44 protein-coding genes (2 of these 44 only partly in view) are annotated in these 57,671 nt (G+C 55.1%); 24 read left to right on the top strand and 20 right to left on the bottom strand.

Annotated features, from left to right (window positions below):
* Both H7849_RS10765 and H7849_RS10760 read left to right on the top strand, forming a co-directional pair.
* Positions 1 to 1,029 carry the 3' end of an alpha-L-rhamnosidase-related protein gene (locus tag H7849_RS10765; protein ID WP_186746407.1) on the top strand. It extends 1,380 nt beyond the left edge of the window, so only the last 1,029 of its 2,409 coding nucleotides appear in the window; its start codon lies off the left edge, out of view; its stop codon occupies positions 1,027 to 1,029.
* 327 nt (positions 1,030 to 1,356) lie between these two features.
* On the top strand, positions 1,357 to 2,328 hold the full coding sequence (locus H7849_RS10760; RefSeq protein ID WP_186746405.1) for an IS1595 family transposase: 972 nt from the start codon (positions 1,357 to 1,359) through the stop codon (positions 2,326 to 2,328).
* Between the two features lie 184 nt (positions 2,329 to 2,512).
* Here the strand turns inward: H7849_RS10760 and H7849_RS10755 are convergent, their stop codons facing one another.
* From H7849_RS10755 to H7849_RS10735, 5 genes are all read right to left on the bottom strand, one after another.
* A complete protein-coding gene (locus tag H7849_RS10755) occupies positions 2,513 to 3,649 on the bottom strand; it encodes a RelA/SpoT domain-containing protein (protein ID WP_186746403.1) in 1,137 nt (378 codons plus the stop codon).
* A 135-nt stretch (positions 3,650 to 3,784) separates the two neighbouring features.
* Positions 3,785 to 5,758 (bottom strand): M1 family aminopeptidase, encoded by a 1,974-nt coding sequence (locus H7849_RS10750; protein WP_251106738.1) that lies wholly within the window; start codon positions 5,756 to 5,758, stop codon positions 3,785 to 3,787.
* 8 nt (positions 5,759 to 5,766) lie between these two features.
* Positions 5,767 to 6,939, bottom strand: a complete 1,173-nt coding sequence (gene lpxB / locus H7849_RS10745; RefSeq protein WP_186746402.1) for a lipid-A-disaccharide synthase — start codon at positions 6,937 to 6,939, stop codon at positions 5,767 to 5,769.
* A 6-nt stretch (positions 6,940 to 6,945) separates the two neighbouring features.
* Positions 6,946 to 8,946, bottom strand: coding sequence for an ABC transporter ATP-binding protein (locus tag H7849_RS10740; protein WP_186746400.1), 2,001 nt, complete (start codon positions 8,944 to 8,946; stop codon positions 6,946 to 6,948).
* A 12-nt stretch (positions 8,947 to 8,958) separates the two neighbouring features.
* A complete protein-coding gene (locus H7849_RS10735; RefSeq protein ID WP_222439796.1) occupies positions 8,959 to 9,561 on the bottom strand; it encodes a GNAT family N-acetyltransferase in 603 nt (200 codons plus the stop codon).
* Here H7849_RS10735 and hemW point away from each other — a divergent pair.
* Together hemW and H7849_RS10725 are read left to right on the top strand one after the other, a co-directional pair.
* Positions 9,560 to 10,747 carry a radical SAM family heme chaperone HemW gene (gene hemW / locus H7849_RS10730; protein ID WP_186746398.1) on the top strand — a complete coding sequence of 396 codons (1,188 nt, stop codon included), beginning with the start codon at positions 9,560 to 9,562 and terminating at the stop codon, positions 10,745 to 10,747. The genes H7849_RS10735 and hemW overlap by 2 nt on opposite strands.
* Before the next feature lie 9 nt (positions 10,748 to 10,756).
* Positions 10,757 to 11,839, top strand: coding sequence for a threonine aldolase family protein (locus H7849_RS10725; protein ID WP_186746396.1), 1,083 nt, complete (start codon positions 10,757 to 10,759; stop codon positions 11,837 to 11,839).
* 88 nt (positions 11,840 to 11,927) lie between these two features.
* Here the strand turns inward: H7849_RS10725 and H7849_RS10720 are convergent, their stop codons facing one another.
* Positions 11,928 to 12,380 (bottom strand): nuclear transport factor 2 family protein, encoded by a 453-nt coding sequence (locus H7849_RS10720; protein WP_186746395.1) that lies wholly within the window; start codon positions 12,378 to 12,380, stop codon positions 11,928 to 11,930.
* Positions 12,381 to 12,726: 346 nt separating this feature from the next.
* On the opposite strand from H7849_RS10720, the gene H7849_RS10715 reads away from it, so the two are divergent.
* Complete coding sequence (locus H7849_RS10715; protein ID WP_186746394.1) at positions 12,727 to 16,089, top strand: TonB-dependent receptor; 3,363 nt, start codon at positions 12,727 to 12,729, stop codon at positions 16,087 to 16,089.
* Positions 16,090 to 16,159: 70 nt separating this feature from the next.
* On the opposite strand, the gene H7849_RS10710 is transcribed toward H7849_RS10715, so the two are convergent.
* Entirely contained in the window at positions 16,160 to 16,858 is a 699-nt protein-coding gene (locus H7849_RS10710; protein ID WP_186746393.1) for a helix-turn-helix transcriptional regulator, read from the bottom strand.
* A gap of 38 nt (positions 16,859 to 16,896) precedes the next feature.
* Positions 16,897 to 17,280 (bottom strand): VOC family protein, encoded by a 384-nt coding sequence (locus tag H7849_RS10705; protein ID WP_186746392.1) that lies wholly within the window; start codon positions 17,278 to 17,280, stop codon positions 16,897 to 16,899.
* 154 nt (positions 17,281 to 17,434) lie between these two features.
* On the opposite strand from H7849_RS10705, the gene H7849_RS10700 reads away from it, so the two are divergent.
* From H7849_RS10700 to H7849_RS10680, 5 genes are all read left to right on the top strand, one after another.
* Positions 17,435 to 18,421 carry a glycosyltransferase family 2 protein gene (locus H7849_RS10700; RefSeq protein ID WP_186746391.1) on the top strand — a complete coding sequence of 329 codons (987 nt, stop codon included), beginning with the start codon at positions 17,435 to 17,437 and terminating at the stop codon, positions 18,419 to 18,421.
* 246 nt (positions 18,422 to 18,667) lie between these two features.
* Positions 18,668 to 20,659, top strand: coding sequence for a maltotransferase domain-containing protein (locus H7849_RS10695; protein ID WP_186746390.1), 1,992 nt, complete (start codon positions 18,668 to 18,670; stop codon positions 20,657 to 20,659).
* 14 nt (positions 20,660 to 20,673) lie between these two features.
* A complete protein-coding gene (gene treS, locus H7849_RS10690; RefSeq protein WP_186746389.1) occupies positions 20,674 to 23,991 on the top strand; it encodes a maltose alpha-D-glucosyltransferase in 3,318 nt (1,105 codons plus the stop codon).
* Between the two features lie 18 nt (positions 23,992 to 24,009).
* Complete coding sequence (locus H7849_RS10685; protein ID WP_186746387.1) at positions 24,010 to 25,257, top strand: hypothetical protein; 1,248 nt, start codon at positions 24,010 to 24,012, stop codon at positions 25,255 to 25,257.
* 15 nt (positions 25,258 to 25,272) lie between these two features.
* Positions 25,273 to 25,977: a mechanosensitive ion channel family protein gene (locus H7849_RS10680; protein WP_186746385.1), complete on the top strand. Its 705-nt coding sequence runs from the start codon at positions 25,273 to 25,275 to the stop codon at positions 25,975 to 25,977.
* On the opposite strand, the gene H7849_RS10675 is transcribed toward H7849_RS10680, so the two are convergent.
* The 3 genes from H7849_RS10675 to glpK form a co-directional block, all read right to left on the bottom strand.
* Complete coding sequence (locus H7849_RS10675; RefSeq protein ID WP_186746383.1) at positions 25,974 to 26,702, bottom strand: MIP/aquaporin family protein; 729 nt, start codon at positions 26,700 to 26,702, stop codon at positions 25,974 to 25,976. The two genes, H7849_RS10680 and H7849_RS10675, sit on opposite strands and share 4 nt — an antisense overlap.
* 64 nt (positions 26,703 to 26,766) lie before the next feature.
* Positions 26,767 to 28,332: a glycerol-3-phosphate dehydrogenase/oxidase gene (locus H7849_RS10670; RefSeq protein ID WP_186746381.1), complete on the bottom strand. Its 1,566-nt coding sequence runs from the start codon at positions 28,330 to 28,332 to the stop codon at positions 26,767 to 26,769.
* On the bottom strand, positions 28,329 to 29,831 hold the full coding sequence (glpK, locus tag H7849_RS10665) for a glycerol kinase GlpK (protein ID WP_186746379.1): 1,503 nt from the start codon (positions 29,829 to 29,831) through the stop codon (positions 28,329 to 28,331). Before glpK ends, H7849_RS10670 begins: the two co-directional genes overlap by 4 nt.
* 97 nt (positions 29,832 to 29,928) lie before the next feature.
* Here glpK and ligD point away from each other — a divergent pair, with 97 nt between their 5' ends.
* Both ligD and H7849_RS10655 read left to right on the top strand, forming a co-directional pair.
* The gene (gene ligD, locus H7849_RS10660; RefSeq protein ID WP_186746377.1) at positions 29,929 to 32,631 is read left to right on the top strand and encodes a DNA ligase D; all 2,703 of its coding nucleotides are present in this window, start codon (positions 29,929 to 29,931) and stop codon (positions 32,629 to 32,631) included.
* Between the two features lie 79 nt (positions 32,632 to 32,710).
* Entirely contained in the window at positions 32,711 to 33,493 is a 783-nt protein-coding gene (locus tag H7849_RS10655) for a hypothetical protein (RefSeq protein WP_186746375.1), read from the top strand.
* A gap of 62 nt (positions 33,494 to 33,555) precedes the next feature.
* Here the strand turns inward: H7849_RS10655 and H7849_RS10650 are convergent, their stop codons facing one another.
* Positions 33,556 to 33,981 carry a BrxA/BrxB family bacilliredoxin gene (locus H7849_RS10650; protein WP_186746373.1) on the bottom strand — a complete coding sequence of 142 codons (426 nt, stop codon included), beginning with the start codon at positions 33,979 to 33,981 and terminating at the stop codon, positions 33,556 to 33,558.
* Positions 33,982 to 34,078: 97 nt separating this feature from the next.
* Between H7849_RS10650 and H7849_RS10645 the strand changes: the two genes are divergently transcribed.
* Positions 34,079 to 35,113 (top strand): UDP-N-acetylmuramate dehydrogenase, encoded by a 1,035-nt coding sequence (locus H7849_RS10645; RefSeq protein WP_186746371.1) that lies wholly within the window; start codon positions 34,079 to 34,081, stop codon positions 35,111 to 35,113.
* Here the strand turns inward: H7849_RS10645 and H7849_RS10640 are convergent.
* The 8 genes from H7849_RS10640 to H7849_RS10605 form a co-directional block, all read right to left on the bottom strand.
* Positions 35,055 to 35,828 (bottom strand): ATP-binding cassette domain-containing protein, encoded by a 774-nt coding sequence (locus H7849_RS10640; protein WP_186746369.1) that lies wholly within the window; start codon positions 35,826 to 35,828, stop codon positions 35,055 to 35,057. The genes H7849_RS10645 and H7849_RS10640 overlap by 59 nt on opposite strands.
* On the bottom strand, positions 35,821 to 36,483 hold the full coding sequence (gene modB, locus H7849_RS10635; RefSeq protein WP_186746367.1) for a molybdate ABC transporter permease subunit: 663 nt from the start codon (positions 36,481 to 36,483) through the stop codon (positions 35,821 to 35,823). Before modB ends, H7849_RS10640 begins: the two co-directional genes overlap by 8 nt.
* The gene (gene modA / locus H7849_RS10630; RefSeq protein ID WP_251106737.1) at positions 36,483 to 37,232 is read right to left on the bottom strand and encodes a molybdate ABC transporter substrate-binding protein; all 750 of its coding nucleotides are present in this window, start codon (positions 37,230 to 37,232) and stop codon (positions 36,483 to 36,485) included. Before modA ends, modB begins: the two co-directional genes overlap by 1 nt.
* Positions 37,233 to 37,236: 4 nt before the next feature.
* Complete coding sequence (locus tag H7849_RS10625; RefSeq protein ID WP_186746365.1) at positions 37,237 to 37,638, bottom strand: helix-turn-helix transcriptional regulator; 402 nt, start codon at positions 37,636 to 37,638, stop codon at positions 37,237 to 37,239.
* Positions 37,639 to 37,668: 30 nt separating this feature from the next.
* A complete protein-coding gene (locus tag H7849_RS10620) occupies positions 37,669 to 38,718 on the bottom strand; it encodes an agmatine deiminase family protein (RefSeq protein ID WP_186746363.1) in 1,050 nt (349 codons plus the stop codon).
* 167 nt (positions 38,719 to 38,885) lie between these two features.
* A complete protein-coding gene (locus H7849_RS10615) occupies positions 38,886 to 39,809 on the bottom strand; it encodes a carbon-nitrogen hydrolase (RefSeq protein WP_186746361.1) in 924 nt (307 codons plus the stop codon).
* Positions 39,810 to 40,058: 249 nt separating this feature from the next.
* On the bottom strand, positions 40,059 to 40,604 hold the full coding sequence (locus tag H7849_RS10610) for a pyruvoyl-dependent arginine decarboxylase (protein WP_186746359.1): 546 nt from the start codon (positions 40,602 to 40,604) through the stop codon (positions 40,059 to 40,061).
* A gap of 388 nt (positions 40,605 to 40,992) precedes the next feature.
* Positions 40,993 to 42,585 carry a DHA2 family efflux MFS transporter permease subunit gene (locus H7849_RS10605; protein ID WP_186746357.1) on the bottom strand — a complete coding sequence of 531 codons (1,593 nt, stop codon included), beginning with the start codon at positions 42,583 to 42,585 and terminating at the stop codon, positions 40,993 to 40,995.
* A 91-nt stretch (positions 42,586 to 42,676) separates the two neighbouring features.
* On the opposite strand from H7849_RS10605, the gene H7849_RS10600 reads away from it, so the two are divergent.
* From H7849_RS10600 to H7849_RS10550, 11 genes are all read left to right on the top strand, one after another.
* Positions 42,677 to 42,964 carry a Dabb family protein gene (locus tag H7849_RS10600; protein ID WP_186746356.1) on the top strand — a complete coding sequence of 96 codons (288 nt, stop codon included), beginning with the start codon at positions 42,677 to 42,679 and terminating at the stop codon, positions 42,962 to 42,964.
* A gap of 153 nt (positions 42,965 to 43,117) precedes the next feature.
* Positions 43,118 to 45,628 (top strand): ABC transporter permease, encoded by a 2,511-nt coding sequence (locus H7849_RS10595; protein WP_186746354.1) that lies wholly within the window; start codon positions 43,118 to 43,120, stop codon positions 45,626 to 45,628.
* Between the two features lie 9 nt (positions 45,629 to 45,637).
* Positions 45,638 to 48,166, top strand: a complete 2,529-nt coding sequence (locus H7849_RS10590; RefSeq protein WP_186746352.1) for an ABC transporter permease — start codon at positions 45,638 to 45,640, stop codon at positions 48,164 to 48,166.
* A 36-nt stretch (positions 48,167 to 48,202) separates the two neighbouring features.
* Positions 48,203 to 48,817, top strand: coding sequence for a hypothetical protein (locus tag H7849_RS10585; protein WP_186746350.1), 615 nt, complete (start codon positions 48,203 to 48,205; stop codon positions 48,815 to 48,817).
* A 197-nt stretch (positions 48,818 to 49,014) separates the two neighbouring features.
* Positions 49,015 to 51,390 carry an LptA/OstA family protein gene (locus H7849_RS10580; protein ID WP_186746349.1) on the top strand — a complete coding sequence of 792 codons (2,376 nt, stop codon included), beginning with the start codon at positions 49,015 to 49,017 and terminating at the stop codon, positions 51,388 to 51,390.
* Between the two features lie 12 nt (positions 51,391 to 51,402).
* Positions 51,403 to 52,131, top strand: coding sequence for an LPS export ABC transporter ATP-binding protein (lptB, locus tag H7849_RS10575; protein WP_186746347.1), 729 nt, complete (start codon positions 51,403 to 51,405; stop codon positions 52,129 to 52,131).
* Between the two features lie 141 nt (positions 52,132 to 52,272).
* On the top strand, positions 52,273 to 53,982 hold the full coding sequence (locus H7849_RS10570; protein ID WP_186746346.1) for an RNA polymerase factor sigma-54: 1,710 nt from the start codon (positions 52,273 to 52,275) through the stop codon (positions 53,980 to 53,982).
* A 44-nt stretch (positions 53,983 to 54,026) separates the two neighbouring features.
* Entirely contained in the window at positions 54,027 to 54,707 is a 681-nt protein-coding gene (gene hpf / locus H7849_RS10565; RefSeq protein WP_186746344.1) for a ribosome hibernation-promoting factor, HPF/YfiA family, read from the top strand.
* Positions 54,708 to 54,755: 48 nt separating this feature from the next.
* Positions 54,756 to 55,685, top strand: coding sequence for an RNase adapter RapZ (gene rapZ, locus H7849_RS10560; protein WP_186746342.1), 930 nt, complete (start codon positions 54,756 to 54,758; stop codon positions 55,683 to 55,685).
* Between the two features lie 52 nt (positions 55,686 to 55,737).
* The gene (locus tag H7849_RS10555; RefSeq protein WP_186746340.1) at positions 55,738 to 57,594 is read left to right on the top strand and encodes an ABC transporter ATP-binding protein; all 1,857 of its coding nucleotides are present in this window, start codon (positions 55,738 to 55,740) and stop codon (positions 57,592 to 57,594) included.
* A protein-coding gene (locus H7849_RS10550; protein WP_186746338.1) for a YicC/YloC family endoribonuclease crosses the window boundary here: on the top strand, positions 57,591 to 57,671 show its 5' end (the start). The gene runs 867 nt beyond the window's last position; 81 of the gene's 948 nt are visible here — the first part of the coding sequence; the start codon lies at positions 57,591 to 57,593; its stop codon lies off the right edge, out of view. Before H7849_RS10555 ends, H7849_RS10550 begins: the two co-directional genes overlap by 4 nt.

The raw sequence follows: 57,671 nt of genomic DNA, 5'->3' as shown, positions 1-57,671 counted from the left end.
CCATCGCGCCTGCCGCAGTTCATCCCGCCGTTCTCACTGCTCTGGGTGGACATGCTGCACGACTACTGGATGTACGTGAACGACGAGGCCCTGGTGCGTGAAACGCTGCCGCGCACGCGTGGCGTGATCGATTGGTATGCGTTGCACCTACGCGACGATGGTCTGATGGGCCGCGTGAAGTGGTGGGAGTTCGGCGACTGGACGAGCGGCTATCAGGGTGGAGACCCGCCGCAGGAAGCCGATGGCGGCTCGACATTTCTCACCGCGCAGTTCATTGAGGCTCTGCGCGATGCGGCCGAGCTTGAGCAGGAGTACGGGAGCAAGGAACGGGCGGCGGTCTATCGGAAAACGATTGAGAAATCATCCGCAGCTTTGAACCGTCTGAACTGGGATGCCGAGCAGGGGGTGTATGCAGACACTCCGGCGAAGAAGAGCTACAGCCAGCAGGCAAACGTGTTGGCTGTGTGGCAGGATGTTGCTCCGCGCGCAGAGCAGAAGGCGATTCTGCAGCGCGTTCTTGCTTCGCAGGAAGGCAGAGAGACGCAGGCCCATGGCAAGGCAGTTCCGCCCATGTCGGCGATGAGCTACTACTTCCGCTTTTACCTGGCCCGGGCGCTGGAACATGCCGGGATGGCTGACTTGTATGTCAGCCAGTTGAAGCCGTGGTACGACATGCTGAAGCTCGGACTGTCAACCTGGGCCGAGCAGCCGGAACCGACGCGCTCTGACTGCCATGCGTGGAGCGCCCATCCAAATTACGACCTGCTAACCGTCGTGGCAGGGATTCATCCGGGCGCCCCTGGCTTTTCTCAAGTAAGAATCGAGCCGCATCTCGGCGCGTTGCATGAAATTGAGGCCTCAATGCCCCACGGCGACGGCAATATCGCAACCGCTTATCGCCGGAACGCGAAAGAGTGGGTGGCCACAATCACGCTGCCAGGAGAACTTAGCGGCAAGTTGGTGTGGAATGGCCAGGAATATCAGCTGCATCCGGGTAAACAGGAGATCAGTCTGCCGATTGGAAATTGAGCCCTGTCAAGAGGTCAGCTGAAGAAATGCTGTGTATCTTATTCAAACCACTGTATATCTGTTACAACAAATACTGGCGTACAATTTTGCCGCAAAAACTATAATGGAAATAAGGGCAGATTTCTGAGAGTTTGCGCAATCGAATGCAAACCGTCATTCAGACGAGCACGGCGCCGAACAATCTCAGCGACGAGGACCCCCGCTAAGTTATTGAAAACACTAGGATCGACTTAAGTCAATTAGAATCAACGGCCTAGCGGGGGATGATCCCCCGCTAAGGGCATAAATATACTTGACACACCATGAGTCATTGAGTACTATTACTTCATGCAGATTGACGACAAATTCCCTAAAAGCATGCTTGAAGCAATCCGCTATTTCGCCGATCCCGATGTGTGCGTGGACTTTGTTGCTTCGATGCGCTGGCCCGATGGAGTGACCTGTCCTCACTGCGATGGTCAGCGCGTCTCTTACCTAAGTTCCCGCCGCATCTGGAAATGCATGGCGAAGGATTGTCACAAGCAGTTTAGCGTGAAAACTGGCAGCGTCTTTGAAGATTCTCCAATCACTCTTGATAAATGGCTCACTGCTGTATGGCTGGTTGTGAACTGCAAGAACGGCATCAGTAGCTATGAACTGATGCGGGATTTGAAGGTCACTCAGAAGTCTGCATGGTTCATGCTTCATCGCATCCGTTTGGCGCTCAAGAACACTTCATGGGAGAAGATCGGCGGTAATGGCGCTATCGAAGTAGATGAGACTCATTTTGGTCCGAACACTCGCAAGATGCATGCTGGCAAGCGTACTAGGCTCGCCAAAGAGGGATACCAGAAGCCTGTAGTCTTCGGCATGCTTGATCGCGAGAGCCGTCAGGTTCGCGCCAAGGTTGTACCCAATGTGAAGCGCGAGACTTTGCAGAACGAGATTCTGAATCAGATTGAAAAAGGCTCCAAGGTCTATACCGACCGCTACACCGGATATGACAATTTAGCCGCTCAAGAATACGTTCACGAGACTGTGAACCACGTAGAAGAATATGTTCGCGGACAGGTTCACACTCAGGGCATCGAGAACTTCTGGAGCCTATTGAAGCGCGGTCTGCGTGGCACTTACGTTGCCGTAGAACCATTTCATCTTGATCGCTACGTGGACGAGCAGGTTTTCAGGTTCAACAACCGCGCTACCAAAGACAATCCGCTGGATGATACCGACCGCTTCATGCTGGCAGTATCGCAGATAGCAGGCAAGCGCCTTACCTATGCAGAACTGACTGGCAAGGTGGGAGAAACGAGCTTCTAATCTTCCTGTTTGGTTGAAGCGCCAGAAGCGCGGGAAGCGGAGGCTTTAGGCTTCCGCTTTTCTGTCTCTATACGCCTTTGAAGATCCGCCTTCGACACCTTCATGATGCCCCGCATAGCTTCAGTGAATCGCTCAAACTCAACGTTCTTCGGTGGCGGCTTCATGGCGTTATCATAACTCACTGTCAGGAGCCAAAGACCTGCTCGTTGATAAGGTCAATAAAACCAACGCTATTCAAGAAAAAGCTAGGATATGCGCTCTTCAAATCGCTAAGAGATTCCGCAGTAACCAGGACGATGTGAATGTCCTCGTTGTTGCGGTTCGCCTGCTCTTTTTCCGCATATTCTTCCGATGCTTTCTTAAAGTCTTCTTTTCCATAACCCATATATCCGATTTCTCTATTTTGTGCATGCAATTCAAGCAGGTATAGGTCATTGCCCCCTTTACCCTCAAAAGTAGAGTAGCTCTCTAGAACGTGCTGCATGCCACTCAGGAGATTTACGACACGCAATTGCGTAGCAAGTCCAGAAGCTTCGCGACGTGCATTGAAATGCTCCTCTTTGTTTGCAAAGACGTTCTGGGTCCCCTCATTGAAGGCCATGATCTCGGCAACAAGGAAGAAGAACCTTTTCCAAAGTGCTTCACCGTCTCCGGATTTCAATGCTTGGTTAGTTACCGCAGAAGCGGTCTCGACCGCCATAGCCCACGCATGCTGCATTCGCGACCGAATCTGAATCTCTACCCTGAGATCGTTGCAATGAGAAACCGATGGATCTAGGCTGTAAAATTTAGCGACCTCATGAATGGACCTATAACCATCGGGCTTAGGTTCCGCGATATAGTCCCTGCACCACTTCGGGACAATCTGCGGTCCATCAGATCGAGAGCCAAAACGCTGCACAATGCGGTCTCTCAATTCATATGCGTGACGCACATCCTGAACGACAGCGCGGCATCCCGCAATATCCTGTATCGTTGTCAGGTTCGTAACGGGAAATCTCTGCAACTTTGAGCGAATTGATAGATAACGCTTCAGCCGCTCAACCACAATAGGTGCTCCGTCAATGTTAGTAGCCTCAGAAGACAGCAACGCGGATACAGCTTTTAAAGGCATGGCATGAAGATTGCGCCACTCTGCCATGATGCCGAACTCTTTGCTAAAACGTGCGTTCCATGACTGGAAATCAGTCTTGATTAGTTGTAGCCATTCATCGCCTCTGCTCGCGATGAAGTCCCCTGCCCGGTTGAAAGCGGCATTAGTGTATCTGCGCTCCATGATGTACGGTCCAAGAACCTCGGCGGAAGATATTATGGGAGTCATTTCATTCTCCCTCTTTCCGCATGGTGTGGCAAGTATGTTGTTGCCCCGCTAAGTGATTGAAAACACATGACGCGCGAAGCCACCCCAGGGGGGAGGGGGGTGGTGCCCATCGGGCTCGCCGAATTTCACCGCGAATTACTCGTTTTCCTCGCGCTTGTACGGCGTCTGCAGGTACTTGCGGGCTTCGTTGAGCGCGCCCTGTGTGTTGTCGTTGGTCTGCAGCGCCTGGCGGTATTCGGGCACGGCGCGTTCGCGCTGACCGGTCACGTCGAAGATCTTGCCGATCTGAATGTGGCTCCATACTTCGGTCCACTTGGGATCATCATCGCCGCGTAGCGCGTCGCGATAGGAGTTGATCGCTGCCTGGTAGTTGCGCATGGTAAAGAGCACTTCGCCGATACGGTAGCTTGCCAGCGAGCTGTTCGGATTGGCCTTGAGCGCATTCTGATACTCTGCGAGACCCCCAGTCGTGTCTCCCTGGGCCACGAGCTGCTGTCCGCGCAGGATGTGGATGCGCACCTGCATGTCAGGCGAGTTTTTCAGGATCCAGTTGTCGGGGTCGATGGTGATGTGGCGTGGACGCCCGAAGGTATCGACGACGAATTGCGAGTCGGAGCCGACGACGTCGACGCGGCGGATCTCGGTTTTGCCGTCCGTCTCGATGCGCAGCTCGACCGGCATGTTGAAGAGGTCGAGATCCTGCTGAATTTCCCCGATCGTTCGGAATCCCTTGTTGTTGCCGAGGCGGTAGACGGCGTATTTGTTGTTGAATTGCGGTGCGCCAGTGCCGTCGAGCCATTGCGCGAAGAACGGTGTGAGCTGCTGTTGCGACTGCGCCTCGGCGAGCTTTTCGAAGTCGCTCGTCCTGATCGATTTGTCGGTGAATTGCGAAAGCGTTGCGCGGAGAATCTTCGAGAAGCTGTCATTGCCTACTTCCCAGCGCAACATGTGATAGACCAGCCCGCCTTTCTCAAGGGTCATGGATTGGAATTGTGGCGAAAAGGCGTCGAGCCGGCCTGCGCTGGTGAGCGGAATTGTGTCATATGCAAGAGCGCCAGAGGAGACGTCCAGAATGGCTGCATTCATGGCGCTGCGGCCAGCTGTGTCTTCCAGGTACATGAGCTCGCCGTAGCGCGACATGCCGTTGGTGATCCAGGCGTCATTCAGGGTTGCGGGGCTGATCTCGCTGCCCCACCATTGATGGGCAATCGTATTGGAAAGGAGCCGGAAGTCGTTCTTGTTGCCGATGCGCGAGCCTGCGATTGCGGCGATTTCCGGCGCCCAGGCCGCGGGAACCGTGTCGTTGGGCAACTCCACGACATTCAACTGCGTGGATTCAGGCACGCCGAAAGTGCTGGTGAAGAAGGCAAACTCGCGCAACGCAGTCTGGCCATAATCCTGCGCGGATTGTTTCTTATCTTCCATGGCGTAGACATGGATATTCGACGCGGGAGACACAGGCGCGTCAAACTTGCCGGCGATGATCGTTCCGGGGAATCCGGGCTTGCTCCAATGGAAGTTATGCTGTTCGCCGCCAGCGCCGGGCGCAGATGTCGTGGGGCCACTCCCGATCACGCGATAGCCCGCGGGAAGCGTGACGTGAATGTCGGCGGTAAAGCGATCGGTCATGTAGCCAACCATCGGGAACCAGCGGCCAGCGTAGAGCAGGTAGCTCGTTGGGTCGCCGACCTGTGCCAGCTTCAGCCCTTCAACCGGGCTGCCGGCATCGCCGTCGAGCATGCCGTCATAGGTAAAAATGTAGGTGTACTGCTGCCCTTTGACCAGCGGAGTCGTTGGCGTGACGATGACTGTGGCATTGGGACCGCGCTCGCCGCTGAGCGGCAGGTTGGACGTCGTCGTAACCTTCTCGACCTTGAGCGCGCCGTGCAGTTCGAAGATCGCAGTATCAGTGTTGTCGAGCGCAGTGAAAGTGACCTGTGCCGTAGCGGAGAGCTTGTGATCGGAGGGGCTCAACTGGGCATTGATGGTGTAGCCGGTGATGTTGATCGTCTGCTTTTGCTGGGCAGATGCTGAAGCAGCGGCCGTCAACAACAGAACTGCTCCCCAGAAAGAAGCTCCAGGGCGAAAAGTACTGCAGTGCTTCATCATTCTTATCTTCATCGTGCTGGACCCATTAACTCTACTGTGATGCTGGCCACTTGCTCAATGGGACTCTTATCCGCATGCAGAGTTGCGCTCACCTGTGCCAGATCCGCATGCATTTTGGCGCGGGCCCGTTCATTGTGCAGCAAGTTCTGCAAGTGTGAGGCGACGTTTCCCGCCGTAAAGTCACTCTGGATCAGTTCTGGAACCACTTCGCGTCCGGCAATGAGATTGACCATAGCCACATGCGGGACCTTCACAACCCGCTTGGCAACAGAATACGTCAACTGAGAAACACGGTAGACGACGATGAAGGGATTGCCGATGAGAGCGGCCTCGACTGTGGCCGTGCCGCTGGCCACGACACTGGCGCGCGCATGATGCAGCGTGGCGCGGGCATCTTCGACCAGCGTGATGCGTGGGCCGCCGGCGGGCAGCCCGTCGGCGGGAAGCATAGTGCGGACGTGGGCGACATGTTCCGGCGTCAGCGTGGGGGCGAGCGGTACGAGGAATTCGAGTGGTTCCTGCAGTTGACTGGCGGCTTCGATCATTTCCGGAAGGTTGAGGCGAACCTCCTTGAAGCGGCTGCCAGGCAGCAGACCCACCCATGATTTGGACGGGTCGAGACTGTATTGGTCAGCAAAGTCTTTTCGTGAGATGGAAGGCAGGGGCACTTCGGCAAGCGGGTGGCCGACAAACCTAGCGTTGACCCCATGCTCGCGGTAAAACGACTGTTCGAAGGGGAAGATGACGAGCATCCGGTCCACGAAGCGTCTTACCTTGTGGATGCGGTACTTCTTCCACGCCCAGAGCTGCGGGCTGACGAAATAGATGACCGGGACGCCGAGCTTGTGCAGGGTGCGGGCAAGCGAGAGATTCACGTCGGGGAAGTCGATCAGAATCGCGGCGTCGGGCCGCTCCTTCGCAATGCTGACCTTGAGCTTGCGATATTCGCCGTAGATTCGCGGAATGTGCTGGATGATTTCGGTGATCCCCATGACCGCGACATCTTCGGCGCGGACGATGCGGCGGAAGCCCAGCGCTTCCATGCGCTGGCCTCCAAGACCGAAGAATTCGGCGTTCGGGGCCAGCTTGCGGATTGCCGGGATGAGCTGTGCGGCGTAATGTTCTCCGCTGGCTTCGCCTGTAGAGATGAAGATTTTGGGCTGATCGGAGGCTGGAGCCATGCGCGGTTAGTCGGTCCCGACGGCAAGGCTTGGATTGAGTGTGGGGAAAGATTCCGGCAGTTCCTGATCCTTGTATTGGAGCTGATAGAGCTTCCAGTAGATTCCGCGTTGCGTGAGCAACTCCTGGTGTGTGCCCGCCTCGCGCAATTGTCCTTTATGCATGACGAGGATGACGTCCGCGCGCTGAACAGTCGAGAGCCTGTGAGCGATGACGACAGAGGTTCGGCCTTCGATCATGTGCTCAAGGGCAAGGCGAACGCGCATTTCGGTTTCTGTGTCTACGCTCGATGTGGCTTCGTCGAGGATGAGGATTCTTGGGTCGTGCGCCAAAGCGCGGGCGAAGTTAATGAGCTGCTTCTGGCCCGTCGACAGTCCATTCCCGCGTTCGCGCACAGGTTCGGCAAAACCCTCAGGCAGCGAATGGATGAAGTCGCGGACGTTGACTTCGTCGGCCGCTTCTTCGAGGCGTTCGTCTGAAATCCACTGCGAGCCCAGGCGGATGTTGTCGGCAATGGTCCCGGAAAAGAGAAATGGGTCCTGCAGAACGACACCGAAGCGCTGGCGGAGCTTGGTGAGGTCGTGCTCGCGCACATCGACGCCATCGACCAGGATGCTGCCGTGCTGGATATCGTAGAACCGCATCATCAGGCTGATGATGGTTGTCTTTCCTGCTCCCGTGTGGCCGACGATGGCCGCGGTCTGGTCGGGTTCAACGGCAAAGGAGACACCGCGCAGGATCCATTCGATGTCATCCATCGCGGCCAACTCGGTAGCATTGGCGTGGTGGATGCGGTCTTTCTGGGCTTCATCAAGTCGCTGATAGGTGAACCAGACGTTGCGGAATTCGATTCGGCCTGAGTTGTCGCCTTCTTTCGGGTGAGCGGGACGGACAATCTCCGGGGTCGTATCAAGCAGCTTGAAAATGCGCTCGCTTGCGGCCATCGCGGCTTGGAGGATGTTGTATTTCTCGCTCAGGTCCTGAATGGGGCGGAAGAAGCGTTGCGCGTACTGCATGAAGGCGACGAGAACGCCGAGTGTAACGGTTGTATGGAGGACACCATATCCTCCGCGCCAGATGACCAGGGCGATGGCAATGGAGCTTAGGACTTCGACTGCCGGATAGTAGAGTGCATAGGCCATGATCGCGTCTTTGAAGGCGTCCATGTGCTGCTGGTTGACCGCCTTAAATTCTTTGAAAGAGCGTTCCTGGCGATTGAAGAGTTGCACGACTGTCATGCCGCTGACGTGTTCCTGCGTGTAGGAGTTAATCCGGGCAATCGCAGATCGAATGCGGCGGTAGGAATCGCGCACATGTTTGCGGAAGAGTCGCGTGACCAGCAGGATGAATGGCAGGACGGCAAACGAGAGCAAAGCCAGCCACCAGCTCATGCGCAGCATGACGATGACGATTCCGGCCAGCACGAAGACGTCTTCAAAGATAGCGAAGACGCCGGAGGTGAACATCTCGTTCAATGCGTCGACGTCGCTGGTGAGTCGCGTAACCAGGCGTCCGACAGGATTGCGGTCGAAATAGCCGATGTGCATGTGCTGCAGATGGCGGAAGATCTGACTGCGCATGTCGAACATAACTTTCTGGCCGGTCCATTGCATCAGGTACGTCTGGACGAATTCGAGGAAATAGCTCAGCACGAGCGAGGCGAGATACAGGCCGGCGAGCTGGCTGATGCCGGTGAATGCGTTTGGACTAAGATGGCGCGCGAGCCATGAGGGTTTGGCCGCTACCTGGGCGGTCATGTAGCGATCGACGGCGACTTTGGTGAGATATGGACCGAGAACGTCAGAGCCGGCCTTGATGAGGATTGCGGCAAGAGAGATAAATGCAGGCAGCTTGTAGGGATACAAGTATCGGATGAGGCGGCGCATCAGACGACCGTCGTATGCTTTGCCGACGACTTCGTCTTCCTGCTGCTGAGCTTGTTTTTGCCCCACCACGCGAGAACCGCGCGTGTCGGGGACCCCGGTTTTCGGCTTTTCCTGTTCGGCCATGCGCTCCTGACTCTATTTTACGGGTTGGCGGACTCCTGGGGCGCGAAGCCGATAGAGCACATGCCGTCTTAATAGATGACCTTCGGGCAGGATTGGATGATCAAAGCTGTCGGCGGTATCAAAGGTCATTCCGATTCTTTCCATCACACGACGGGATCGCATGTTCTGTTCGGCCGTGAAAGAGACCAGCGAGGCGAGCTTTAGTGTCTCGAAAGCATAGGCGACGATCGCTTTGGCACCTTCGGTGGCAAATCCCTGTCCCCAGGCGTGTGCGGCGAGGCGCCAGCCGATTTCTACACAGGGCGTGAAGGCGGCCTCGAAATTTGGTACGGAAAGGCCGATGAAGCCGAGAAATTCATGGCTGGAGAGTTGCTCTACAGCGCACAAACCGAAGCCGTGCTTTGTAAAACTGGCTTCGATCCTGTCAATGGCACGATCGCTCTGCTCGCGCGTCAAGAGGTTTGGGAAGAACTCCATCACGCGTGGGTCGGCGTTTATTTCTGCGAAGGGCCGGCGGTCGGAGTCTCGCCAACGGCGCAGGATGAGGCGTGATGTTTGAAGGATCGTCATTGGCGAAGCGTCCACAATGAGAAAATAGAGGATAGAACCTTCCATGGATAGCCTCGGCATCTACATTTCCGTGCCGTTCTGCCGCTCGAAGTGCACCTACTGCAACTTCGCGTCAGGGGTTTTTCCATCGAGCTATATGGCGCGGTATGTCGACAGGGTGTGCGAAGACCTGAGAGCCGCGGTCAGACGATTTTCGGGTTTGCCTCGCGTCGCGGACTCGGTTTATTTGGGTGGAGGTACGCCCAGCCTGCTGCCGCCTGACCTGCTGAAGACGCTTTTCGGCGCTATTCGCGAGCATTTTCTGGTCAAGGGCGATGCGGAGATTACGATCGAGTGCGCTCCGGGTCAACTGGCAGAGGATTCGTTGGATGCCATGGTGGATTGTGGCGTGAACCGCATTAGCTTCGGCGTGCAGTCATTCGTCGACCAGGAGGCCAAGGCTACGGGCCGGCTGCACACACGAGCGATTGCGCTCGAAGACATAGACCGGGTGTACCGAGCGGGGGTTGAAAGGGTTAATGCCGACCTAATTGCAGGTTTGCCTCATCAGACGGCAGCATCATGGACTGAGTCGCTGGATGTTCTCATGGATTCTGGTGTCGATCACGCGAGCATTTACATGCTGGAAGTGGATGACGAGTCGCGTCTGGGGCGCGAGGTGCTGGGCGGCGGCGCGCGATACTTTGCAGCGGCGATCCCGTCAGACGACGCGATTGCCGATATGTATACCGAAGCGGTCGATGTGCTCGCCAAGCGTGGGTTGGCACAGTACGAGATTTCGAATTTTGCACGAATGGGTGCTGCATCCGTTCACAATTTGAAGTACTGGCGGCGGCTGCCTTATCTGGGACTCGGCCTGGACGCTCATTCGATGTTGCGAACGGAAAACGGCACTGCGATTCGCTTTGCCACTACCGATGACCTGCAGAGCTATCTGTCTTCACCAGGATGGGAAGATGCGAGATCGCTCACGCGACTGGAGGAACTCGAAGAAGCTTGGTTCCTAGGTCTTCGGTTGAATGAAGGCGTGGACCTGCAGCAGATGGAGACGGAATTTGACAGGGAACTCGTAGAACCATACAAACCTCTTATCGAGGATTTGTCCTCAGACGGGCTTCTCACCCCCGGTGCTCGTCAGATTGCCCTGAGTCTGCGGGGCCGGATGCTGTCGAACGAGGTCTTCGCGCGGTTTTTGGATGTCATCGATATTGGCGAACCCGCCTCGGTGTAAAACAGAAATATGTCGACTGAAACAGAGCGCAGGGATGAGGTGTTGTCACAGAGCCCGGTTGGATTCATCGATTTACGCAGCGATACTGTAACCCGGCCAACAAAAGCCATGCGTTCCGCGATGGCTGCGGCTGAAGTGGGTGACGACGTTTACGGCGAAGATCCAACGGTTAACTTGTTGGAGGCTAGCGCAGCGCAGATATTTGGACGCGAGGCGGCACTTTTTGTTCCTACCGGCACGATGGGAAACCAGATTGCGATTCGACTGCACACGCAACCAGGGCAGGAGATTATCTGCGAGTCGCGAGCGCACATCGTCGATTGGGAAATGGCTATGGCCGCGGCTTTCTCCGGCTGCCAATTCCGCGCGGTGGCTGCGGAGCGCGGGATTGTGACCTGGAAGCACATTGAGCCTGCCATCAAGCGCCCGACTTTCAACAATGCGCCGACAGGTTTGATCTCACTGGAAAATTCGCACAATATGGCTGGCGGAACCGTGACCCCTCTTGCGGTCTTTGGTGAGATATGGAATGGCGCGCACGAGATGGGGATTCCTCTGCATCTGGATGGTGCTCGGATCTTCAACGCCTCAGTTGCTTTGAATGTTCCCGTGGCCGTGCTTACCAGCGGCTTCAACACGGTGATGTTCTGCTTGTCGAAGGGATTGTGCGCGCCTGTTGGATCGATGCTCGTTGGTAGCCGCAAGGTGATCGAACGTGGCCGCATGGTACGCAAAGCACTTGGTGGTGGCATGCGTCAGGCGGGAGTACTGGCGGCTGCCGGGCTGATTGCTCTGGAAGAAATGCCAAAGCGGCTGGCTGATGATCATGCGAACGCCCGGTATTTAGCTGAGCGGTTGTCCGGGTTGCCTCAGATTGAGCTTGACCTCCTGACAGTGCAGACGAACATCGTCATCTTTGGCCTAAAGGAAAGGGGCAAGGCTGAGGAATTGGTATTGCGTCTTAAGCAGCGTGGTGTTTTGTGCGGGACAGTGGGAAGAAATTCGGTTCGGTTCGTTACGCATCATGACGTGGACCGCGCTGCGTGCGAGGAAGCTGCCCGTATCGCTGTCGAGGAGATTGGAAAGCTCTAGCTAACGTGCAATTGGCTCGATCTGCTGTGATGAGAAGATTCGCCGACCAGCCCTTCAATCGACCAGCCATTCAATATTGACGAGCGCGTTAATCTTCACGATCGGTATGCCAGCCGGGATTTGTCCATTGATCGTTTGTGAGGACGAAGACTTCCATGGCGCGTCCTGAGCTAACGGATCGCCTGCCATTGGACTCAATCTCGTACACGAACTTGCTGTAGAGAATTGCGACGTTCCCGAAGCGTTGTATATCGGTATGAGGGAATTCCAGCCGGATCAGTTTTCCCCCAGAGGCGTGAAACTGCGTGGACTCCTGGAATATCTCGGCCTGATTCTGCCATTTTTCTTCACCAGAATTGATGGCGATGGTGTCTTTGGGAACGAGCTTTTCGAGTGTCTGGATGTCGCCGGCGAACCAACTGCGCCAGACAGCTTCGCGCACGGTAAAGAGGTCCTTGTCTTGTTTTGAATCGGCTGCCAGACCGGTTGCTGCGGTGAAGATCGCAAAGATTGCTGTGGCAATCAACGTGATTCGACGCATGTTCTTTCCTCGAATGAAAACATTCTAGCCGCATTCATTTGCGCGGCGTGATGCGAGCAAGAGTGCCGCGGGGACGCAGAAGACAAGGTGTCATCCATTGGCGAATTGAAGCCGAAGGAAATCGCCATGGCTCTTCCGTTGACAGCTCGCAGTGTACCGCTCTGAGAACCGATATTCCCTAAAACGCACCGTCGTACCACCTAGCGAGATAACTGCCAGTGCCATTCATTGACAGTCATTTTTGCATACTTGTACTTACTGCTAGATAGTCCAGCGTCCCTTCAGTCCGGCAGCGATGAAGGGCGTATGGATGATGGGCCGTTCTGAAGTTGAAAGGGAGATTCCAGTGAAAACAATTGAGAGGCAGTCTATTTTCTTTGGAGGCAGGAAAGGAGTCGTCCGCAGCGCTCTTGTGGCCGTTTTTGCCGTCGGACTATTCCTCGTAAGCTTTGCGATCGATTCCGGCGCTCAGCAGATTACCGGGGCGATCAGAGGAACCGTTAAGGACGAACAGGGTGCGGCGATCCCTGCAGCAGCCGTGAGAGCAACGAATGTCGAAACCGGTCTCTCGCGGTCGGCCACAACAGACAGTGAAGGAAGCTATTTCATCCAATATCTTCCGGTTGGCACATACAACGTTGAAGTGGAGCAGGCCGGATTTAAGAAATTTGTGCAGCAGAATCTTGCTGTAGCGCTCGATCAGACGCAAGCTCTGAGTATTACTCTGGCAGTCGGCGCAGAAACTCAGACCGTCACAGTTACAGAAACGCCAGCCCTTATTGATACCAACTCGGCGACACTGGCGAGAACCGTGCAGCCGGCCGAGATTATTGGTCTACCTCTGGTGAATCGCAATGCGTATGCGGAGCTTTCGCTCACGCCGGGCGTGCAATCCAACAGCGCCAGTCCTGCCACCAATCCCAGTGGTACTCCCAACTACGTGATTGGCGTGCCGTCGACGCAGGTTGTGGTTAATGGAGGTATAGACGGCGGCGTTCCCATGGTCAGCTTTTATCTGGACGGCGGCAGCAACATGACCGGCATCCGCAACTATGGAAACCCGCTGCCCAACCCGGATGCGCTTGAGGAGTTTCGCGTAGAAACCAGCAACTTCTCTGCCCAGTATGGCCGTATGTCGAGCGCTGTAGTCAATACGGTAACGCGCTCGGGGACGAATCAGTTTCACGGTTCTCTATTTGAATTCGTGCGCAATACTGATTTGAACGCGACTCCGTGGAATGCAACCCTGAACCCGCCATATCACCGCAACCAGTTTGGCGGCACGGTCGGCGGTCCGATCAAGCGCGATAAGGCCTTCTTTTTCTTCAGCTATGCCGGATTGCGGCAAACTGTGGGGCAGTTCCTCAGCGGCGGCGTGGTTCCCACAGCGCTGGAGCGGCAGGGTGACTTCACGCAATCGAAGGTGATTCCGAATTTGCCCGGCACCAAGACCAAGGTGGATGGCACCAACGGTTCTCCTAACTGCCAGGTGCCGACTGTGGGATGCGTTCCGTCTGCGTTGTTAGACCCTACAGCCGCAAACATCATTGGCAAGTACATTCCTCTGCCTAATAGCGCGAACAATGCCTGGACGGGGTTTTTCACCGGTCCGACAAATCAGAACGAATATCTGGGGAAATACGATCAAGTTCTTGGCACCAAGGATCATCTTTCAGCGACCTACTTCTATCTCAAATCCACCCAAAATGCCAACGGGTCGACGACCACCAATCTGCTCTGGGATATCAACCAGTCATTCTCTACCCAGCAAAACGTGAATATCAGCGATGTTCATACTTTCAGCCCAACGACCGCCAATCAGACCTGGATCGGCTTTACGAGAGTAGCGGGAGGACGGGTCAATCTCCCGGCGACTTCTCTTGGGGATCTCGGATCAAATTTCACGATTCAAGGGCCGAAAGCGTTGCCTCAGCTTACCGTCTCCGGATATTTCGGTGTTGGGGGAGCGCTCGCGGGCCCGGTGACTACCACGGACTTCTATTCATTACGCGACCTGGTCACCATGACCAAGGGCAAACACTCGCTCAATTTCGGCGGCGAGCTGGCGCTGGACAAGAACATGATCGTGGGAAACCTGTATAACTTCGGAGTTTTCACCTTTCAAACATCCGCCCCCACGACCACCGGGAACGCGCTCGCCGATTTTGTCACCGGTCAGGTCAATACGATGGAACAGGACACTCCTTACCATGGGCTCCTGAGCGACTGGCATACCGCGCTATTTATCGAGGACGATTACCGCTTGACCCCGAGGCTGATGGCGAACCTGGGATTGCGGTGGGATATTGACGTCCCGCCTGTCGAGTCTTCGAACCTTACCGCTAGTTTTGTGCCTAATGTTCAATCAACGGTCGTTCCCAGCGCACCTCTGGGCATGCTTTTTCCAGGTGACAAAGGCATACCGCGAGGCATCGCCGACCTGCGCTGGCACCACATCTCGCCTCGTGTCGGCCTGGCATGGGATCCCTTCGGTGACGGAAAAACGGCAGTTCGCGCCGCTGGAGGTATTTTCTATGGCAGCGTAAGCGGCAATGAGTGGAACCAGCCAGCCAACGCGCAGCCCTTCGCCATTCGCCAGACTTTCAACTCGATTGTCTCGTTTACGAACGTCTACGGAAATCCGGCATCTTTTCCTAATGGAGATCCATTTCCATATACGTACACTCCGTCGAATCCACGCTTCCTGCCCGCCGCAAGCATCGAGAGCATTTCAAAAGACGCCCAATGGCCGCTTGTCTATCAAATCAACAGCTCGGTTCAGCAACAGTTGCCGGGCCAGTTCACCGCGACGCTCGCCTACGTTGGTACGTTGTCGCACGATCTTCCGATCATGATCGACGACAATTACGCACCCTATGCGCCGGGAGCTAGCACCTCGCAGACCAGCATCAATGCGCGGCGTCCCTACGATCCGGGTGTTTTGGGGCAGAACATATTTCTTACAACAAACCAGACCGCTTCGTATAACTCTATGCAGTTTTCAGTGCAGCGGCGATTGACGCACAACCTCATGCTCAACGGCTTTTATGTCTGGAGCCATTCGTTCCAAAGCTCCAATGAGTCAGCTGTCGGAATTGCCTATGCGCAGGATTTCGCCAATTTATGGGAGGAACGAGGCCCGACGGACAATGATCGACGCAGCATGGCCAGCATCTCGGGCATCTGGAATATCGACTACTACAGGGGTGGGAACTTCTTCATGAAGCAGCTTGCGAATGGCTGGACGATATCGTCGATCGCAACTCTCAACAGCGGCGCACCGGTGAACATCGTAACCGGTTCAAACAAGAACTTTGACAGCGCCAATAACAGCCGCCCAAACCTTGTTGCCGGTCAGAACGCATTTCTGAATTCCCATCGAAAGCGCGCTACCGCTGCCGCCGAGTGGTTCAACATCAATGCATTTACGGCTAACGGTCCGGGTCTGGGTATTGGTCCGGGTGGCGCGGATGGCAACACGCCGCGCGACTATCTTCGTGCACCGGGTTACCGGGATATCGACTTGGGGGTATTCCGCAATATTAGTTTTGAGCGCTTCACGTTGCAGTTACGCGGTGAGGCCACGAACGCCTTCAATATGGTGAGCCTCAATGCGCCGACGGCGAACCTTGCGTCCACACTGAACGGCAAGATCACGGCGGCGGCCAGTCCCCGTCTGATTCAGATAGGCGCACGTTTCACTTTCTGATTAGGCAGCTAATGGCTCCGGGCGGGACCTCGGTTCCGCCCTTTCATTCTTGGCGTGACTTTTCATCGATTCATGAATCTCTACGGTCGAGTTCGGCGCGAATATGCCGCAGGAAATCAGAGAGCATTTGGCCTGCTTTGGGAACGAATATCTCGCCCAAGCTCTCCAGATGTTCCATTCTGTCTACACGAAAACTACGGAAATCGTTTCGCAGCTCACACCAGGCAGCCAGCGTCCATGCGCCACCCCAGAAATAAAGAGCCAGCGGATGCACGCGTCGTACGCTTTGTTGACCGTCTTCGCGCGCGTAAGCGATGAGGACAACTCGGCGGTCCTGTGCCGCTGTATGCAATGTATCGAGTCTGGTGCGAACTTCTGCGGGGGCGCGAAAACCTGGCGCGTAGAGCAAGACATCGTCAACGCGCTCACGCAGGTCGGTCGGAAGTACGGCTTCAATCTTGCGAATGGCGCGATTGGCAGCCTCAGCAAGCTGCATGCCACCCCAGGCTTGCACCATGCGTGCTCCGAGGACGAGCGCGGCAATTTCTTCGCGATCAAACATCAGCGGCGGAATGTCGAAGTCGCGACGCAGCGTATAGCCGACGCCCGCTTCGCCGGTGATGGGAACCCCGGAAAGCTGCAGGTCTTGCACATCGCGGTAAATGGTGCGGTGTGAGACCTGTAGCTTTTCGGCGAGATGGCGCGCTGTTTGCAGCCGCCCAGAGCGCAACAGTTGGACGATTCGAAAGAGCCGGTCGGCGCGACGCATACCGGACCATCTTAGAGCTTTTGTTTGGGATCCACTCCCTAGGCTGCGGCATGCAAGCCAATACGGTTACCTTCGCTGTCACGGATTTGAGCAATCCAACCTACTCCGGGCAAATGGTTCTTTGGCTCAACGATGGCTCCGCCGGCCGTTTCCACGCGGTTAAGAACCGCGTCGAATTTGCCATCGCAATTGAGGTAGATAATGACGCCGTCTCCTGCCGGTTTGAACCCTTCACCATAGCCGATGGCACCTGAGACGCCTGGTTTTTGATAGGGGAAGATGGCCAGATTCGGCCAGGCAGCCTGGTGAATCAAAGGCGAGCCAAGAATTGTTTCGTAGAACTGAATGGCGCGGGGAAAGTCGGTGGCGGGAATCTCAAACCACACGATTGTGGATGTAGCTGTTTCCTGTGCGGTTGGCATAATGTCCTCTCTGATGGGGCGGAATTGACTGCAAAATCAGCGTACGAGAGGGCTGCTGACAGCATGGTGTCAGTAGTGAGAGGTGCGGGTTCGGATTCTGCTCGGTGAATGTTTGAGCCGGTTCGGCGGGTCGAAAGTCTATAATTATATGGATATGCCGAAGTATTCCATCGTCGTCCCTTTTCACAACGAAGAAGATAATGTAACCACTCTTTATGACCGTCTGAAGGCCGTGATGGAGCAGGTAGGCGACAGCTTCGAACTGGTGTTTGTGGATGACGGATCGAGCGACCGCACTTACAAGATGCTGGAAGAGATTGCCGCGGTCGACAGCCGCGTGCTGGTTGTCAAGCTGCGGCGCAATTTTGGTCAGACGTCGGCCCTGGCGGCCGGTTTCGATCATGCCCAAGGCGAATTCATTCTGGCCATGGATGGCGACCTGCAGCATGATCCTTATGAGATTCCGAACTTCCTCGAAAAGCTGGAAGAGGGCTACGACGTCGTAAGCGGATGGCGCAAGGAGCGCATCGACAACTTCGTGATGCGGCGGATTCCGTCACGTTGTGCTAATTGGCTGATGGCCAAACTCTCGGGTGTGGATATCCACGATTTTGGCACGACATTCAAGGCGTATCGCCGGGAAGTCATCCACAATATTCCGCTCTACGGCGAGATGCATCGGTTTATTCCCGCATTGGCCTCCTGGTATGGAGCCAGCATCTGCGAAGTTCCGATCAAGAATGTGAATCGCGAGAGAGGAAAATCGCACTACGGTATTGGCCGGACCTTCCGCGTCTTCTTCGATCTGCTGACGATTCGTTTTCTGTTGAAGTACATGACGCGTCCGTTGCACTTCTTCGGCAGTTTCGGCGCGCTGAGCATGCTTGGTGGAGGAGCAATTTCGTTCTTTCTGTTGCTGCTGAAACTGTTCACGCATCAGCATGTGATGGACCAGCACGGGCCGCTCTTTGTGATCGCCGGCGTGTTGATTCTCGCGGGCATTCAAATGCTTGCGATTGGGCTTCTTGGTGAACTTCAAGTGCGGCATTACCACACTGCAACGCAGCGCGCTCCTTACACGATTGACCGGCTTGTGCGTCTGCGGTCGCCCGAGGAGCCGAGTCTGCTGCAGGAGAATTAGCGGCCAGCGCCGTCAGGAGCCTGGCGGCGCAAGTATCCCAACATGTTCTAGTCTACTTCTGGGCCATTATGCGTTTCGCGACAACGCCATGGCGTATATTGTTTTCGCGCACGTGCTTCACCCCAAAATACTTTCGGATCGCAAGGAACGAATTCTCTCCAGGAGGCATCTTCTTACTGGAGAGGTCCGGCCATCCAGCAGGCGCGAGGGGTATCGTGCGTCTATTTCAGTTAGAACGGTTAGATCATGACGAAGCCTGTAGATGGAAGAAAACGCGTAGTGATTGAAGGCGTTGATCCTGAGATCGACGCAGGCCGTTTTCCAATCAAGCGTATTGTTGGCGACTCGGTTCGAATAGAAGCAAACGTCTTTGGGGACGGACATGATCGAGTGGTCTGCTATCTCTTGTTCCGCCGCAAGGATGAAGCTCCGCTTCGCGTCAAGATGGAGTCGCTGGGGAATGATCGCTGGCAGGCTTCATTCCGCGTCAATCGGCAGGGAGAATACTTCTACGCGATCGTAGGGAGCGTCGATCACTTCGGCACTTGGCGAAGCGACTTGATGAAGCGGCTTGAGGCTGGTCAAGATGTCGCTCTGGAACTACAAACGGGCGGCATTCTCGTGGAGCAGGTAGCGAAGCGCGCGAAAGGCGAGGATGCAATCCAACTGAGCGAATGGGCTCGCATCCTGAGAACTAAGAGTGGAGATGAAGACACCAAGGTAGTAGCTCTTGACGCAAAACTTGCCGCAACGATGGAGCGCTACCCGGACACTGACCTCGAAACAAAATATGAGCGGGAACTGCGCGTTGTTGTCGATCGTAATAAGGCGCGCTTCTCCAGTTGGTATGAGATGTTTCCGCGTTCATGTTCAGCTATTCCTGGAAAGCATGGAACGTTCCAGGATGCAGAAGCACGCTTGGAATACGTCGCGGGCATGGGCTTTGATGTTCTCTATCTACCTCCAATACATCCGATAGGGCAGAGTTTTCGAAAAGGCAAAAACAATTCCGTAACTGCAGAAACAGGCGATGTCGGAAGCCCATGGGCGATTGGTTCTCATCTGGGTGGTCATACATCGATCCATCCCGAGCTGGGGACGCTTGACGATTTCAAACGTCTGGAGGCAAGGGCGAAAGACTTTGGGCTGGAAATGGCCATGGACATCGCCTTTCAATGCTCGCCGGATCACCCATGGGTGAAAGAGCATCCTTCATGGTTTAAGCATCGAGCCGATGGGTCTATCCAATACGCGGAAAACCCGCCGAAGAAATACCAGGATATTTATCCTCTAGATTTTGAGAGCGAAGATTGGTCGGAACTCTGGGATGCGCTGAAAGGCGTGTTCGTCTTCTGGATTGAACAGGGTGTCCGTATTTTCCGCGTCGATAATCCACACACGAAGGCGTTTCTGTTCTGGGAGTGGGCCATCGCTGAAATCAAGCGCGACCACGAGGATGTGCTTTTCCTGGCGGAGGCATTCACGCGTCCTCGCGTGATGGAACGTCTTGCAAAACTCGGATTCTCGCAGTCCTACACGTATTTCACATGGAGAAACACGAAGCCGGAAATCACGGAATATCTTGAACAGTTGATGCGTACTGAGATCAAAGAATACTTCCGTCCTAATTTCTGGCCAAATACGCCCGACATTTTGCCGGAATCGTTACAGATAGACGGCAAGGCAGCGTTTGTGTCGCGTCTCGTTCTAGCGGGAACCTTAGGAACAAACTATGGGATATACGGCCCGGCATTTGAGCTACTAGAAAACGTCCCGGCGAAGCCAGGCGGCGAAGAATACTTGAACTCAGAGAAATATGAGCTAAAACAGTGGGACATCGTTGCTCAGAGAAGTCTGACCGCCGTGATCCGGTTGGTAAATCAAGCACGGCGAGAGAATGCTGCTCTGCAAATGAACCATGAGTTGTTCTTTCATACGACGGATAATCCTTACCTCATTTGCTATAGCAAGAGAAGTGCGGAAGGCGACAATACGGTCCTGGTAGTTGTGAATCTCGATCCTTTCCATGTTCAAGCGGGATGGGTTGAGTTAGATCTCAATAGACTGGGGCTGAATCCACGTGAGCCGTTTCAGTTACATGACCAGCTTGCGGACAAACGTTATCTGTGGCAAGGATCGAGAAACTATGTCGAACTCTCTCCATTTGAGATTCCGGCACACGTCATGCGCGTGATGCGGCGAGTTCGAACTGAAAAAGATTTTGATTATTACTTGTAATAGTGGGCGCGACGATGGGCACGCACATAACTCCAGTGAGAAGAGCAAAAAAAGCGGGCAGTGCAAGTGATCCTCTTTGGTATAAGGACGCGATCATCTATGAGTTGCATGTGCGTGCCTTCGCAGACAGCAATAGTGATGGCATCGGCGACTTCCCGGGGCTGATGCAGAAGCTCGATTATCTGCAGGACCTGGGTGTTACCTGCTTATGGCTTTTGCCATTCTTTCCGTCGCCCCTACGTGATGACGGCTATGACATCGCCGATTATCTGACAGTCCACCCCAGCTATGGAACGCTCGACGATTTCAAGGCCTTCCTGGATGCGGCACACCAGCGTGGCCTGCAGGTGATGATTGAGCTGGTTATCAATCACTCGTCCGATCAGCATCCATGGTTCCAGCGCGCGCGCCATGCACCCTCAGGGTCACCCGAGCGCGATTTCTACGTCTGGAGCGATACAGACCAGAAGTACAAAGACGCCCGCATCATTTTCACTGACACAGAGAAATCAAACTGGACATGGGATCCGGTGGCGCAGGCATATTTCTGGCATCGCTTCTTTTCGCATCAGCCGGATTTGAACTACGACAACCCGCTGGTTATGGAAGAGGTGCTAAAGATCCTCCGTTATTGGCTTGACATGGGGGTGGATGCGCTGCGTTTGGATGCGATTCCATACATCGTCGAGCGCGACGGCACCAACTGCGAAAATCTCCCGGAAACCCACGCGACGATCAAGAAAATTCGTGCCGCGATGGATGAGGGCTACAGCAATCGGGTAATTCTGGCGGAAGCGAACCAGTGGCCGACGGATGTGCGTCCGTATTTTGGCGACGGCGACGAATGCCACATGGCATTTCACTTTCCGCTGATGCCGCGCATTTACATGGCGCTGCGCCAGGAAGACCGTCTGCCAATTACGGAAATCATGGCGCAGACGCCCGAGATTCCCGAGAGCTGTCAATGGGGTTTGTTTTTACGTAACCATGATGAGTTGACACTCGAAATGGTGACGGATGATGAGCGCGACTACATGTATTTGGCATATAGTGCGGACCCACGAATGCGCATCAATATCGGAATACGGCGCAGGCTGGCTGCGCTCGTTGACAACAACCGTCGACGCATCGAGCTACTGAATAGTATTTTGTTTTCTTTTCCAGGAACGCCCATTCTCTATTACGGCGACGAGATCGGGATGGGCGATAACATTTATCTCGGTGATCGCAATGGCGTACGTACCCCAATGCAGTGGACGGCTGATCGCAATGCAGGATTTTCGCGGGCCAACCCAGCGCAACTCTACAGCCCAGTAATTATGGATCCAGTCTGGGGGTATCAGGCGATCAACGTAGAAGCGCAGCAGAGCGATGCGTCATCGCTTCTGAACTGGATGCGCAACATGATCGCTTTGCGCAAGCTGTTTCAGGTTTTCGGACGAGGGACGCTCAAGTTTTTGCCGTCAGCGAACAGAAAAGTGCTTGCGTACGTTCGTCAGTACGGTAATGAGCAGGTACTATGCCTGGCGAATCTCTCGCGTTTCGCGCAGCCCGTGCAACTCGACTTAGCTGAGTTCGAGGGGATGACGCCGATTGAAATGCTTGGCTACGTGGAATTTCCGACGATTACCAAGCAGGCGTATCCTTTGACGATCGGTCCCTATGGCTTTCTCTGGCTGGAGATCCAGCCCGCGTCGGCGAATTGGGGTGAGCCCGCGGTCAATGAGAGCCCGAAGGTGGCGATTGAGACTGCTCGTGAAGCTGATTGGGAAGCCATTTTTACCGGTCCCAACGGCGATCAGCTGAAAGCGACTGTACTGCCGGAGTTCCTGCAACGGCAACGTTGGTTTGGATCCAAGTCAAAGCAAATCATGTCTGCGACGGTCACAGACTGGTGTCCGTTCGATGATGGCCGCTCTGCGCTTGTGATGGTAAACGTTGAGTTCGTCGAGGGCGGGATGGAGAGCTACTTCGTGCCATTGAGCGTTCTTTACGGCGAAGCTGCACAGGTGGTGAGAGACACAAATTCGAATGCGATTGTCGCAAATGTCCGCACATCTGATAGCGAGGGACTTTTGTGCGACGCTCCAGTCCGTGAGAGCGCTTGCCGCAAGCTTCTTTCGGTTATCTCGCAAGATGAGACGATCCAGAGCAGGTATGGAACCATTCGCGGGTCGTCGAGCAGGGTGCTCGCCGAACTAATGCGTGGTGTGGATGATGATGTTTCTGTGCGACGTAGTTCGGCAGAACAGAGCAACACATCGATCCTGTTTGGTGATCAACTTATAATGAAGTGTTTCCGTAAACAGGAATTCGGGCCGAATCCTGATACGGAAATTGCGCGGTTTTTTACCGAGCGCACCAATTTCACGCAGATTGCACCGTTTGGCGGATCGATTGAATACTCGAGAGACGGCCAGTCGCCTGCAACACTTGTAATGCTCCAGGGACTTGTTGCCAACCAAGGTGATGGATGGCAATGGACGCTGGAAGAATTGGAGCGCTATTTCGAAAGCTGCGCTTCGGCTTCACTTCCGCTGGACAGCCATGCGGCGACCGAGATTGAGTCGGTGCGTTCGCATGCGGGCTTTTACCTTGAAGCGGCGAGTATGCTCGGCCGCAGAACTGCCGAGATGCATTTGGCGCTCGCATCGTCTGATGAGATCGAAGAGTTTCGGCCGGAAATTGTTTCGGCAAAGGAGATAGAGCAGATCAGCGCCGAACTTGCGAACCATGCGGCACAAATGATGGAACTGTTGAAGGCCAATCTATCTCATCTCGCGGACGATTCTGTTGAAATGGGGGCTCTGGTCTTAAGCAAGAGGCGAGACACAATCGCCGGCTTACGCCAGTTGGCCAAAGTGAAAGAAAATCTTGTGCGGACCCGAATCCATGGTGACTATCACCTCGGACAAGTACTCAGAGCGAAGGCCGACTTTGTAATTCTTGACTTTGAAGGTGAGCCAGCTCGCACTCTTGTAGAGCGAAGACGAAAGCAGGTGCCCTTGAAAGACGTGGCAGGGATGCTGCGATCCTTTCATTACGCTGCATTCTCAGCGATGGCGAAACATACAACGCGGCGTCCGGAAGATCCTCACCAGATGGAGCCATGGGCGAGGTTATGGGTTTCAGCGGTCGCTGAAGAATTTCTGCGCGCCTATCGACAAACGGCCGCAGAGTCTACGATCGTTCCACGCAATGATGAGGCGTTTCAGCTTGTCCTGAATGCATATGTGCTGGATAAGGCCCTCTATGAGCTTGGTTATGAGCTTAACAATCGGCCGGATTGGGTCCGCATTCCGCTTGTAGGAATATTGTCACTGTTGTCGTAACAAATAGAGGAAGTTCAGATGCCGAAGAGCGATCTGGCAGACGAGACAAAAGCTGAGATGCCATTAACAGACCCTGTGGATCTGTTGGTTGGAATTGCCGGCGCGGTGACAGCGGATGATCTGCGACAGCACACAGTGGGTCTCGATGTCGGGTTTCAAGTAGATGCTGTATTTCCGGGAAGCGTGATCGCATATCCGGGAAACACCGAGGATCAAGCGGTCGGCGGCGATTCCCCGACAGGCGCTTCGCGAATGATCACGTACTCTCTGGCTGTATCCGATCCAACCAGTCTTCCGTGGGTGATCGCTGCGTCTGCCCAAAGGGCAATTTGCTCTCTGGCGAAAGAAATCGATGCCAAGTCATGCGTCGTTCTTCATTCAGACCTCGCAATGTTGACGCCTGAACGATTGCGCTTGCTCACGCAACCACTTCTGGAAAAGCAATGCGATCTAGTATTTCCGGTTTATCCATCTAGAAAATTTGACGGGTTGTTGAATCACAGCATTCTGGCGCCGCTCACACGTGCTCTGTATGGACAGCGCGTAAGGTATCCGCTCGCGCAGGATTTCGCCTGCTCGACCCGAATGCTTCAGAAGCTTAGCGAATTGTCCGCTGTCCGGGAGCGCAATGAAGGAGTCTTGCTCTGGCCGGCTACGCTTGCTGCGCTGAACGGTTATCAGGTGTGCCAGGCGAATGTAGATGTGCTGCACGCCACCCAGACGGAAGGCCATGAGTTGAGCGCAGTGCTCGCAAGTGTGGTGGGGCCGGTTTTCGCAGAAATGGAGGCTTATGCCTCGCACTGGCAGCGTGTGCGTAATTCCCAGACAACAGCGAGTTCTGGGAATATTGCGCAACAAATCACCGAGGGTGAACCAGTGGACACAAGGCCGCTGGTTGATTCCTTTGCGCTCGGATCTCGTAACTTGCAGGAAGTGTGGGGGCTGGTTCTTCCTCCAGTTACACTGCTCGATTTAAAGAAGCTTGCACGTTGTGCGCCAGAGTCTTTTCGTATGCCAGATGAGTTGTGGGTGCGTATTGTTTATGACTTTGCTCTGGCTTACCGGTTACGCACTATTAATCGCGGACATCTCATGGGAGCTTTCACTCCACTCTATTTGGGGTGGGTGGCTTCCTACGTTCAGGAAGTTGCGGCGAAGTCACCGGTCGCGGCAGAGCAGCGATTTGAGCAACTGGCGAAGGCTTATGAAGACGGGAAGCCTTATCTCGTATCGCGTTGGAGATGGCCGGACCGGTTCAATCCGTAGAGAAGGAGAAGAATCATGTGGCAACAAGTTGAAGAATCATTGCGTGAGTCCATGGGGCGAGTCTTCACGAAGATCGCGACTCTGTTGCCGGGAATTCTTGCTTTCGTGCTTGTGTTCCTTATCTTTCTCGCGATTGCGTGGCTGCTGGCAATGCTGGTGCGAAGCGTGCTCACCGCGGCGAAGTTTGATGAGCGAATGAGTTCTGGTGCGAGTACGCTGACGGAGTGGTCGCCGATCCATACGCCGACAATTCTCATGACACGGATTGTTTTCTGGTCGTTCGTTACCATCGGGGTGCTTGTCGGAGTTTCAGCATTTGAGGCGGCTTCGGCAGAGTCTGGGATTTCTGCCTACGTCTTCGCCTATGTGCCGCGTGTGATTGGTGCCGCGGTATTGCTGTTCCTCGGAACCGTCATTGGGCGGTTTCTTTCGCGAAGTGTGCTCATCAGCGCGGTCAATCTCAATCTGCAATATGCGCGATTGCTGGCCACGGGCGTGCGTTGGCTCGTCTTCGTACTTACGGCTGCCATGGTGCTCGATCACCTTGCGATTGGCGGTGCAATTGTCGATCTCGCTTTCGGCATTCTCTTCGGCGGAATTGTGCTTGCGCTGGCGCTAGCAGTCGGGCTTGGCTCGCGCGATCTGGTGAGCCGGTCACTGGAACGAGAAGCGCATCGACCGCTGGAGGCACCAATCGAAGAAAAGCTACACCACTTCTAAGCGCCAAGGGCGCGCAACAGCAGGGCTGCAAGAACCGCTCCTGTGCATGGACCGAAGACCGGAATAAGCGCATAGCCCCAATCGCTGTTTCCTTTGCCGGCGATTGGAAGCGTTGCATGGGCTATGCGTGGGCCGAGGTCGCGAGCGGGATTGATCGCATAACCTGTGGTTCCCCCGAGTGAAAGGCCGATGGACCAGACAAGGCAACCGATAAGGTAGGGTGAGAGCCCGCCTGCGATCCCAGTGGAAAGAACCAGCTTTGAGCTCATCGCTCCCACTACAAATACGAGGACGGCTGTGCCAACTACTTCAGAGAAGAAGTTGGCTGGCAGACTCCGGATAGCAGGGGCAGTGCAAAAGATTGCGCGCTTGGCCTGCGGATCTTCCGTGGCTTTCCAATGTGGCAAGTAGTGCAGCCACACAAGGATAGCTCCGACGAAGGCGCCAAGCATCTGAGCAGGTATAAATACAGCAACCTTGCTGAAGTCGCCCGACTGTACAGCCATGGCAAGCGTGATTGCAGGATTGAGGTGCGCATCCTGGCTGCCGCAAAGAACCGCGGTAAAGATTCCGCAGAGTACGGCAAAGGCCCAGCCGGTAGCAATCACCATCCAGCCGCTGTTTTCTGCTTTCGAGCGTTTCAAAAGCACACCAGCAACTACACCGTTGCCGAGCAGGATGAGCACCAGCGTGCCCATAAACTCACCGAAGAATGGTGACCTCATTCGTTTCTTTTCACCTTGCAGTTTGTGTATTTCGAACGCAATGTAGCCTGGCGTCGGCTGTCAGTCATCGTAAACTGTATTGACTCGCGAGGGCTTGAAATTCGGAGACCTGTTGTTTGATCCAGTCTTCTCCCTGGTGCAGTTCTTCCGCCATAATGCGCGCCGCTGATAATGCCATTTCGTGTGCGGCCTGTGCATTGAGGAACAACGCGCGGGTTCGGCGCGCCAGAGCATCCTCTACTTTGCGAGCCATCTCCTGCCGCGTTGCCCATGCCACTTCTGCGCCAATGTAAGGAAGTTCGGGATGCAGCGGCTTGCTTAGCTTTGAATCACGTGCTGCAATGTCCAGGATCGAAGTTGCGTCTGAGCCATAGACCCATAGGCTACCCAGATCCTCAGTATGTTTGCTATAGCCGTGAATCTTGAGTGTTTTGGTTATACAAGGTTCTTCGCGGAGTTTTCCCAGCGTGATTGCATGATCGACGCAATCTTCAGCCATGTGGCGATAGGTTGTCCACTTGCCCCCCGTGATCGTGAGTAATCCGGAATTGTCGACATGGATCGTGTGGTCGCGTGCGATCGCAGAAGTTTTTGCCGCAGGACCGCCGGCCTTAACCAGAGGGCGGATTCCCACGTAGACGCTTAGCACGTCGCTTCGTTTTGGCGGACGGCTTAAGTAAAGTGCTGCCGTGTCGAGGATGAATTGGATTTCCTGCTCAAACGGTCGTGGCTCATAAGATGGCTGCTCGATCGGCGTGTCAGTTGTGCCGACGAGTGTGTGCCCGTGCCAGGGAATAGCAAACATCACACGGCCGTCACTCGTATGAGGCACCATGATGGCGGCGTCGCCTTCGAGAAACGATCGTTCGAAGACGAGATGAATGCCCTGGCTGGGTTCTACTATGGCAGCGGATTCCGGATCGGCCATCCGTCGAATGTGATCGGTGAACATGCCAGTGGCATTCACCACTACCTGAGCGTGAATCTGGTATTCAAGGCCGGTTTCATCATCGCGCGCGGTGACGCCATTGAGATAGCCCTCTTCATCTTTGAGAAGGCTCGTTACCGGCATGTAGTTTGCGAGGGCAGCGCCATGATCAGCGGCAGTTGCCGCGAGATGAATGAGCAGACGCGAATCGTCGAACTGTCCGTCGTAATAGATAACACCGCCGCGGAGGCCATCAGTTTGAAGCGTGGGCAGGCGCTCCAGCGTTTCATCCGCGGAAAGAACGCGAGATTTGCCGAAACCGTATTTGCCCGCAAGCATGTCATACAGTTTTAGGCCGATGCCGTAAAAGGGCGCTTCCCACCAGGAGTAATTAGGAACGATGAAGGCAAGATCGCTGACTAAGTGCGGCGCGTTCTGACGCAGAAGGCCGCGTTCCTTCAGCGCCTCCATTACCAGCGAAACATTGCCTTGTTCAAGATAGCGTACGCCTCCGTGGACCAGTTTCGTGCTGCGGCTCGATGTGCCCTTGCCGAAGTCCTTAGCTTCGAGCAACAATACATCGAAGCCACGGGTTGCGGCATCCACAGCGACACCCATCCCTGTTGCTCCGCCGCCGATCACGACGATGTCCCACGGAGTCGAACGATGCGCGATCTGCGCGATCATTTGTTCACGATTCATGCCTGTTTTTCATCCTGTGTCCAGTGCTTCGAGCGTTCGACCGCATTGTGCCAACGCTCGCGCAAGCGAGCTGTTTCTTTGGGATCGGCTTTCGGTTCAAACCGCGTGTCATTTTTTCTCAGCGACCAGATTTGTTCGGGGTTCTCCCAGAAGCCGACTGCGAGACCTGCGAGATAAGCGGCGCCCAGCGCTGTGGTTTCCGTTACGGCCGGACGCAGGACAGGAATTCCGAGAAGATCGGCCTGAAATTGCATAAGCATGTCATTGACTGCGGCGCCTCCATCCACGCGCAGCTCGAAAAACCAGTTGGCCGATTCCGAATTCATCGCGTCGATGACATCAGAGACTTGGAAGGCAATGCTTTCAAGTGCGGCACGGGCGATGTGTCCCGGTTGCGTGCTGCGGCGTAATCCAATCAGCAGGCCGCTGGCGTGCGCGTCCCAGTGCGGGGCGCCAAGGCCGACAAAGGCCGGTACAAGGACAACACCGTCGGAGTCTTTTACCGATTGAGCGAGTGCCTCCACTTCGGAAGAGGCGCGAATGAGTTTCAGGTTATCGCGCAACCATTGCACGACTGCCCCGCCGATAAAGATGCTGCCTTCAAACGCGTATTCGAGGCGCCGGTTCAGACTACAGATCAGCGTTGTAATCAGGCGGTGTTTGGATGAAACGAATGTTTGGCCGATGTTCTGGAGCAGAAAGCAGCCCGTGCCGTAGGTGTTTTTGGCATCGCCAGCTTTCAAGCATAGTTGGCCGAAGAGAGCGCCCTGTTGATCTCCTGCAATTCCCGCGATGGGGATAGAGCCAAGTCCGAGTGTCGTGGTCACCTCACCAATCTCGCCGCTCGACCACGTTACTTCGGGCATCATCTGCGATGGGATTTTGAAAAGAGTTAGGAGGTCTTTGTCCCAGGTGCCTTCGACAATATTGAAGAGCATGGTGCGAGAAGCGTTCGTATAATCAGTGACGTGTTTCTTGCCGCTGGTCAGGTTCCAGATAAGCCAGCTATCAACGGTGCCGAATGCCAGCTTGCCAGCTTCGGCTTTTTCTCTTGCTCCCTCAATGTTGTCCAATATCCATGCGATCTTGCTGGCTGAGAAATACGGATCGATAAGAAGCCCTGTCTTGCAGCGCACTGTGTCTTCCATCCCATTCTGGACGAGTTGTTGACAGGTACCTGCTGTGCGGCGATCCTGCCAGACAATTGCGTTGTAGATGGGTTTGCTGGTTTCACGGTCCCACACAATCACGGTTTCGCGTTGGTTCGTAATGCCTAGCGCGGATATGTCCCGCGGACGGGCGCCAGCACGTGTTAACGCATCGATCGCTGAGCTGAGCTGTGAGGTCAGGATGTCGTATGGGTCATGCTCGACCCATCCAGAATTCGGATAGATTTGTCGAAATTCTTTCTGGGAAGACGCGACGATCGAGCCATCTTGAGCAAAGAGGATCGCGCGCGAACTGGTAGTTCCCTGATCAAGCGAAAGGATATAGGGCATGCGTTTTCTCGAAAGGGATAGCCAGATGAGTAGACAATGATGGGGTGCCATGTGGCAAGCTGGCAGCCTTCAACGAAAAACAGGAATCTTTTGAAATATGGCTCGCAAGAAAGCAAAGCAGGTTTCTCCTTCTGACGCAGTTGATGAGCAACTGGCACGTTACCGTGCCATGCGTGACTTCTCGATGACTGCCGAACCAAGTGGCAGTAGGCAAAAGGGAAGCGAAAGTGAGTTGCCTTTTGTGATTCAGAAGCATGCTGCAACAAGGCTCCACTATGACTTTCGCCTTGGCTGGCAAGGCGTGTTGAAGAGTTGGGCTGTGGCCAAGGGTCCAAGCTATTATCCCGGCGACAAGAGGCTTGCAGTGCAGGTGGAAGACCATCCCATGGAATATGGAGGGTTTGAGGGCACAATTCCCAAAGGGCAGTACGGCGGCGGCACGGTGATGGTGTGGGATCAAGGAACCTGGGAACCCCAGGGCGATGCGGATGAAGGCTTCCGTACTGGTCGATTGAAGTTTGTCTTGCATGGCCAGAAACTGAAGGGTAAGTGGACGCTGGTTCGCATGGGCGGCCGAGCCGCACGCGAAGCTAAACCAAATTGGCTTCTGATTAAAGAACACGACGAATATGAGCGCGGCCCCGAGGAGCAGGCGATTACCGAGAGCAAGCCGGACAGCGTGGTCACCGGTCGGGATATAGAGGCGATCGGTACGCAAGAAGATCATGTCTGGCAATCGAAGGAGAGCAAGAAGCGGAATCTATCGCGTTTGGCTCAAAAGCGCTTGCGATTCAGGGAGAGAACAACGCAAGTCGACGCCCCCGATCGTTCCAACGTGCTGAACGGAATTCCAGAAGAAAAAATGCCGGAGTTCATTCCGCCACATCTGGCGGCGCAGGTCTCCGTTCCTCCGGATGGCGAGGACTGGATTCATGAGTTGAAGCTCGATGGATATCGCATTCAGCTTCATGTCGTTGAGGAAGAGCCTGGTAAGCGCAATGTCTTCATCTATACCCGGGGTGGTCTTGACTGGACGCATCGCATGCCGGATATCGCGAAAGCGGCAGCAGAATTGCCGGTAAAGAGCGCCTTGATTGATGGTGAAGTGGTGGTGCTGGACCCCTCCGGCAAGACTAGCTTTGCCGACCTGCAGGCTGCATTTCAGGAAGAAAAGGACGCCCATCTAACCTACGTCGCGTTTGATCTGCTGCACTTGGATGGTCACAATGTGCGCGATCTGGCTCTTGATCAGCGGAAAGCGATTCTAGAGGGCTTGCTCGGGGAGCTTGGTGATGACAGCATCCTGCGGTTCAGCGCGCATATTCGTGCTCGAGGAGAGGAAACATTCAGAAATGCATGCAAGCTGGGAGCCGAGGGCATCATTTCAAAGCTAGCCTCTTCGAAATACAGCTCCGGACGTAGTAAAACCTGGCTGAAGGCAAAGTGCGTACATCAGCAGGAGTTTGTAATCGGGGGCTTCACGCCACCCGGAGATGGCGCCGATGGAGTCGGCTCGCTCTTACTCGGCTACTACCAGGACGGAAAGCTGATGTATGCGGGACGAACGGGAACGGGCTTTACGCACGCGTCGCAAAAGGCCTTGAGAAAGCAGCTTGATGAACTGCAACAATCCAAGGCGTCATTTGCAGAGTTGACCGCCGATGCGCGGAAAGACGCCGTCTGGGTAAAGCCCGACCTCGTGGCCGAGGTGCAATTCGCCACGTGGACTGGCGATCATCGCGTGCGGCAGGCTTCTTTCCAAGGGCTGCGAGAAGATAAGCCCGCTATGGAGATTCGACGTGAGGAGCCTATTGCTATGCCAAAGCCTTCCCGCACTCGCAAAGAAAGTTCCCACAATGCGCCGGTAGAGAAGACGAGCAGCAAAGCAACGAGCGTAATCGGAGACATGCGGCTGACGCATCCCGAGAAGATACTGGACGATGAGAGCAACGTGACGAAGAAGCAGCTTGCAGAATACTACTTCGAAATTGCCGATCATTTGTTGCCGTTCATCGCTGGGCGCCCGTTAAGTATCGTGCGTTGTCCTGAGGGTTGTGGTAAGCCGTGTTTCTTTCAAAAGCACGTAGGACAGGGAGTCGCAAGAGGGATCGACAGCGTTTTGGTTCCAAACAAGAAAGGCGAAGGGTCAGAGGAGTACATCACAGTTTCGACTCAGGAAGGCTTGGTTGGGCTTGCACAGATGGGTGTACTTGAGATCCATCCCTGGGGTTCGCGCAACGATTCGCTAGAGACACCGGACCAACTCATCTTCGACCTCGATCCCGATCCGGCCGTCGAGTGGAAGACACTGGTTGAGGGCGCACATGAAGTGCGAGACGTATTGAAAGAACTGAAGCTCGTATCCTTCGTGAAGTCGACTGGGGGAAAGGGATTGCATGTTGTTGTACCGATCGAACCAAAACACGAATGGGCTGACGTAAAGGAATTCACTCGCAATGTCGCGCGAATCCTCGAAGCCAACCATCCTGATCGATACCTGATCAAAATGACGAAATCAGCGCGCAAAGGCCGAATTTTTCTGGACTACCTGCGGAACGACCGAGGCTCTACGGCCATTGCTTCGTATTCGCCTCGCGCAAGGAAAGGCGTGCGCGTTGCTATCCCTTTGCAATGGGAGGAACTGCACAAGGGCAATCCCATCGAGTACGGTGTAGCAAATTTCAATACATGGAAGAAGCGCTTGAAAAATGACCCGTGGGAGGACTTTTGGCTTACGAAACAGGCGCTTAGTGAAAGGGCCGTGACAGCAGCGGCCAACCTTGCAGAATCTGCCGGATAGCTGATTTGACCACACCGAGCATTGTCGAATTTCTTGAACTACTCGCTACCAAAAGGAGTCTAATAACTCAGAGGTGTTTATGCGCCGGCTACTGACTGCATCTTTGATGGCTGGACTAATCATTGCTCCCGCTGTCGCTCAGCACGCCGGTTCTACGGGACATGCAGGCGGCGGCTTCTCTGCTCCGCATGGATTCTCAGCACCTCACATGAATGGCGGGTTCAGTACAGGCTCGCATTTTTCCTCTGCTCCGATGATGCCCCAGCGAAACTTCAGCGCGCCACCCCAATATCACTGGAGTATGCCTGCCCGCTATGGCAGCAATCAGCCTTCGTCGTCGCGGAACCGGTACAATTCGCCGGCTCCTGACTGGCATCACAGTCACCCATCCTATCCCGCATCTCACTATAGGCAACCTTACGTACCGTATTTCTACGCGAGGTCCACGTACCTCGTACCGGGATTGCTGAATTCTTACTGGGATTACCCGGACAACTCGTATTCAGGAGATCAATCGGCGTATTCGGATCAGGGACAGGGGCAGGCTGAAAGTAATGCTGGTTACCAAGCTGAGCCTACGCCGTATGACTATGAACCTCAGCAGACGCAGGACGTCCCTCCCCCGCCACCGGCCGGTCCGGGTGAACCGCTCCCGCAGGCCGCTGTCACGCTGGTCTTTAAGGACGGACATTACCGGCAGATCCGCAATTACGCGATGACAAAGACGACCCTCTACATTCTGGATGATGCTGCTTCCGGCCGTAGACCGGAGATTTCTCTCGATCAGATCGATATCTCGGCGACGGAACGAATGAATCAGGCGGCGGGTGTAGATTTTGTCGTGCCTGCTGGAACGAACTGAATTCCGCAATCCAAAACAAAAGCCCGGTACGAGCCGGGCTTTTGTTTTGCAGATCACAGAGGCTATGCAGTGGCCTTCGCGCAGAGTTCGTTGAACGCGCGGGCGAGTTCCTGAGCTATGCCCTGAGCGGTATTGTTTTCGATAATGAAACGCTGCATCAGATAGACGAGCTTGCCATCGCGCAGAATCGCGATCGCTGGTGATGTGGGTGGATTGCCCTCGAAGTAAGAGCGCGCACGCTCGGTGGCTTCGCGATCCTGTCCTGCAAACACCGTAATCGCCTGATCGGGAACCGTTGTGTTTTGCAGCGCGAGACGTACTCCGGGGCGCATTTTGCCTGCAGCACATCCGCAAATCGAATTGACTACAAGCATAGTGGTTCCAGGCTTTGCCAGCGCAGCATCAACGTCGTCAGCCGTTCGCGCTTCTTTGATTCCGGCGCGAGTCAACTCTTCGCGCATAGGAATGACCATAATCTCTGGGTACATGTTCTTGTTTCCTCCAGCCTGGACGAAGCCCGGCTCCTCTATTGTACGAAGTCAGCATCCACGCGCCAAGCCCTGCCGCTGATATATCTTGAAGCTGATGCAGGTTTTAGAACACGTTCCTCTTGCTTCCTACACAACGTTTGGAATCGGCGGCCCGGCACGTTGGTTTATTGAGGCGTCCTCGGAGAATGAGATCATCGAGGCCGTTAGATTTGTTCGCGAGCAAAATCTCTCTCTCTTTGTTCTTGGCGGCGGAAGCAATCTTCTGGTCAGTGATTCCGGATTTCCTGGCGTGGTTTTGCACGTGGCCCTAAGGGGAATTGAGCAGCAGAGTCTTGGATCTGTGACACGGTTTTCTGTGGCGGCAGGGGAGGATTGGAACACGTTTGTAAGCCAAGCCGTGGACCAGAACTGCGGAGGAATTGAATGTCTCACCGGGATTCCCGGCAGTGTGGGTGGAACGCCAGTACAGAACGTCGGCGCTTACGGGCAGGAAGTGGCGGAGACGATTCGGAGAGTGCGGGTGTTCGATTTACAGACCCAGTCCTTTGTGGATTTGAAGGCGCAGGAGTGTGGGTTTGCATATCGACGCAGTATCTTCAACACCTCGAGTCGAAATCGTTATATTGTTACGCACGTTGAGTATGAACTGAAAAACAATGCATCTCCTGTAGTTTCCTATATAGACTTAAAGCGATACTTTCAGGACCATGATGGTCTTCCTACTCTGACAGAAGCTAGTTCCGCTGTGCGCAAGATCCGCCAGAGCAAGGGAATGCTTATCGTGCCGGGTGACCCGGATTGTCGGAGTGCAGGCAGCTTCTTCAAGAATCCTGTTATTCCTTCGGGGCTTTTCGCGCAGATTGCCGAGAGTGCCGAGTCGGAGGTGCCAAATTATCCCGCGGGGGAGGGACAGGTAAAAGTTCCGGCGGCGTGGCTGCTCGATCAAGCGGGTTTCCACAAGGGGTACACGATGGGGAAAGCAGGAATCTCAAGAAAGCATACATTGGCGTTGATCAACCGCGATGGCGCCTCTGCAAGTGATATTGCCGCCTTGAGAGATGCAATTATCGCTAAGGTCGCGGCAAAGTTTGAGATTCGTCTAGAACCGGAGCCGGTGTGGGTCGGCTGACAACCCCCAGTTGGCGCAGAAGGCGGTCGCGGCGTGGCGCAAGCACCTCTTGTACCGGGCCTTGGATCTCTATTCTGCCTTTGCCCACTACGATAACGTCCGCTGCGGTCTGGTAGGCTTCGCCAAGATCGTGGGAGACGTAGAGAGCAGGTACCTGACGCGCTGCCAGCCATACCGTCAGCTCAGCTAAGATAGATTCCTTTAAATCGGCATCCAGACCGGTGAATGGTTCATCGAGCATAAGCAGTTTCGGTTCAGGCGCCAAGGCACGAGCCAGCGCGACCCGCTGATATTCGCCGCCAGAGAGTTCCTTTGGCATCCGCTCTGAGAGGTCTGCAACGCGGAACAGGCGCAGCATTTCATGGACGCGCTCACCTCTTTGTTTGGCTGGGAGGGTATGTAGTCCAAATGCAACATTACGGTGCACCGTCATATGTGGAAAGAGGGCGGGCCGCTGAGTCACATAGCCGATCTTTCGTTTGCCTGCAGGGATGGATATGCCCTGCTTCACGTCCAAAAGGACATGATTTTGCATCACGATTCTTGCGTCTTGCGGTTGGAGCAGACCGCCAAGAATGCGAAGGATCGTGCTTTTTCCGGCACCGGATTGCCCAAAAAGCACGGTCCACAACGAGTTTAGGCTGAAGTTAATGTGGAGATCGAAGGTCCCGCTGCGGTATTCAATATCGGCTGTTAGAAATGCGGTTTCAGACACGACGCAGCTGCTTTCTCCATCCGTAGACCAGAATGAGTGCTCCGAGAGAGATGGCGAGAAGAAGAAGGGCAGTGTGGTTAGCCTGGCTGTAGCGGAAGTCCTGTACCTGGTCGTACATGGCGATGGAGAGCGTCCGCGTCGCGCCAGGAATGTCTCCCCCAATCATAAGGACAACGCCAAACTCACCAATCGTGTGCGTGAAGCAGAGCACAGCTGCGGTGAAGATTGAGCGTTGCGCCAGCGGCAGCACCAGGCTCGTCAGAATTGTCAGACGATTTGCCCCGAGAAGAATCGCCGCATCGAGGATCTCGGTGGCGATGGTTGAAAAACCGCTGGTAATCGGCTGCACGGCGAACGGCAGGCTGTAGATCATCGATCCGATCACCAGACCGCTGAAGGAAAACGCGATCGGATGGCCGATGAGGTGAATCAGAAATCGGCCCGGTAATGTACGCGGCCCGAGTAAGACGAGCAGGTAAAAGCCAAGAACCGTGGGCGGTAGCAGCAGGGGGAGCGTCGCAACCGCTTCGACAATGCTCTTCCATCGCGTCTTACCGAATACGAGCCAATAAGAAAGCGGAATTGAAGCGCATAACAAGAGGAGGGTCGTAACAGAGGCCAATTTGAGCGTAAGCCAGAGAGCCTGTAGATCCATCAATGTCCGGTCTCAGGGGTATTAGCGGGCTCAAGACCATACACAGCAAGTTCCTTCTGGATAGGAGACGAGAGCAGGAATTCCAAAAGTTGGTGCGCCTGAGTTCGGTTGGAGGAATTCTTTAGCACGACTGCGCCTTGCAGGATCGGCGGATAGGAATCGCGAGGCATTGCAATGTAGTGCCCATTTGCCCGAAGCCGTTCGGTGAGTGCGGATGTGAGAGAAATCAATCCAGCCTGCGCATTGCCCGAGTCGACGTACTGCGCAGTTTGCGCAATATTTTCCGCGATGACGAACTTCGGCTTGAGTTGATCGTAAAGACACAGGCTTTTGAGCGAGGCTTCAGCGGCGCGTCCATATGGCGCGTGTTCGGCATTGGCGATGGCGAGCGTCTTCAGCGCTGGATCGCTCAGCGTATGCACGGAGAGCTGCCTGAATGGAGAGTCGTCACGCACCCAGAGAACGAGAGTTCCTCGCGCATATGGGACGGCCTTGTCTGCATCCGCGAGCCCTTCAGAAATTATCCGCTGCGGAAAAGACATATCGGCTGCCATAAAGAGATCAAAAGGAGCACCGTTCTGAATCTGGGTCGCCAAGGTTGCAGAAGACTGGTAGGAAGCGTCAACGTGAATGTGTGTCTGGCGTTCAAGTTGAGCAAGGATAGGCGGGAGTACGGATTGCAGATCGGCGGCTGCTGCCAGCCGCAGGCTCTGCGCCATGGCTAAAGGTGCGAACAGGAGCAAGGCCACGAGCCTATACACGAAGCACCATGACCTCAGTGGATTTGATCAATGCGGCAACAGTTTCACCTGTCTGTAGCTGCATTTCGCGTACAGCCTCCGCAGTAATGATGGAGTTGATAATCTGTCCGCCAATCGAGAGCTTTACCTGAGCGAGGAGGCCATCGATTTTGATTTCTACGATGCGCCCTACGAGCTGATTGCGACCACTCAAGGTGCGCATCATCTGTCGTTTCGGAGTGTCCGGCTGCTTCGCTTTGTGGAGCAGACCGTCCAACTCGGCTTCGGGAATGCGATAGTGGCCGCCGGGTGTTTTCACCGCCTTGATCTTTCCGTGATATAGCCATTGCTTGATAGTCGGATACGAAATCCCGAGACGCAACGCGGCTTCACGCGGGGTGAGGAGAGATACCATGCGACGATTTTATACGATATTTAGCGAATTTTACGCTGGTTGCTGCTGGGTCATGCAATGTAGCGCCCCCAATCCCCAGATGAGGTCGCCGCAGTGAATACCGATGACATCGCGCGTGGTGAACAGGTCTGCGAAGATGCCGAGCGCCTTCCGGTCGTTGACATCGTTGAACGTTGGCACGAGGACGAGGTTGTTGGCAATGTAGAAATTCCCATAGCTGGCGGGCAGGCGCTGGCCTTCGAAAACGACAGGCGATGGCATGGGCAACTCGACGATGTTGAATGGCTCGCCCTTCAGGTTTCGGGCTGACTTGAGGCGGTCGAGATTTTCGGCGAGCGGCAGGTGGTTGTCATCTTCGCGGTTAGGCTCGACTACGGTGACGATGGTGTTCTCGTTAACGAAGCGGGTAATGTCGTCGATGTGGCCGTGGGTGTCGTCGCCGGCGATGCCGCCGTTCATCCAGAGAACCTGGTCGATGCCGAGATAGTCGGAAAATGCCTTTTCAAGCTGCTCACGGCTGATGCCGGGGTTGCGCTGCTGGACTGTGCTCAGAAGGCATTCTTCGGTGGTAATGAGGGTGCCTGCCCCATTTACGTCGATGGAGCCTCCCTCGAGGACAACGCGGTGGTCTACTATCATCGGTTGCCATTGCTGCAGGCGGAGTTCCTTGGCGACGTGGTCAGGGACTTCGTTGTCGAGCTGCCAGTTGTCGTACTTTGCCCAGGCGTTGAATTTCCAGTTGGTGATGGCGGTGAAGTTTTCGTTCCTGACGAAGATGGGGCCGGAGTCGCGGGTCCAGACGCGGTCGGTGGGCCACTGATGGAAGTACACGTGAGAGATTCTTGCGCCTGCGCGCTTCAGGATTCCGTCGGCGCGTTTGGCGGCGGCAGCATCGTTGACGAGGATGTGGACGTCCTCGACGCGGGAGAGGTGGCGGACGATGTCGGCGTAGACCCAGGGGATGGCAGCGAATTTTCCCGGCCAGTCGGTGGCGTTGTGGGGCCAGGCGATCCAGGTGGCGCTGTGCGGGTGCCACTCGGCGGGCATGCGGTAGTTGTGGTCTCTCGGGGTGTCTTGCATTTCGGTTCCTTCTGCTTACTGTCCGGCCAGTCCGCTGATTTGCTTTCCCACACTTGCGCAAACTACGCGAAAGGATGGGGCACCCGTTTTCGTGCTGATCGACGCTTAAAAGCAGATCCTTCCACTTCCCCTTCGCTTTGCTCAGGGTCAGTGTCAGGATGGCAGCATTATTTTTCCAGCGTTGTTGCGTCGAGGAAGCGGTTCACGATCGGGGCATAGGCGTCGATGCGGCGATCGCGCAGGAACGGCCAGTTGCGGCGCACGTCTTCCATCGAACGGATGTCTATTTCGCCGATCAAGATTTCTTCCTTATCGTGCGATGCTTTCGCGATAACGCGGCCGAAGGGGTCAGCAATAAAGGAGCCGCCCCAGAAGTCGAGGCCCGGGCCTTCGACGCGGTTGCCGCGGATGTCGCCCTGTTCGTGGCCGACGCGATTGACGGCTCCGACGTAAACGCCATTCGCGATGGCATGAGCACGCTGGATGGTTTGCCATGCTTCATACTGCGCGGTGCCGAACTCTTCTTTCTCTGCCGGGTGCCAGCCGATGGCTGTGGGATAGAAGAGGACGTTCGCGCCCTGCAATGCGGTGATGCGCGCGCCCTCGGGATACCACTGGTCCCAGCAGACGAGCGTGCCTACTTTTCCGAAGGCAGTATCGAAGGCCTTGAAGCCGAGATCGCCGGGGGTGAAGTAGAACTTCTCGTAGTAGAGCGGGTCATCGGGGATGTGCATCTTGCGGTAGAGGCCGGCGAGGCTGCCGTCCTGCTGAAGGATGGCGGCGGTGTTGTGGTAGAGACCGGCGGCGCGCCGCTCGAAGAGGGAAGCGACGACAACGACTTTCTCCTCGCGTGCGATCGCGCTGAGGCGTTCCGTACTGGGGCCCGGGATAGGCTCGGCGAGGTCGAAGAGGGCGATATCTTCTCGCTGGCAGAAGTACTGGGCGCGAAAAAGCTCGGGCAGGCAGACGACGTTTGCGCCTTCGCGGGCGGCTTCGCGGACGCGGTCTGCGGCCTTGTCGAGGTTGGCGTCGGGGTCGGGGCTGCAGGACATCTGCACGAGACCGATTCGATAATTAGGATTGGACGGCATGACTATTCTTCCTTTGCTGCTTCGCACAAACAAAACTGTTCAGGCAAATTTACAAACAGAATGTAAACGCCATGTAACTCCGGTCTCGGCGACACGCTCATCGCTGAGATTCTTCCTCCCGCTGGTCGTCAGAATGACGGCCAGTGGAAGAGAGAAAATTCGATCAAAAGACAGAGAAAAGGCGCAGGCACCTTCGGCCCCGCGCCTCGATTTCCTCTACAACAGGTTAGATACGCCTCACCGTCAATTTTATTCAAAAATCAGGATGGCTGCTGCGATCACCGTGGTCCAGAGTCCGCGCTTGTCGCCTATAGCAGACTGGGTGACGTTCGCCGTGCGGACGATCTTGTTTGAGATGCGGTAGATTTCCTTCTTTTCGTCCCAGCTCTTGTCAGGGTCGAAGTCAACGTCGAGCGTTGTGGCGAGCATTTCAGCGGCAAGTTCTTCGGCGTACTCGCCGGCCTGCTCTTCGGTTTCTCCGAAGCTATGGTGCTCGCTCAGGTAGCCGTACATGTTGCGGTCGGTAGGGATGGCTACGCCAATGCTCGAAGCGACGAGGCGGTGCGGTTCACGGGTTGAGTTTTCGGCGACTACGGCGAAGACGACTTCTCCGGGAGAGAGATACGTCAAGCCCTCTTTGCGTGGGATCAGTTTGGCCTGGGGAGGAAAGATGGACGACACGCGAACAAGATTCTGCGCGGCTATTCCGGCATCGCGGAGCGCCAATTCAAAAGAGGTGAGCCGTTCTTTGTGCTTGCCTACGCCTTTGGTAAAAAACAGCCGCTTTGGGACCATGCTTTTTCCCAATTCCTGTTCCTTTCGCAGAAGAGCGTTGTGCCTTAAGTTTCGATGCAGAAAAGATCATACGGCACGTACCGAGAATTGCGTACTGGCTGGGTGAATTTCGAAGAACAAATTTCGCCGGGGTAGGAGACTTGGAGCGGCGAGAGTCATCCACAGAGTAAATACCCGAAGCAAAAAATAGAGCAAGATCTGCTGACTTTGGAGCCAAATTAATGACTGAGGTTGAAAATGATCGATTCCCCGCGTATCCCCTACGTACTCTGGCCGCTGGCAATTGTCCTCGCCTTCGTTCTCGCCCACGTCGTCAATGTGATCGAGAGAAACTGGCATCGGCCGGAACGAAGACGGTCGGCGGATTGGCGCACGAAGTCATCCGACCCTAGTGGCCCATGGCCTCCTGCGGTTTCTTCATAGCCGGGGGCTTGCGCATGATGAACGGCAGGGGAATCAGGCAGGCGATGATGACGCTCAACACCCAGAAGGCATTCATATAGCTCAACATTGAGGACTGCTGCAACAGCATCTGGTAAGCATGCCCCATGGCTGTCGCTGATGCTTGATCAGACCCCTGGCCGAGGCGCATAAGCGATTGCTTGGTTGTGTCCATAAACTGCGAGTAGCGCTCGCTTCCCGCGACAACATTAGCTCCAAGCGTGGACTGGTGAACTTGCTGCGTCCGTTGCAGAAAGGTTGTCAGCATCGCCGTGCCAACGCTGCCGCCAAGATTGCGGGCGAAGTTGGAGAAGCTGGAGATCTGGTTGTTCTTGTTGAATGGGACACCCACGTAGTTCAGTGTGCTGATGGGGATGAAGATGAACGCAAGTCCGCTGACCTGTAACATACGCCAGAGCACGATGGTGCTGAAGTTGGTTTCGAGGTCGAGGTGGGTGAGGTTGTAGAGGCCGATCGCGGTGATGGCGTACCCGATGGAGACGAGCAGGCGTGCGTCCATTTTGCCTTTGCTGACTATGCGGCCGGCGATGGGCATCATGAGCATCATGAGGAAGCCTGCGGGTGACAGCGCCATGCCTGCGCGTTCGGCGGTGTAGCCCATGAGCACTTGCAGGAATTGCGGAATCAGCACGGTTGAGCCGAAGAGGACCATTCCAAGAATGAACTGCAGGAAGATGGCGGTCCCGAAGTTGCGATTCCTGAGCAGCCTGAGGTCAACGATGGGATCTGGATGGTTCCACTCCCAAATGACGAAGGCAACCAGCGTGCACATGGCCAAGATAAAAAAGGTGGTGATCTTCGTATCGCCGAACCAATCCTTTTCCTGGCCCTTGTCGAGCACGAATTCAAGGAAGCCCACGCCAACAGTGATGAGGCCTAGGCCCATGGTGTCGACTTTGCCGACTTTCTTGCGCTGCTCCTGCAAGTAGGGTGGGTCTTCGACCATGCGCTGGCTGAGGAAGAAAGACAGAATCCCGATGGGGATGTTGATGAAGAAAATCCAGTGCCAGTTGAAATTGTCGGTGATCCAACCGCCGAGCGTGGGACCGATGGCGGGCGCGACGACAACAGCCATTCCGTAGACGGCGAAAGCCTGCCCTCGTTTGCTGACTGGAAATGTATCGGCGAGGATGGCCTGCTCGCTGGGGGCGAGGCCGCCCCCGCCTGCGCCTTGCAGGATGCGGGCAAGGATGAGCATAGGGAGCGACTGTGCAATTCCGCAAAGGAAGGAGCAGACGGTAAACATGACGACGCAGGTCATGTAGAAGCGCTTGCGTCCGTAGCGCGTGGCAAGCCAACCCGAGATGGGGAGCACGATGGCGCTCGAAACGAGATAGCTGGTGAGGACCCATGTGGCTTCTTCCTGACTGGCGCCGAGCGACCCGGCCATATGCGGCAGGGCTACGTTGGCGATGGAGGTGTCAAGCACCTCCATGAATGTGGCCAGAGTGACTGTGAGCGCAACTAGCCAAGGGTTATGTCTTGGCTTCCAATTGTGATAGTCGATGTGGTCTGGCACGCCTTTACCGTGTCGTCATTTGGGGCAAATGAACTTGTTCTTTGAGTTCTCTCCAGAGTAACAGTTGTGAGGGTGTTTTAAGATGACGCTTATGTACATTCATTGCTTCGCTTTTCGTTGGAAACCGGGCGTGACGGATGAGCAGATCGAGCGCGCTGCAGTTGAGATTCGCGCATTCCAGGGGCATATTCCTGGACTGTTGGAAACGTACGTCGGGCGAAATGAGTCGCCGCGCGGGCAGGGATATGCGTTTGGCGGTGTGATGAAGTTTTCCGATAAGTCCAGTTTTGAGGCCTATGGTCAGAATCCGGTACATCAAAAATTGTTGAGCTGGTTGATGCCCTTGATTGAGCCGGTGGAACTGGATTTCGAAGCTTAAGTGTCCGTTTCCGAACGATTGTGAGCGATTCCGGACATCATCACGTCCTGCGGTACATGGCTACAGCAATGGAAAGCCGCGTGTATTGAGCAGGTTGGCTTACCCTACCAGTTGGCAGAAAGTTTGCTCATGGGAGAGCGGGGGTGGTGTGCCATGTCATCTTTGCTGAGCAATGTGCGTTACGCTCTGCGACAGTTGAGAAAGTCTCCGGGCTTCACGGTCACGGCGGTGCTGACCCTGGCACTCGGAATTGGGGCGAGCACGGCGATTTTTACGCTCTTTGATCAGGCTCTGTTGCGTAGTTTGCCAGTGAAAGATCCGCAGAAGCTGGCGTTACTGCGGTTTTCCGGAGACAACGTTGGGCATGTAAATGAGCAGGGCGGCGATCATGAGGGTGCACACCCATATTTTTCCTATCCCATGTATCGCGACTTACGGGATAAGAGTTCCGTTTTCAATGGACTGATTGCTACCGCCGTCGGCAGCGCTGGTGTGAGCTGGCATAACAGCGCGGAGGCGGTTCCGGCGGAGATTGTGAGCGGGAACTATTTCGAAGTGCTTGGAGTGGGCCCTGCAGTCGGAAGGCTGTTTGCGGGTAGCGATGAGACGGCTCCGGGCGCGAATCCAGTGGCGGTGCTGAGCTTCGACTACTGGAAGAGGCGCTTCAACGAGGACCCCACCATCGTTGGGCAATCTATCACTTTGAACGGCACGGCGTTTACGGTCGTCGGTGTTGTTGCGCCTGGATTTCAGAGCGTGGTGTGGGGAGACCGGCCACGCCTTTTCATTCCGATGACAATGCAGAAGGCGATCGCTCCAGACAACGATATGGCAGATCGCCGTTCGATCTGGCTCAAGATTATTGGGCGTTTGCCAGAGGGAAGAACGACGAAGCAGGCGGAAGCGGGGTTGAATCCACTGTGGACCTCGCTGCGCGAGATGGAGTTCAAGGGCTTTCATGACCAGTCGGCGCGTGCGCGGGAGAAATTTGTAACGACATCGCATCTGAGTGTTACGGACGCAGCGAAGGGCTTCTCGCCCATGCGCGAAAGCGTGGAGACGCCATTGAAAATCCTGATGGGCATGGTGCTGCTCGTGGTTGCGATGGCGGCGGTAAACATGGCCAGCCTTTTGTTAGTGCGCGCAGCGGGAAGAGTGCGCGAATTTTCCATGCGCTATGCGCTGGGGGCGAGCACGCGTGACGTTGTTCTGCAACTGCTGACCGAAGGGGTGCTGCTGGGGGTCTGCGGAGCGATCTTAGGGATTATCATGGCGCCGCAGATGGTGCGGTTGTTGATTGCCTGGCTGAGTTCGTCGATGCCTGATACGCCGTTCTCAGCAGAGCTCAATCCGGACATTCTGGCGTTTGCGTTGATTACGACCTTGCTGGTGAGCGTGCTCTTCAGCCTTGCGCCGGCGCTGCAATTTATGAAGCCGAATCTTGTTGATTCACTCAAGCAGCAGAGCGGCACGGGTACGGCAGCATCGCTGAAGTTTCGCAGAAGCTGCGTGGCCCTGCAGATTGGCTTCAGTCTTCTGCTACTTGTGGGTGCGGGACTTTTCATGCGTACGATCCAGAATCTGCATGCAGTGAATGTTGGGTTTGCTACGGATCATCTGCTGACGTTCGGTCTCTCGCCGGAGATGGCGGGATACCAAGGCGATTCTGTTGCAGCCGTTGAGGTGAGAGTGCTGGATGCGATCTCGGGGCTGCCGGGAGTGCGCGGCGTGGCGGCGACCAATGATCCTGAATTGGCAGACGACGATATTAACGGCAGCATGGATATCGCCGGATACACACCGAAGCCTGATGAGGAGGTGGAGGCTGAAGTGCCATGGGTAAGTCAGGATTATTTTTCGACCATAGGTATTCCGCTCGTGGCGGGACGTGGCTTTACGAAGGCTGATGTGGCCGGAGCGCAAAAAATAGCAGTGGTGAACGAGATGTTCGCCCGCAAGTACTTTGGCTCGCCTGCCAATGCACTGGGGCATCATGTGAGTCGTAGCCGTCGTCCTGTGACAGATACGGCGATTGTCGGCGTAGTGCGAGATGCGAAGCATACGACGGTGCGCGATGAGATTCGTCCGACGGTCTACAGACCCTTTGTGCAAGGCGAGAAACCAACATATCTCAGCTTTTATGTGCGGACATGGCAGACGCCGGAAGCCGCGTCGAACGAGATTCGCGCTGCGGTGCAGCGCATCGATGGAAAGCTGATCGTGGATGATTTGCGGACGCTGCAAAACCAGATTGATGACACGATCAGCACGGAACGGATGATTGCCATGCTGGCTTCCGTATTTGGCGCGCTTGCGGCACTCCTGGCTGGCATTGGGCTGTATGGTGTGCTGGCTTACTCGACTGCACAACGCACGCGGGAAATTGGCATTCGCATGGCGCTTGGCGCGCAGCGGTTCACAGTGGCGAAGTTGATTCTGCGGGAGGTTCTGGTGCTTGCTGCGGGGACCATTCTGGTGACGCTGCCGATTGCGTTTGTGTTAACGCACAAGCTGCGTGAACAGCTCTTCGGCGTTTCGCCCGCTGATCCACTGGTATATTTGAGCGGGATTGTGATGATTGGTATTGTTGCTTCGCTGGCAGCACTGCTGCCTGCGCGACGGGCAGCGTCGATCGAACCGATGCAGGCATTACGCACTGAATAGGAGAGCTTCGTGACGACAATCTGGGGCGATTTTCGTTACGCATTTCGGCAGCTGAGGAAATCTCCCGACTTTGCGCTAACCGCCGTGCTTACGCTGGCGCTTGGGATTGGCGTGAATGCTGCTGTTTTCACGGTCTTCAATCAGGTTCTGTTGCGAACCATGCCAGTGCAGAAGCCGGGCGAACTGGTGATGCTGGAAGAGCAATCCAAGTATGAAACCGGCGGGTTGAACAGTTACGGTGGCGACAACCCGCTCTACTTTGCGTACCCGGCATATCAGACACTCCGCGACGGCGACCGTACGCTGCGGGGGCTTGCTGCCGCTGCAGTACAGCCCGCAAGCATTGTGACGGCGAAAGACGCCGACCAGAACATGATGCAGCTGGTGAGTGGCAACTACTTCTCGGTGATGGGGCTCTCACCCGTCCTGGGCAGGTTGTTGATACCCGCTGATGACGTTTATCACGCGGCGAATCCTGTTGCCGTGTTGAGTGCGGACTACTGGCGCAGCCGTTTCGGCGGCGACCCTTCGATTTTGAATCAGGCCATTCGGGTAAACGGTGTTGCGACGACTGTAGTAGGCGTTGTGCCCCACACAGGTCTGATGGATGACAACCGTGCCGCAATCTTCCTTCCGATTACGATGCAGCCTCAACTCGATATCGGGCACGGAGACCAGTTGGGAAATGCTCTGGACCGCTGGCTCAATATCATTGGCCGCCTGTCTCCTGGCGTGGCGCGCGCGCAGGCTGAAGAGGAACTGAACACTCTGTGGTGGAACTGGCGGCGCGACACGCTGAATTTGCAGAGCCACCATATCGGGGACAAAACAGATTGGCTCAAGACCCATCTCTTTCTAACAAACGGGTCGCGCGGCATTTCTCTTTATTCAAAACATCTCGGCAGTCCCATACGAGCGCTGCAGGCAATGGCGCTGGTTGTGCTTTTGATTGCCTGCGCGAATGTGGCGAACCTGTTGCTGGTGAAAGCGGCCGGAAAGCACGCAGACCTTGCATTGCGCGCAGCGCTTGGGGCTAATCGCAGGCGAATCTTTCAACAAGTTCTTGCTGAAGGGACTCTACTGGGAGCGGCAGGAGCCGTCGCTGGACTGGGTATCGGATGGCTTAGCCTGAAGCTGTTGCTGAAATTTGTCCCAGATGTGAGTTCGCTGCATGATCTGCTCTCATCCTCGATGGATTGGCACGCGATTACATTCTGTGCATTGGCGGGTATCGTCACGAGCGTACTGTTCAGCCTGGCGCCGGCGCTCGTAAGCATGCGCGTCGAACTGCTGCGCGCTCTGCATGGTCAGACAGGCGCTGTTTCAGCAAAGGGCAGCTGGCTGCGGAATCTTTTTGTGACCGGCGAGATCGCTCTCAGCCTTGCTTTGCTGGTTGCGGCAACGGTCTTTAGCTGGACGCTGTATCAGCTGCGAAACGTCGATCCCGGATTCGGCGCCGATCACGTTCTTACGTTTCAAGTGGATTCCTCAGCGCTTGGCAAGTCCGGTCCACAAGTTGAGAACGATTACGAAAGCATACGCAACGCCGCTTTGCGTCAGCCGGGCGCGCGTAGCGTGGTCTATGCCAGAGGGGGCTTGATTACCGGTGACGAGAGCGGACGCAACATTACGGTCGCCGGGTATGAAACAAGGGACAACGACCCGAGCCCGGATTTCAATTGGGTCAGTTCCGGATTTTTCTCCACGATGCAGATTCCGCTTCTGGCTGGACGCGAATTTTCTGGTCAAGATACGGCTGCTTTGCAGAAAGTCGCCATTGTCGATGAAGCCTTTGTGAAGCACTATTTTGACGGGGATGTAAGGAAGGCGTTGCGCGGGCAATTCGCGTTTGGGGCAGGCAACGATGTCAGGCCCGACATTCAGATCGTCGGCGTCATCCCGACGATTCGAGCGATCAGTCTCGAAGAGCCGCCGCCGGTTCCATTCATTTACTTGCCCTATGCACAGGTATTTGCCGCAGGCGGACATTACAGCCGCAGCCGCCCGGCAACGTTTTTTATCCGGACCAGCGGTGATCCGGGGCAGTTCGCCAGTATGATGCGGACCATTGTGCACGACGTTGATCGAAATCTTCCGGTCACTGGTGTTGAAACCATGCGAGAGCATCTCGACAACGCGATTTCGCAGACGCGGCTGATGAGCATGCTCACCCTGAGTATGGGTGGGCTGGCGCTGACTCTCGCCGCCGTCGGGCTCTATGGAGTTCTGTCCTTTGCAGTGGCGCAACGCACGCGGGAGATTGGCATCCGCATCGCCATGGGGGCAGATAAGGGCAACATTTCAGGACTGGTGCTGCGCCACGTTGGAGGATTAGCGGCTGTCGGTCTGGCTATGGGCTCTGCCCTGGCTTGGGTGGCAGTACGACTGCTTCGGCAAAATGGCGGATTGCAACCGGCGCCAGTCGGGCTGCAATTGCTCGCTGGCCTCGTGCTTGTTGTGGTGATTCTGGCGGCTGGTTATCTGCCGGCCCGACGCGCGACATCTGTAGATCCAATGGAAGCACTCCGAGCAGAGTGAGTCTTCTGCGGCGCCGGTGCCATCTACAATAGTGAGATGGCAGATCAACTGTATTTAAGCCTGTGGTACCCGAACTTCCGTTTGACTTCACTGGGCCCGGCGTTATTGGGCGTCATACGCCAATTCACTATCGCCGGTGGCTCAGGACTGGTAAAGGCCGCGAATGCCTATCCTATTTCGTGGAATGAGGCTCCCGCATATCAGCGCGTCTACGATGACGATGAGCCGGAAGCCGCAGCGCCGGAACAGGCCGTGCCTGCGGCGCTTGAACTGCTCCACGACGATTTTGCTTATGAATTTGAGCTGACGTGGGAGTTGTGGGCGCAGGAGCAAGCAGGCGATCTCGATCCGATCTGGCGCAAAGAGCCGCGCACCGTACGTATCATCGGGTACGGACCGGAGTTCGACGAGAGCTCCTATGAGCAGAATGGCCAAATCCGAATCGATTTCGGGGCAGACACGCCGTTTCTGCAGGAAGGTGTGGATCTCGACGCGGAGGCTGCGGAACACGTCAAACAGAATGTGCAGATGCTGGTGGATTTCACGAACGGCGTACAGCAGCACTGCGGCATTTCTTCACGGCTGTTGTGGTCGGAATCAGGCGAGAGCCTGGCGCAGAAGCTGATCGCTCGCCTGCAGCAGGTGAACTGATGCAGCGAGTCGGCACGCCGGTGCGAGCGAGTCAGCAAGTCAGCGAATTTGCTCGTTTTATCGCGCCAGAATCATATTGCGGGGGGAGAGAGAAAACAGATCCTTCGCTCCGCTCAGGATGACGACCACACAATGGCTCACCCTATGCTGACTTGCTTGCGCGGCAGGCGCGCTGACTCGCTGAGATAATCGACACTATGCGCATCACGATAAAGCGCCTGCGGTGGCTGATTGTAGGTCTGGCATGCCTGCTGATTGCGGTGCTGGGTAGCTTCCTAATCTACGCGCGTTATCGAATTCGACACTTCGGCAAAGATTTGCCCGGCAAGCTGGGGATCAACATCCAGCAGACGGCCAACGGGTTTACGTATTCGCAGTCTGAAAAAGGGCATACGATTTTTACGATTCATGCCTCGAAGCTCGTGCAGTTCAAAGGCAATGGGCACGCCGTTTTGCATGATGTTGCGATTACGCTTTTTGGGCCGCCGGGAACGAACCGCGAAGATCATGTGTACGGCAGCGATTTTGACTACGACCAGAACAACGGTATTGCGTCAGCTCAGGGTGAAGTCCAGATTGATCTGCAGTCTCCACAAAAGCCGGCAAGCGAGCAGGGGAGCGAAGATCAGGTAGAGAAGAGGACCATTCATGTAAAGGCAAGCGGCCTCGTGTTCAACCAGAAGACGGGGATCGCGACGACCAATCAGCCTCTTGAATTTCAACTCCCTAAGGCTGCGGGCAAGGCGGTGGGCGCGACCTTCGATTCGAAACAAGGTGTTCTGGTTCTTGATAAGCAGGTGGAGTTGACCACGAGCTCGAACGGCGAACCCGCTAGCGTGCGAGCCAGCCATGCGCAGATGCTCCGAGATTCACGGCAGGTATTTCTCCTGAACGCGGAAACCGAGTTCCGCAATGAGCGCAGCACGGCTGACCAAGCAGTTGTCTACTTTCGTGAAGATGGTTCGGCGGAACGCATCGATGCGAAAGGCAATGTGCACACCGTGCTCGACGATGGAACGCAGACCAGTTCGCAGACAGCGAATGTTCTTCTGGATGCCAAGAGTCAGCCGACGCAGGCGGTCATGGGCGGCGGCGTGAATTTCATTTCTAAGAACGATACACAAAGCATGCATGGCAGCTCCGAGGAGGGCACGATTACTTTTGGAGCCGATGCGGCTCTTCGCCATGCCCAGTTCCGGGATGCGGTCAGCTTTGTTGACCAGCAGTTCAACCTTGACAACGATCCTCATGGCTCGGCAACGCGGCAGGTGCAAGCCTCGAAGTTGGACATCGATTTCACAGCCGGACCGGACAAAAAAGCTATTGCACAAAAGGTCCTAGCAAAAGGAAATGCAGTTGGGACATTGCGCGCCATTCCATCAAAGGGACCCGAACAGAATACGACCATCAGTGCAGACCAGTTGCTTGCCACTCTGAGCAATGGCCGTGCAATCCAGCAGTTGGATGGGGCAGGCCATACCAAGGTTGTGGATCAGGCGCAGGATGGATCTATCAGCGCTAGCTCCGGCGACGTGCTTCGCATGACATTTGTGCCACAACACCAGGCCGTTTTGCCCTTAAAGTCGCGCACAGCTCCGACCTTGCAGGCAGCGCAGATCGATACAGCCGTACAGGAGGGGAATGTTTCTCTCACCCAGACGCCAGCAAAGGATGCCAAGACGCAATCTCCCTTACGAGCCACCGCCAGGCGCGCTGAATACCATGCAGCGGATCAAGTGTTGCACCTTACAGGGAGTCCCAGGATCAATAACGGTGCAATCGATCTCACGGCGCAGCTGGTTGACTATCATCGCGATACCGGCGATGCCGCTGCAAAAGGTGATGTGAAGGCGACGTATCTTCGCGAGAGCAATCAGCAGAATGCTCAGTCGGGTTCAATGTTTGGTGGGGAGGGGCCTGTTCATATTGTCGCTTCGGAGGCTGATCTACAACATGCAAGCGACGACAGTATTTTTCGCGGAAAAGTTCGGATGTGGCAAGGTGCAAATGCTGTTTCAGCCCCGGTCATTGAACTATCGCGTACACAGCAGAAACTGCAGGCACACGGGGACTCGGACAGCAGAGATCACGCAGTCGACACGACGATTGCGTCGGCGATAGGGTCGAAGCACCAGCAGGGTGTTATTCGCGTTAAAAGCAGCACACTCGTTTATTCGGACAAAGAGAGGCGCGGTGATTTCAATGGCGATGTTGTTGCGGTAGCTCCAGATGGCACAATTCGCTCCGACCATGCACAGTTCTTCCTTCAACCGGTTACACAGCAAAAGGCCCAGGGCCCGGCTGGATCTTCTTCTCAAATTGAAAAGATCATCGCCGAGGGCAAGGTTGCCTTGACGCAGCCGGGCAGGAAGGGCGAAGGCGAGAAGTTGGTCTACTCGGCAGCCACCGGGAACTATGTGTTGACTGGAACGCCTGCGAACCCACCACACATTTCAGATGTCGCACGCGGAACAACCACAGGCGCCGCGTTGATTTTCGATGACCAGGATGATAGCGTCGAGGTGAGTGGGGGGCAGTCAGCCGCAGTCACAAAGACGCGCGTTCCCAGATAAACAGACAGATAGATGCAAAAGCTTTCGACCGACGAAATAGGGAAGTCTTACAAAGGCCGCCAGGTGGTGCGAGGTGTGAGCCTGGAGATTTCGCAGGGGGAAGTCGTCGGGTTACTTGGTCCGAATGGCGCTGGTAAGACCACCAGTTTTTACATGATTGTTGGCCTCGTATCTCCCGATGCAGGTCACATTCTTGCCGATGGCGCCGATATTACGCGCGTGCCGATGTACTTGCGCGCGCGTCAGTATGGGATCAGCTATCTGCCGCAGGAGCCCTCGGTCTTCCGGAAGCTGACTGTCGAAGAAAATATTCTCGCCGTTCTTGAAGTGCAATCGCTTACGGCAGAAGTGCGTCGCGCGCGTACTGAAAAGCTGATCGACCAGCTCAATCTCGGCCATATTCGCAAAACAAGAGGTTACGCCCTGTCTGGAGGCGAGCGACGTCGTGTGGAAATCGCCCGTTGCCTGTGTATTCAACCCTCTTTCATTTTGCTGGACGAGCCCTTTTCGGGAATTGATCCCATTGCGGTACTCGATCTTCAGGAAATCATCTACGACCTGAAAGCGAGCGGAATTGGCGTGTTAATTACAGATCATAACGTTCGCGAGACGCTGTCCGTTACGGATCGTGCCTACATCATCAACGAAGGGCGTATCTTCCGCGATGGAACGCCGGAGCAGCTTGGAAATGATCCAGAGGTGCGGAGGGTATATCTGGGTGAAGGTTTCTCTCTCAATTAAAACAGCAGATGTGGCTTTTACACCATGCTTGAGAACTACGCCTTTTTAAGTGGTGCTCCGAATCTGTTGGACAGCATGCGGATGCGTGTAGACTAAGGGCAAATCCCCCAGAACGTTTTACCAACTAGTAAGCAGGCAGGAATGGCACTACTTCAACCAAAACTCAGCTTGAAAGTTTCACAGCGGCAGATCCTGACGCCTGGCCTGATGCAGATGGTCAGCGTGCTGGCGCTGAACAAGCTTGAGCTGAAGGAGATGATTCAAACGGAGATTGCCGAGAATCCTATCCTTGAAGAGCTTGAAGAAAATGTGCCGCTTCTGGATGATGTTGCCGGACGTCAGGAGATGCTGGATCGCCCAGTTGAGGCGCAGCAGGCGGATGCAGCCCGCGAGAAGACCGATCCTTTTGACGAAATTGACTTCGGATCTTATTTCCAGGATTATCTTGATCCCGGCTTTCGTACGCCAAATAGTTTCGAGGTCACGGAAAAGCCTTCGATCGAAAATTTTCTCTCTCAACCCAGCACCCTCACTGATCATCTTTTCTGGCAGCTGGGTTCTCTGAGTCTTGCCCCCGTCATTCGCGATGCCGCGGAATACATCATCGGCAATCTTAATGAAGACGGCTATTTAACGGCAACGGACGAAGAGCTGCTTGAAGGATATCTGCGGGAACAGTTGGTGCCTGAACAAGAGAATGGGCATTCAGTTCAGGACTCAGCGCCAATTCAGGTCGCGGACGTTCCCGCTGCTCTTACAGAACGCGCCAAAGGACACTTGGCAGCGGCGCTCAAGGTGGTGCAGCATCTTGATCCAGTCGGCGTTGCAACCAGGGATCTTCGCGAGTGTTTGCTCGTGCAGATTGAGGCTCAGCAACATGAATTTGAGCTGATTTACGAACGTCAAAAGCGCTCTCCATCTATCAATGGTGTGAGCGAAATAGACGCTGCGGAATCGCTGTTGAGCGAAGAGCCAGCGAATGAAGCGGCCGAAGCACATGTCAACGGTTTGTCGAAAGATGTTAATGGTCCAGCGCACCGGATGAGCATCTTCGAGGCAGCTCGCTGTATTGTGGACAAACATCTTTCTCTGCTGCAAAGGCGAGATCCGCGAGAGGTCTCGAAGGCGGTCAGCCGATCACCTGATGAAGTGCAACAGGCAATCGAATTCATCCGCACACTCGATCCGCGTCCTGGCCAGCGCTACAACCGCGCGGACGCCAGGCTGATTGAGCCGGATGTTGCCTTCGTGAAACGGGGCGACGAATACGTCGTAGTCATGAATGAAGAAGATCTCCCGACCTTGCGCCTGAATCAGGGCTATCGCCGGATGATCACTCAGGATGGCACAGAGAAGGAAGTCAAGGACTACGTCAAAGAGCGCTATCGTTCGGCAATTCAGCTGATGCGCAATATCGAACAGCGAAAAAATACGATCCTGCGCACATGCGAGGCGATCATCCGACGGCAGGTTGACTTCATGGAAAAGGGAGTCGACGCGATGAAACCCATGATGATCAAGGAAGTCGCGGAAGAGATCGGTGTGCATCCTTCCACCGTGAGCCGCGCTGTATCGAACAAGTACGTGCATACACCGCAGGGCGTCTATGAACTTCGTTTCTTCTTCTCAGAAGGTGTCAATGGCCCCGAGGGTTCGAGCACGCCCCTTATGTTGTTAAAGCGCAAGGTTAAGAAGCTCATCGAAGACGAAGACCCGCGCAAGCCCCTTACCGATGATCTGATCGCAAGCATGCTGCAATCTCAAGGCATCGATGTAACCCGCCGAACCGTGGCGAAATATCGTGAAGACATGCGGATTCCAAGCACCCATCAGCGCCGCGTTCGCGGTTGATGTACAATCACTGACCTCGCCGGAGATTGACGAGGGACCTCTTTATGAAGGGAGCTTTCACCATGCAGGTTGAGTACACAGGCAGGCAGGTGACCGTTACCCGCACCCTACGCACGATCGCTGAAGAGTCTCTTGAGCGCATCGCGAAGATCCTGGGTAAGACCACAGGCGCTCACATTGTTCTGACAGCTGAAAAATACAGGCAGATGGCAGAAGTGACCATCAAGACCCGTCTGCACAACATTGTCGCTGCATCAGAATCAACCAATATGGAGACAGCGCTGCGAGCCGCGCTTGACAAGGCGGAGACGCAGGCGATTCGTTGCAAGAAGAAACTTCATGCCAAGAAGCGCCAGCCCAAGGAAGAAAAGCTGACCGCTGAACCTTCGCTGGCTCGTCCAAAGCGTGCGGCAACGCGTCCAGCTGCACTGAAAGAAAATACAGCGCAGCCAAAAGCGGCAGAGAAGAAAGCAAACGGACATGGACGGTCAAAGCAGGTATTGCCTGTAACTGTTCATTCCTTCCCCGCGAAGGTTCCGATCCAGGAACCGCACATCGTTCGCTCAGCGGATTCTGTGGCCTTACGTCCGATGACTCTCGAAGAAGCGGTGAAAGAAGCGGAGTTCCGCGACCGAGAGGTATTTGTCTTTCGTGATCATCAAGGCAATGTGAAGGTTCTGCATCGCAAGCGCGATGGAAAAATGGAGCTGATCGAAGCGCCGTAGCAGTTGAACATCACTCGCAGCCGCACAGGGAAATGCTAGGATGGGCGCATGCCCCCGAAAGCTGCTCCCAAACCTCCAACGAGATCAAAGAAGGCAAAGTCAGTTTCCGCCCATCATCCCGACGAAGCAAGGTTCCTGATCATTATCACGGGGCTCTCCGGATCAGGTAAGCTCTCAGCCCTTAAAGCATTCGAAGATCTGGGCTATTACGCAGTGGACAATATGCCGATCGACCTGGTTCCGCGATTCGCTGAGCTGATTGGCGAATCGGTCACCACGACAAGAGCCGCGCTTGTCGTAGACGTGCGCGAAGGGCAAGGACTTGAGCGGTTTCCGGCGCTACTGAAGCAGGTTCGGCGAACGTTGTCTACCACGGTAATTTATCTTGAGGCATCTAATGCGGCTCTGCTTCGCCGTTTCTCCGAGACGCGCCGTCCCCATCCACTTGGTCGAGAGGAGAGAGTTACAGGTGCACTCGAATCTGAGCGGAAACTGTTGGATCCCATTCGGAACGTCGCTGATGTCATTGTCGATACATCGAATTTCAACGTACATGAGCTCCGCGCCCACATACAAAACAAGTTTGCAGGCGACGGCAGCGGAAAAGCCCTGCTGATTTCCTCACTCAGCTTTGGTTATAAAAATGGTGTCCCACTGGAAGCCGATCTTGTCTTTGATGTGCGCTTTCTTCCTAATCCTCATTTCGTGGCGGAGTTCCGCCCGCTCACCGGCAAACACCCTAAGTTGGTCGCCTATCTACAGAAATTCCCTCAGACAAACGAATTTCTCAGTCGGGTTACTGGTCTGTTGCTTTACCTTTTGCCGCATTACATTCATGAAGGAAAGAGCTATCTGACAATTGCTTTCGGCTGTACCGGCGGTCAGCACCGGTCTGTGATGATCGCGGAACAAGTCAGCAAAAGACTTGAGAAAGAGGGCTATCGCGTGAAGACGACGCATCGCGATATGCCCCGTTGAAACGGTAAAATAGAATGATGGTATATCGATGGCAGACCTGCAGGAAATCTAGATGAAGCGCATCCTGCGTCTGTTGTATTACATGCGCCGATATTGGTGGCAGGCGCTGGCATCGGTTTTCCTGATGGCCGCGGTAGGGCTGCTGGATGCGTTTCGTGTCTTGCTCGTGCAGCCCATCTTTGATCATGTGTTGCATCCCGGTAGTCCGAGTCAGATCATATCGCTCTATAAAATTCCTGGGACGCACTACCAATTCACGCTGCAGCAGTTTGTTCCGCATTTCATTCATAATGTCTGGGCTGTCGTCGCGTTCACGCTTGTCGTTTCGACACTGCTGAAGAGTGTTTGCGACTATGCTGGCACCTATCTGGTGAATTATGCCGGGTTCGGCATGATCACCGATTTGCGCGACGACCTTTACGAGGCTGTACTGCGCCGCTCTCTCTCGTTTTTTCAGAAACATGCTACTGGCACCCTGCTTTCGACGCTTATCAATGATATTGAGCGGGTGCAGTACGCTATGTCGTCTGTGTTGTCGGAGTTTCTGCAACAGTTCTTCACCTTGATTTTCACGATTGGCGTCGTCGTTCATTTTGGCGGCAAGCTCTCGTGGGCGCTCCTGATTTTCGTTCCGGTGGTGATCGGCTCAATACGCCGTATTGGGCGGGACGTCCGCCAGACAACGCGCAGAGGACAGGACAGACTTGCCGAGATTCAGAACATCCTGCACGAGACGATCACTGGCAACCGTATCGTAAAAGCTTTCAACATGGAGTTCTGGGAGTTGCTTCGCTTCCGGGATGCGGCTAAGCGCCTCTTTAAGGCAAATCTCCGCTCAGTGCGTGCGCAGGCCATCAGCTCCCCGCTAATGGACTCAATCGGCGCCATCGCCATCGCATTGCTGCTGCTGGTCGGACGCGGTCAGATCCAGCGTGGGGCCATGACGGAAGGAGCCTTCTTCGGCTTTATCGTAGCGCTTTTCAAGCTTTATGATCCGGTGCGACGCTTTGCCACGTTCTATAACAACTTTCAACAGGCGTTGGGCGCCTCTTCCACGATCTTTACGTTCATGGACGATCAGGACGACCTGGTTGAGAAGCATCGCGCATTCACGCTGAAGGGATTCCAGAAATCAATTCGCATCGAAGATGTCGGTTTTGCCTATCGCGATGACGAAGGTGAAAAGAATGTTCTGCACAACATCAACCTTGAGATACGCTGCGGAGAAGTCGTGGCTCTTGTAGGTCCCAGCGGAGCGGGGAAGTCAACACTCGTCAATCTGATTCCGCGGTTCTTCGATGTCACCTCTGGCCGGATTCTGATCGATGGGCACGATCTGCGCGATGTAAGCACCCGTTCACTTCGCGACCAGATCGGTAAAGTGACGCAGGAAACCATTCTCTTCAACGATACCGTGCGAAACAACATTGCCTATGGTCAACCTGACGTGCCGATTCAGCGCGTGCAGGATGCGGCCAGGGCAGCGCTGGCGCATGACTTCATCATGCGACTTCCGGAAGGCTATGACACGCTCATCGGCGAGAAAGGGTTTCGACTCTCGGGTGGCGAACGCCAGCGGCTTGCGATTGCTCGAGCCTTGGTGAAAGATGCTCCGATTCTGATTCTCGATGAGGCCACATCTGCACTCGACACCGAGAGCGAATCGCTCGTGCAGGCTGCGCTTAGTAATCTGATGGCAGGCCGCACGGTCGTGGTGATTGCGCACCGGCTCTCAACCGTGCGCCGGGCTACTCGCATTGCCGTAATGGAACAGGGCCACATTACAGCAATAGGTTCGCATGAAGAGCTGATGCAGCAGTCACCGATATATCAAAAGCTTTACCAGCTGCAGTTCATGGACGTGCAGGAACTCCCCGAGCCTGTGATGATGGGTAAGTCTGGATTATGACCCCAAAAAAGGAAACCGCGTCTCTTAAGAAAGAAGTTGCAAGCAACTCGCCTGTCTACTCCATGACAGGCTTTGCG

Origin of the sequence: Alloacidobacterium dinghuense, assembly GCF_014274465.1 — a bacterium.
GTDB lineage: Bacteria > Acidobacteriota > Terriglobia > Terriglobales > Acidobacteriaceae > Alloacidobacterium > Alloacidobacterium dinghuense.
This window is presented reverse-complemented; position numbering and strand designations above follow the sequence as displayed.

Excerpts from the sequence above, each read along its gene's own strand:
- H7849_RS10760 (WP_186746405.1), top strand. The coding sequence starts at position 1,357 with ATGCAGATTGACGACAAATTCCCTAAAAGCATGCTTGAAGCAATCCGC.
- H7849_RS10755 (WP_186746403.1), bottom strand. The coding sequence starts at position 3,649 with ATGACTCCCATAATATCTTCCGCCGAGGTTCTTGGACCGTACATCATG.
- H7849_RS10750 (WP_251106738.1), bottom strand. The coding sequence starts at position 5,758 with ATGATGAAGCACTGCAGTACTTTTCGCCCTGGAGCTTCTTTCTGGGGA.
- lpxB (WP_186746402.1), bottom strand. The coding sequence starts at position 6,939 with ATGGCTCCAGCCTCCGATCAGCCCAAAATCTTCATCTCTACAGGCGAA.
- H7849_RS10740 (WP_186746400.1), bottom strand. The coding sequence starts at position 8,946 with ATGGCCGAACAGGAAAAGCCGAAAACCGGGGTCCCCGACACGCGCGGT.
- hemW (WP_186746398.1), top strand. The coding sequence starts at position 9,560 with ATGGATAGCCTCGGCATCTACATTTCCGTGCCGTTCTGCCGCTCGAAG.
- H7849_RS10735 (WP_222439796.1), bottom strand. The coding sequence starts at position 9,561 with ATGGAAGGTTCTATCCTCTATTTTCTCATTGTGGACGCTTCGCCAATG.
- H7849_RS10725 (WP_186746396.1), top strand. The coding sequence starts at position 10,757 with ATGTCGACTGAAACAGAGCGCAGGGATGAGGTGTTGTCACAGAGCCCG.
- H7849_RS10720 (WP_186746395.1), bottom strand. The coding sequence starts at position 12,380 with ATGCGTCGAATCACGTTGATTGCCACAGCAATCTTTGCGATCTTCACC.
- H7849_RS10710 (WP_186746393.1), bottom strand. The coding sequence starts at position 16,858 with ATGCGTCGCGCCGACCGGCTCTTTCGAATCGTCCAACTGTTGCGCTCT.
- H7849_RS10705 (WP_186746392.1), bottom strand. The coding sequence starts at position 17,280 with ATGCCAACCGCACAGGAAACAGCTACATCCACAATCGTGTGGTTTGAG.
- H7849_RS10700 (WP_186746391.1), top strand. The coding sequence starts at position 17,435 with ATGCCGAAGTATTCCATCGTCGTCCCTTTTCACAACGAAGAAGATAAT.
- H7849_RS10695 (WP_186746390.1), top strand. The coding sequence starts at position 18,668 with ATGACGAAGCCTGTAGATGGAAGAAAACGCGTAGTGATTGAAGGCGTT.
- treS (WP_186746389.1), top strand. The coding sequence starts at position 20,674 with ATGGGCACGCACATAACTCCAGTGAGAAGAGCAAAAAAAGCGGGCAGT.
- H7849_RS10685 (WP_186746387.1), top strand. The coding sequence starts at position 24,010 with ATGCCGAAGAGCGATCTGGCAGACGAGACAAAAGCTGAGATGCCATTA.
- H7849_RS10680 (WP_186746385.1), top strand. The coding sequence starts at position 25,273 with ATGTGGCAACAAGTTGAAGAATCATTGCGTGAGTCCATGGGGCGAGTC.
- H7849_RS10675 (WP_186746383.1), bottom strand. The coding sequence starts at position 26,702 with ATGAGGTCACCATTCTTCGGTGAGTTTATGGGCACGCTGGTGCTCATC.
- H7849_RS10670 (WP_186746381.1), bottom strand. The coding sequence starts at position 28,332 with ATGAATCGTGAACAAATGATCGCGCAGATCGCGCATCGTTCGACTCCG.
- glpK (WP_186746379.1), bottom strand. The coding sequence starts at position 29,831 with ATGCCCTATATCCTTTCGCTTGATCAGGGAACTACCAGTTCGCGCGCG.
- ligD (WP_186746377.1), top strand. The coding sequence starts at position 29,929 with ATGGCTCGCAAGAAAGCAAAGCAGGTTTCTCCTTCTGACGCAGTTGAT.
- H7849_RS10655 (WP_186746375.1), top strand. The coding sequence starts at position 32,711 with ATGCGCCGGCTACTGACTGCATCTTTGATGGCTGGACTAATCATTGCT.
- H7849_RS10650 (WP_186746373.1), bottom strand. The coding sequence starts at position 33,981 with ATGTACCCAGAGATTATGGTCATTCCTATGCGCGAAGAGTTGACTCGC.
- H7849_RS10645 (WP_186746371.1), top strand. The coding sequence starts at position 34,079 with ATGCAGGTTTTAGAACACGTTCCTCTTGCTTCCTACACAACGTTTGGA.
- modB (WP_186746367.1), bottom strand. The coding sequence starts at position 36,483 with ATGGATCTACAGGCTCTCTGGCTTACGCTCAAATTGGCCTCTGTTACG.
- H7849_RS10625 (WP_186746365.1), bottom strand. The coding sequence starts at position 37,638 with ATGGTATCTCTCCTCACCCCGCGTGAAGCCGCGTTGCGTCTCGGGATT.
- H7849_RS10620 (WP_186746363.1), bottom strand. The coding sequence starts at position 38,718 with ATGCAAGACACCCCGAGAGACCACAACTACCGCATGCCCGCCGAGTGG.
- H7849_RS10615 (WP_186746361.1), bottom strand. The coding sequence starts at position 39,809 with ATGCCGTCCAATCCTAATTATCGAATCGGTCTCGTGCAGATGTCCTGC.
- H7849_RS10610 (WP_186746359.1), bottom strand. The coding sequence starts at position 40,604 with ATGGTCCCAAAGCGGCTGTTTTTTACCAAAGGCGTAGGCAAGCACAAA.
- H7849_RS10600 (WP_186746356.1), top strand. The coding sequence starts at position 42,677 with ATGTACATTCATTGCTTCGCTTTTCGTTGGAAACCGGGCGTGACGGAT.
- H7849_RS10595 (WP_186746354.1), top strand. The coding sequence starts at position 43,118 with ATGTCATCTTTGCTGAGCAATGTGCGTTACGCTCTGCGACAGTTGAGA.
- H7849_RS10585 (WP_186746350.1), top strand. The coding sequence starts at position 48,203 with ATGGCAGATCAACTGTATTTAAGCCTGTGGTACCCGAACTTCCGTTTG.
- H7849_RS10580 (WP_186746349.1), top strand. The coding sequence starts at position 49,015 with ATGCGCATCACGATAAAGCGCCTGCGGTGGCTGATTGTAGGTCTGGCA.
- lptB (WP_186746347.1), top strand. The coding sequence starts at position 51,403 with ATGCAAAAGCTTTCGACCGACGAAATAGGGAAGTCTTACAAAGGCCGC.
- H7849_RS10570 (WP_186746346.1), top strand. The coding sequence starts at position 52,273 with ATGGCACTACTTCAACCAAAACTCAGCTTGAAAGTTTCACAGCGGCAG.
- hpf (WP_186746344.1), top strand. The coding sequence starts at position 54,027 with ATGAAGGGAGCTTTCACCATGCAGGTTGAGTACACAGGCAGGCAGGTG.
- rapZ (WP_186746342.1), top strand. The coding sequence starts at position 54,756 with ATGCCCCCGAAAGCTGCTCCCAAACCTCCAACGAGATCAAAGAAGGCA.
- H7849_RS10555 (WP_186746340.1), top strand. The coding sequence starts at position 55,738 with ATGAAGCGCATCCTGCGTCTGTTGTATTACATGCGCCGATATTGGTGG.